This window comes from Acidovorax sp. 69 (assembly GCF_002797445.1).
Taxonomy (GTDB): Bacteria; Pseudomonadota; Gammaproteobacteria; order Burkholderiales; family Burkholderiaceae_C; genus Acidovorax.
Window position 1 is genome coordinate 2434919 of sequence record NZ_PGEP01000001.1, and the last position, 57671, is coordinate 2492589.

45 protein-coding genes and 1 pseudogene (2 of these 46 running past the window's edge) are annotated in these 57671 nt (G+C 64.7%); 19 read left to right on the plus strand and 27 right to left on the minus strand.

Annotated features, from left to right (window positions below; translation table 11 throughout):
• Positions 1-901, minus strand: the 5' portion of a protein-coding gene (locus tag CLU85_RS11185; RefSeq protein ID WP_100410325.1) for a CoA-acylating methylmalonate-semialdehyde dehydrogenase. The gene continues 623 nt to the left of window position 1, outside the view; only the first 901 of its 1524 coding nucleotides appear in the window; the start codon lies at positions 899-901; the stop codon falls past the left edge of the window.
• A gap of 157 nt (positions 902-1058) precedes the next feature.
• Here CLU85_RS11185 and CLU85_RS11190 point away from each other — a divergent pair, with 157 nt between their 5' ends.
• Complete coding sequence (locus tag CLU85_RS11190; RefSeq protein WP_100410326.1) at positions 1059-2009, plus strand: LysR family transcriptional regulator; 951 nt, start codon at positions 1059-1061, stop codon at positions 2007-2009.
• Between the two features lie 227 nt (positions 2010-2236).
• Positions 2237-2815 carry an EF-hand domain-containing protein gene (locus CLU85_RS11195; protein WP_100410327.1) on the plus strand — a complete coding sequence of 193 codons (579 nt, stop codon included), beginning with the start codon at positions 2237-2239 and terminating at the stop codon, positions 2813-2815.
• Positions 2816-2849: 34 nt separating this feature from the next.
• Here the strand turns inward: CLU85_RS11195 and CLU85_RS11200 are convergent, their stop codons facing one another.
• From CLU85_RS11200 to CLU85_RS11225, 6 genes are all read right to left on the minus strand, one after another.
• Positions 2850-4529 carry a PAS domain-containing sensor histidine kinase gene (locus CLU85_RS11200; protein WP_100410328.1) on the minus strand — a complete coding sequence of 560 codons (1680 nt, stop codon included), beginning with the start codon at positions 4527-4529 and terminating at the stop codon, positions 2850-2852.
• Between the two features lie 317 nt (positions 4530-4846).
• Positions 4847-5005, minus strand: a complete 159-nt coding sequence (locus CLU85_RS11205; RefSeq protein WP_100410329.1) for a DUF3309 family protein — start codon at positions 5003-5005, stop codon at positions 4847-4849.
• A gap of 250 nt (positions 5006-5255) precedes the next feature.
• Entirely contained in the window at positions 5256-6887 is a 1632-nt protein-coding gene (locus tag CLU85_RS11210; RefSeq protein ID WP_100410330.1) for a DHA2 family efflux MFS transporter permease subunit, read from the minus strand.
• 16 nt (positions 6888-6903) lie between these two features.
• Positions 6904-8178: an HlyD family efflux transporter periplasmic adaptor subunit gene (locus CLU85_RS11215; protein WP_198509174.1), complete on the minus strand. Its 1275-nt coding sequence runs from the start codon at positions 8176-8178 to the stop codon at positions 6904-6906.
• 165 nt (positions 8179-8343) lie between these two features.
• A complete protein-coding gene (locus tag CLU85_RS11220) occupies positions 8344-9819 on the minus strand; it encodes an efflux transporter outer membrane subunit (protein ID WP_100410332.1) in 1476 nt (491 codons plus the stop codon).
• 102 nt (positions 9820-9921) lie between these two features.
• Positions 9922-10455: a MarR family winged helix-turn-helix transcriptional regulator gene (locus CLU85_RS11225; protein WP_100410333.1), complete on the minus strand. Its 534-nt coding sequence runs from the start codon at positions 10453-10455 to the stop codon at positions 9922-9924.
• Between the two features lie 249 nt (positions 10456-10704).
• On the opposite strand from CLU85_RS11225, the gene CLU85_RS11230 reads away from it, so the two are divergent.
• On the plus strand, positions 10705-11658 hold the full coding sequence (locus CLU85_RS11230; protein WP_100410334.1) for a ketopantoate reductase family protein: 954 nt from the start codon (positions 10705-10707) through the stop codon (positions 11656-11658).
• Between the two features lie 43 nt (positions 11659-11701).
• On the opposite strand, the gene CLU85_RS11235 is transcribed toward CLU85_RS11230, so the two are convergent.
• The 3 genes from CLU85_RS11235 to metE all read right to left on the minus strand — a co-directional run bounded on the left by CLU85_RS11235 (position 11702) and on the right by metE (position 15146).
• The gene (locus tag CLU85_RS11235) at positions 11702-12343 is read right to left on the minus strand and encodes a zeta toxin family protein (protein ID WP_100410335.1); all 642 of its coding nucleotides are present in this window, start codon (positions 12341-12343) and stop codon (positions 11702-11704) included.
• A gap of 5 nt (positions 12344-12348) precedes the next feature.
• Positions 12349-12687, minus strand: coding sequence for a hypothetical protein (locus tag CLU85_RS11240; RefSeq protein ID WP_100412488.1), 339 nt, complete (start codon positions 12685-12687; stop codon positions 12349-12351).
• Positions 12688-12767: 80 nt separating this feature from the next.
• A complete protein-coding gene (metE, locus tag CLU85_RS11245; RefSeq protein ID WP_198509175.1) occupies positions 12768-15146 on the minus strand; it encodes a 5-methyltetrahydropteroyltriglutamate--homocysteine S-methyltransferase in 2379 nt (792 codons plus the stop codon).
• 108 nt (positions 15147-15254) lie between these two features.
• Between metE and CLU85_RS11250 the strand changes: the two genes are divergently transcribed.
• The gene (locus CLU85_RS11250) at positions 15255-16193 is read left to right on the plus strand and encodes a LysR family transcriptional regulator (RefSeq protein ID WP_100410336.1); all 939 of its coding nucleotides are present in this window, start codon (positions 15255-15257) and stop codon (positions 16191-16193) included.
• 120 nt (positions 16194-16313) lie between these two features.
• Positions 16314-17603, plus strand: coding sequence for a M20/M25/M40 family metallo-hydrolase (locus tag CLU85_RS11255; RefSeq protein ID WP_100410337.1), 1290 nt, complete (start codon positions 16314-16316; stop codon positions 17601-17603).
• A gap of 72 nt (positions 17604-17675) precedes the next feature.
• Here CLU85_RS11255 and CLU85_RS11260 read toward each other — a convergent pair whose 3' ends face one another.
• The 4 genes from CLU85_RS11260 to CLU85_RS11275 all read right to left on the minus strand — a co-directional run bounded on the left by CLU85_RS11260 (position 17676) and on the right by CLU85_RS11275 (position 21370).
• Positions 17676-18635, minus strand: coding sequence for a 2-hydroxyacid dehydrogenase (locus tag CLU85_RS11260; RefSeq protein ID WP_100410338.1), 960 nt, complete (start codon positions 18633-18635; stop codon positions 17676-17678).
• Positions 18636-18841: 206 nt separating this feature from the next.
• Positions 18842-19300 (minus strand): nuclear transport factor 2 family protein, encoded by a 459-nt coding sequence (locus CLU85_RS11265; RefSeq protein WP_100412490.1) that lies wholly within the window; start codon positions 19298-19300, stop codon positions 18842-18844.
• A 139-nt stretch (positions 19301-19439) separates the two neighbouring features.
• The gene (gene kdgD, locus CLU85_RS11270; RefSeq protein WP_100410339.1) at positions 19440-20351 is read right to left on the minus strand and encodes a 5-dehydro-4-deoxyglucarate dehydratase; all 912 of its coding nucleotides are present in this window, start codon (positions 20349-20351) and stop codon (positions 19440-19442) included.
• 47 nt (positions 20352-20398) lie between these two features.
• Entirely contained in the window at positions 20399-21370 is a 972-nt protein-coding gene (locus CLU85_RS11275; RefSeq protein ID WP_100410340.1) for a tripartite tricarboxylate transporter substrate binding protein, read from the minus strand.
• Between the two features lie 419 nt (positions 21371-21789).
• On the opposite strand from CLU85_RS11275, the gene CLU85_RS11280 reads away from it, so the two are divergent.
• Both CLU85_RS11280 and CLU85_RS11285 read left to right on the plus strand, forming a co-directional pair.
• Positions 21790-22839, plus strand: coding sequence for a lactonase family protein (locus tag CLU85_RS11280; RefSeq protein ID WP_369858313.1), 1050 nt, complete (start codon positions 21790-21792; stop codon positions 22837-22839).
• A gap of 71 nt (positions 22840-22910) precedes the next feature.
• On the plus strand, positions 22911-23903 hold the full coding sequence (locus CLU85_RS11285) for a tripartite tricarboxylate transporter substrate binding protein (RefSeq protein ID WP_100410342.1): 993 nt from the start codon (positions 22911-22913) through the stop codon (positions 23901-23903).
• Positions 23904-23986: 83 nt separating this feature from the next.
• On the opposite strand, the gene CLU85_RS11290 is transcribed toward CLU85_RS11285, so the two are convergent.
• A complete protein-coding gene (locus tag CLU85_RS11290) occupies positions 23987-24286 on the minus strand; it encodes a helix-turn-helix transcriptional regulator (protein ID WP_100410343.1) in 300 nt (99 codons plus the stop codon).
• Between the two features lie 1274 nt (positions 24287-25560).
• Here CLU85_RS11290 and CLU85_RS23355 point away from each other — a divergent pair.
• Positions 25561-25896: pseudogene (locus CLU85_RS23355) on the plus strand (sel1 repeat family protein); the annotation flags it as partial.
• Between the two features lie 853 nt (positions 25897-26749).
• Here CLU85_RS23355 and CLU85_RS11300 read toward each other — a convergent pair.
• From CLU85_RS11300 to CLU85_RS11340, 9 genes are all read right to left on the minus strand, one after another.
• Positions 26750-28594, minus strand: a complete 1845-nt coding sequence (locus tag CLU85_RS11300) for an ABC transporter ATP-binding protein (protein ID WP_100410344.1) — start codon at positions 28592-28594, stop codon at positions 26750-26752.
• A 172-nt stretch (positions 28595-28766) separates the two neighbouring features.
• Positions 28767-29234 (minus strand): CopD family protein, encoded by a 468-nt coding sequence (locus tag CLU85_RS11305; RefSeq protein WP_100410345.1) that lies wholly within the window; start codon positions 29232-29234, stop codon positions 28767-28769.
• 160 nt (positions 29235-29394) lie between these two features.
• Complete coding sequence (locus tag CLU85_RS11310) at positions 29395-29718, minus strand: hypothetical protein (RefSeq protein WP_157803958.1); 324 nt, start codon at positions 29716-29718, stop codon at positions 29395-29397.
• A 27-nt stretch (positions 29719-29745) separates the two neighbouring features.
• Positions 29746-31125 (minus strand): diguanylate cyclase domain-containing protein, encoded by a 1380-nt coding sequence (locus tag CLU85_RS11315; RefSeq protein WP_100410347.1) that lies wholly within the window; start codon positions 31123-31125, stop codon positions 29746-29748.
• A gap of 109 nt (positions 31126-31234) precedes the next feature.
• Positions 31235-32095 (minus strand): oxaloacetate decarboxylase, encoded by an 861-nt coding sequence (locus CLU85_RS11320; RefSeq protein ID WP_100410348.1) that lies wholly within the window; start codon positions 32093-32095, stop codon positions 31235-31237.
• Between the two features lie 74 nt (positions 32096-32169).
• Positions 32170-33363, minus strand: coding sequence for a 2-methylaconitate cis-trans isomerase PrpF (prpF, locus tag CLU85_RS11325; RefSeq protein ID WP_100412491.1), 1194 nt, complete (start codon positions 33361-33363; stop codon positions 32170-32172).
• Positions 33364-33373: 10 nt separating this feature from the next.
• Positions 33374-36037, minus strand: a complete 2664-nt coding sequence (gene acnD / locus CLU85_RS11330) for a Fe/S-dependent 2-methylisocitrate dehydratase AcnD (RefSeq protein WP_100410349.1) — start codon at positions 36035-36037, stop codon at positions 33374-33376.
• 32 nt (positions 36038-36069) lie between these two features.
• Positions 36070-37236, minus strand: coding sequence for a 2-methylcitrate synthase (prpC, locus tag CLU85_RS11335; protein WP_100410350.1), 1167 nt, complete (start codon positions 37234-37236; stop codon positions 36070-36072).
• The gene (locus CLU85_RS11340) at positions 37233-37628 is read right to left on the minus strand and encodes an acyl-CoA thioesterase (protein ID WP_100410351.1); all 396 of its coding nucleotides are present in this window, start codon (positions 37626-37628) and stop codon (positions 37233-37235) included. Before CLU85_RS11340 ends, prpC begins: the two co-directional genes overlap by 4 nt.
• A gap of 124 nt (positions 37629-37752) precedes the next feature.
• Between CLU85_RS11340 and CLU85_RS11345 the strand changes: the two genes are divergently transcribed.
• From CLU85_RS11345 to CLU85_RS11375, 7 genes are all read left to right on the plus strand, one after another.
• Positions 37753-39219 (plus strand): short-chain fatty acyl-CoA regulator family protein, encoded by a 1467-nt coding sequence (locus CLU85_RS11345; protein WP_100412492.1) that lies wholly within the window; start codon positions 37753-37755, stop codon positions 39217-39219.
• Between the two features lie 223 nt (positions 39220-39442).
• Positions 39443-42610, plus strand: coding sequence for an EAL domain-containing protein (locus CLU85_RS11350; protein WP_100410352.1), 3168 nt, complete (start codon positions 39443-39445; stop codon positions 42608-42610).
• Positions 42611-42673: 63 nt separating this feature from the next.
• The gene (locus CLU85_RS11355) at positions 42674-43726 is read left to right on the plus strand and encodes a diguanylate cyclase (RefSeq protein ID WP_100410353.1); all 1053 of its coding nucleotides are present in this window, start codon (positions 42674-42676) and stop codon (positions 43724-43726) included.
• A 252-nt stretch (positions 43727-43978) separates the two neighbouring features.
• Positions 43979-47503, plus strand: coding sequence for a chromosome segregation protein SMC (gene smc, locus CLU85_RS11360; protein ID WP_100410354.1), 3525 nt, complete (start codon positions 43979-43981; stop codon positions 47501-47503).
• 22 nt (positions 47504-47525) lie between these two features.
• Complete coding sequence (locus CLU85_RS11365; protein ID WP_100410355.1) at positions 47526-48638, plus strand: cell division protein FtsZ; 1113 nt, start codon at positions 47526-47528, stop codon at positions 48636-48638.
• Positions 48639-48652: 14 nt separating this feature from the next.
• On the plus strand, positions 48653-50740 hold the full coding sequence (ligA, locus tag CLU85_RS11370; protein ID WP_100410356.1) for an NAD-dependent DNA ligase LigA: 2088 nt from the start codon (positions 48653-48655) through the stop codon (positions 50738-50740).
• A 120-nt stretch (positions 50741-50860) separates the two neighbouring features.
• Positions 50861-53152, plus strand: coding sequence for a penicillin-binding protein 1A (locus CLU85_RS11375; RefSeq protein WP_100410357.1), 2292 nt, complete (start codon positions 50861-50863; stop codon positions 53150-53152).
• Positions 53153-53193: 41 nt separating this feature from the next.
• On the opposite strand, the gene CLU85_RS11380 is transcribed toward CLU85_RS11375, so the two are convergent.
• On the minus strand, positions 53194-53745 hold the full coding sequence (locus tag CLU85_RS11380) for an NUDIX hydrolase (protein WP_100410358.1): 552 nt from the start codon (positions 53743-53745) through the stop codon (positions 53194-53196).
• Between the two features lie 128 nt (positions 53746-53873).
• A complete protein-coding gene (locus CLU85_RS11385; RefSeq protein WP_100410359.1) occupies positions 53874-54569 on the minus strand; it encodes a fumarylacetoacetate hydrolase family protein in 696 nt (231 codons plus the stop codon).
• Between the two features lie 97 nt (positions 54570-54666).
• Here CLU85_RS11385 and CLU85_RS11390 point away from each other — a divergent pair, with 97 nt between their 5' ends.
• From CLU85_RS11390 to CLU85_RS11400, 3 genes are all read left to right on the plus strand, one after another.
• Complete coding sequence (locus CLU85_RS11390; protein ID WP_100410360.1) at positions 54667-55122, plus strand: MarR family winged helix-turn-helix transcriptional regulator; 456 nt, start codon at positions 54667-54669, stop codon at positions 55120-55122.
• A gap of 134 nt (positions 55123-55256) precedes the next feature.
• A complete protein-coding gene (maiA, locus tag CLU85_RS11395; RefSeq protein WP_100410361.1) occupies positions 55257-55925 on the plus strand; it encodes a maleylacetoacetate isomerase in 669 nt (222 codons plus the stop codon).
• A complete protein-coding gene (locus CLU85_RS11400; RefSeq protein WP_232727793.1) occupies positions 55925-56875 on the plus strand; it encodes a polyphenol oxidase family protein in 951 nt (316 codons plus the stop codon). Before maiA ends, CLU85_RS11400 begins: the two co-directional genes overlap by 1 nt.
• On the opposite strand, the gene CLU85_RS11405 is transcribed toward CLU85_RS11400, so the two are convergent.
• On the minus strand, positions 56795-57118 hold the full coding sequence (locus tag CLU85_RS11405; protein ID WP_100410363.1) for a hypothetical protein: 324 nt from the start codon (positions 57116-57118) through the stop codon (positions 56795-56797). The genes CLU85_RS11400 and CLU85_RS11405 overlap by 81 nt on opposite strands.
• A gap of 178 nt (positions 57119-57296) precedes the next feature.
• On the opposite strand from CLU85_RS11405, the gene CLU85_RS11410 reads away from it, so the two are divergent.
• Positions 57297-57671, plus strand: partial view of an alpha/beta hydrolase gene (locus tag CLU85_RS11410; RefSeq protein WP_100412493.1) — the 5' end (the start) only. It continues 1326 nt past the right edge of the window; only the first 375 of its 1701 coding nucleotides appear in the window; the start codon lies at positions 57297-57299; the stop codon falls past the right edge of the window.

Consider the following 57671-nt stretch of genomic DNA (forward strand, 5'->3'; position numbering starts at 1 on the left):
CCACCAGCACCACCACGGGCAGGGCCATGCAGCGCTGGCCTGCGGCGCCAAATGCGGCACCGGCAATGGCGTTAAGCGATTGCTCCTTGTTCGCGTCGGGCAGGATGATGGCGTGGTTCTTGGCGCCCATCATGCATTGCGCACGTTTGCCGGCCAGGGTGGCGCGGTTGTACACATGGGTGCCGACCTTGGTCGAGCCCACGAACGACACGGCCTTAATGTCCTTGTGGTCGCAGATCGCGTTGACGGCCATTTCACCCCCGTGGATCACGTTGAGCACGCCGGGTGGAATGCCCGCCTCGAGCGCCAGCTCCACCAGGCGCATGGTCACCATGGGGTCTTGCTCGGAGGGCTTGAGCACGAAGGTATTGCCCGTGGCAATGGCCATGGGGAACATCCACAGCGGGATCATGGCCGGGAAGTTGAACGGCGTGATGCCTGCGCAGACACCCAGCGGCTGCAGCAGGGTGTAGGTATCCACGCCACCGGCCACGTTGTTGGCCAGCTCGCCCAGTTGCAGGTTGCCGATGCTGGCAGCGTGTTCGACCACTTCGAGGCCACGGAACACGTCGCCTTCAGCGTCGGGCAGGGTCTTACCCTGTTCTGCCGTGAGGATGGCGGCCAGCTCGGTCATGTTTTCGCGGATGAGCTGCTGGTACTTCAGGAAGATGCGCGCGCGGGCGCCGATGGGCGTCTTCTTCCAGGTCTTGAACGCTTCCTTGGCCGAGGCCACGGCGGCATCGATTTCTTCAGCGGTGGCAAAGGGCACACGGGCCAACACCTCTTGCGTGGCGGGGTTCACCACGTCGCGCCATTCGGTGGTCTTGGACTCGACGAACTGGCCGCCGATCAGCAGCTTGACGGTGGGGGCCAGCGTGGCCACGTTGGTGGGTGCGTTCATGGGTTTGTCTCCTGGGGAAGTGTGGGCAGGGTTGGGGCAAAGCGCCCAAAACTTCGCCATCCTAGCTGTGCAGAATTGTTAGCACAATAGACAATGATGCGCAGTAGATTTGCAAAAATGCACATCGCTGCGACGGATCCACACAGAGGACCACACCATGGACTGGGACAACCTGCGCTACTTTCTGGAACTGGCCCGCGCTGGCACGCTGGTCGGCGCCGCGCGGCGTCTTGCCGTGGACCACACCACTGTGGCGCGCCGACTGCAGGCGCTCGAAAAACAGGTGGGCTCAGCCTTGTTCGCGCGCGAGGCGGGTGGCCACCGGCTGACTGAGGCGGGCCGCGCCCTGCTGCCCCAGGTCGAGGCCATGGAGGCGGCGTTTTTGGCGGTGGAAAACGCCGCCCCCGGCGTGCGCCAGGGCCTGCACGGCCTGGTGCGCATCGGCACCACCGAGGGTTTTGGCAACCTGATCCTGGCGCCACAACTGGCCCGGTTTGCGCTGGACCACCCCGGCCTGGTGGTGGATCTGCTGGCGCTGCCGCGCCTGGTGCATCTGTCGCGGCGCGAGGCCGACATCGTGATCTCGCTGGAGCGACCCGCGCGTGGCGCAGTGCTGGTGGTCAAGCTCACCGACTACGTGCTGCAGTTGTACGGCGCGCGCAGCTACCTGGACCGCCACGCACCCATCCACACGGCCGACGACCTGCGGGGCCATACCTTCATCAGCTATGTGGACGACCTGCTGTTCAGCAAAGAACTGCAGATCCTCGACGAACTGCACCGCACCGCACACTTTGCGCTGCGCAGCACCAGCATCCTGGCGCAGTACGAGGCCGCACGCGCTGGGGCTGGGCTGGCGGTGCTGCCCGCGTTTGTGGCGGCGCAAGACCCTGCGCTAATTCCGGTGCTACCAGTGCAGGCGCGGTTTCAGCGCACGTTCTGGATGTCCATGCCGGCCGACAACAAGCATGTGGCGCGTATACAGGCCACCTGGGCGTTCTTGCGCGAAGCGGTGGCGGCGCAGCAGGGGCTGTTGTTGCCGGAGGTGGTTGCGACCGCCCGTGCGTCGCCCCCCCCGACAAGGCCCAGCGCAAAAGCGGTTGCATGACATCTGCCATGGCAGGCGCCACGCCCATCGTCGTGCGATGCCGCGTCATGCCAAGGCTTGCCTGGGCTGTTCGGTCGTTTTGCCAACGCGTTGAAATCGGCGGCAAAGTCCCGGTTAATTCAGCCACCGCGCGATCTGTAGATGCGTAGTCTTGGGCTTTGGGCGACGCAAAGGGCTTTGGACAGATTGAAGTCACTGGAACTGTCGCCACACAGGAGTTCATGGCAATGTCCCCTCTCATTTCCGGTCTCGCGTCGGTGGCGTCAATGATTTTCAATGCGGCAACCAGTGGTGCCGGCAAGGCGTCGGCGCGGCGTGGTGGCGATGCGGCGGCCCCCGAGCCGTCGGCGGTGGTCAGTCTCAGCCCAGAGGCGCAGGCGCTGGCGGGGTACGCAGGCCAGGGTGTGTTGGTGGCGCAGGCCCCGTCTTCAGGCGCTGTGACAGCGGTGGGGCGCCATGCGGGCCAGACCAGCGCTGGCGTGTCCAGCGGCCGTGCTGCAGGGAATGGGGCGGTTTCCAAAGACGACTTTCAGGCACTTTTGACCCGTTTTGGAGCGACCGACGATCAAAAGCAGCAGCTCACGGCCGGGTTTGATGCTGACAAGGACGGTGTTATCACCCATGACGAATTCCTCAAAGGGCTTTCGCGCACCCAGGGTGCGCAGGGCGGCAGTGATGCGTTTTCGCAGGCCGTGCTGCGGGTGATGGACCAAGCAGGCAACGCGGATGGCACGGTGGGCAAGGCGGAGTTCACGGCTTTTTCCTCCGCGTTTGCACTGGCCGAGCGGCGCACACGCGCGGCTTAATCGGCCCCTGCAGACCCACGGGGTGAGGTCCGCTTCAGGCCACCTTGGGAAGCGGCAGTGTCACCCAGAAACAGCTGCCCTCGCCGGGCGCGCTTTGCAAACCAAGGCGCCCACCCATACCTTCAACGAGGCGCTTGCTGAGGGCCAGACCCAGGCCGGCGCCCTCGAAACTGCGGGTGGATGAACCATCGACCTGCTCAAACAGCGTGAAGATGCGGTGCTGGTCGGCAGCAGCAATACCAATGCCCTGGTCAATGACCTGCAGACGCCACACCGTGGCCTCGACCGTGTCTTGTTCAACCTCGATCGCCAGCCGAATGCTGCCCGTATTGCTGAATTTCACGGCGTTGTCCAGAAGATGGATGAGCACCTGCTGGATCCGGTCTGCGTCGCCAATATGGACGGCATCGCTGCCCATGCCTGGTGGCAGCAATGCCAACTGCAGCCCTTTCTGGCGCGCCTGAGGCTGCAGCAGTTGCAGCGCGTTTGCGGCGACCTCGGGCATCGACAGTGGCGCAAACTTGAACGCTACTTGGCGTGACTCCAGCGCGGCCAGATCCATCAGGTCATTGAGCAAGCGCATCAGGCCTTTGGCGGCATCCATCACGTTGTGCAGTACAGGCTTCATGCGCTCCTCCTGCACGCGCTGGTGCGCTATCTCGGTCATGCCCAGAATCAGCGTCATGGGGGTGCGCAGTTCATGGCCGATGTTGGCCAGAAAGATGCTTTTGGTGCGCAGTGCGGCCTCTGCAGTTTCCTTGGCGATCGACAGTGCTGCCGTGCGCTCCCTGACCCGGGCTTCCAGATGCTGCCGTTCGGCCTGCAGTGCCTGTTCAAGATCCCGGCGCTCGGTCACGTCGCGGCCAATGCAGTGGTACCCGGCCGGGTTGCCGAGCGTGTCGCGATACAGCCTGCTGGACATTTCAAACCAGCGGACTTTGCCGTTCTTGCAGCGCATCGGCAGCGTCAGAAGCGCCTGGTGGTTGCTTACGGCCTGGTCCAGTGTCGCCGGGCCCTGCGGCGCCAATGCCTCGTAGATGGGGCGCCCGATGACCTCATGTGCGGCAATGCCGCGCACCCGCTCATCAGACGGGCTCACGTAGGCCACTGTCATATCGGGATTGATCCTCCAGATCACTTCTTCTGCGCCTTCGGTCAGCAGGGTGAACTGCTGCTCGCGGTCAGACAGGTGCTGATAGAGCTTGAGTGCATGCCCGACAAACAGGTAAAAACCAAAGCTGCAGAGCGACAGGGCCAGCGTAAAGGCGATAAGTGCGTGGTGCGAGTACGGCACCCTTTGCATGTTGCTGCTGCCAATCATCAGTGCCAGCACAACCACGGTGTAACAGATACCCGCCACGCGCCCCAGCAGCAGGTATGTCGCGCCCACTCCAATCACGAACCACACCGCGCGAAGCTCGTGACCCATGGGCTGCCAGAGGGCGTAAGTGAATAGCGCAAGTCCCAGGAGGGTCTGAACGGCGGCAATCAATGCATAGGTGCGCGGCCAACGGCACAGCGCGAGCCACAACGCACCCATCACCAGGGAGCCCATTGCAATGATGGTGCTCCATGACTCGGGGGTAGATATCGTCCCAGTGAAACCGACTACACACAGCAGAAGTCCAAAGCCGGTGTTTGCCAACAGAAAGCTCTTGAGAAGCCGCACCTGAAATTGCCGCATGTTGCCTAGAAACGGGACTGGGGACGGCATGGGCGAGAGGCTGTGAAGTCGTTGTGCGAATTTATCGTTTATATCAAAATAACTTTATAAATGCTAATAAATTTAGTTCAATGGAGCTAATTTTTTGATTTTATCAATTGAAAATTTCTCTCATTCTCCAATTCTTGTTGCCTCGGTGCGGCCCGTTTCGCTCGGCCCACCGGCCCTGGGGCTCGCGCCTTCCAGGGGCCGAATACGTCCTGGCACCATGCCAAAGAAACCCTCAGGGTCCCCTTTGTTGACGATTGAAAGCGTTCTGGGTGAGGTGGGCCTTTGCAGCGCTGCTGCCCGCAGCGCCCAACCATGGGTCATATCCGGCCCATGAGCAGCAGGATTACCAGGATCAGAACGACCAGTCCCACCCCTCCGCTGGGCCCATAGCCCCAAGAGCGGCTGTGGGGCCAGCTCGGCAGGGCCCCCACCAGGACGAGGATCAGAACAATCAGAAAAATCAGTGAGAGCGACATGACAAGTTCCTTGCGGTGTGTTGTGGTGTCTGCATTCTGGAAGGCCGCTCTCCCGTTCTCGGCAGGTGCTGGGCCTGCACGCCAGTCAGGCTTTTCCGACATGCCATGTGGGATGTGGGATGTAGGGCGCGCCCATCGCCGCCAGGGCGTGCGCGAAGACGGGTCATAAAAAACGGCGGTGCTTCCTCAGGAAGCACCGCCGTTTTCTTCTTGGTGGCGTGAGTGGATGCGTGATCGATCTGTCGCGCCGTCAATGGGCCCCTGCGGCATCCACCGCCGCAGCGCCGCCCGCCTTGGCGGGGCGCTTGGTCAGCCAGATCAACCCGATCAGCAGCAGGAACAGCCCCGCTGACCCCAGGAAGATGTCATTGGCCGCCCGCGTGAAGGCCTGCTGGTCGATCAATCGGTTGATCTGCGCCAGTGCCTGCATCTGCGTGAGGCCGGAGGCCACCAGGCCGTCGAGCGTTTGCGCAAACACGCCTTGGCCCTGCACCAGCCCTTCGGTCAGGTGCGCGTGGTGCATGGCGGCCCGGCTCTCCCACAGCGTGGTGGCAATCGACGTGCCCATGGCGCCTGCGGTGATGCGCACGAAGTTGGACAGGCCTGCTGCTGCCGGAATGCGCTCGGGCGCAATGCCCGCCAGCGTGAGCGTGGTCAGCGGGATGAAGAAGAACGCCATGGCCGCGCCCTGCAACAGGGTGGGGATCAGGATGTGGATGAAGTCCGTCTGCACCGTGAACTGCGAGCGCATCCACAACACCGTACTGAACACGATGAACGCGCCAGTTGCCATGCGGCGCGGGTCCCACTGGCCCACCTTTTTGCCCACCAGCGGCGTGAGCAAAATGGCGAACACGCCCACGGGCGCCAGCGCCATGCCGGCCGAGGTGGCGGTGTAGCCCATCCATTGCTGCAGCCACAGCGGCAGCAGCACCACGTTGCCAAAGAACAGCGCGTAGGCCACTGACAGCGCCAGCGCGCCAAAGGTGAAGTTGCGGCCCTTGAAGAGCTTCAAATCCACCACGGGGTGCTTGTCGGTCAGCTCCCACACCAAAAACACGGCGAACGCCACCACGGCAATCACGGCCATGGTGATGATCTCGCCCGAGGCGAACCAGTCCAGCTCTTTGCCCTTGTCAAGCATGAGCTGCAGCGCGCCGACCCACAGCACCAGCAGGGTCAGGCCCACGGTGTCGATGGGCAGCTTGCGGATGGGGGTCTCGCGCTTGTGATAGATGCCCCAGGTCAGTAGTCCGGCCAGCAGGCCCACGGGCACGTTGATGTAGAAAATCCAAGGCCACGAGACGTTGTCGGTGATCCACCCGCCCAGGAGCGGCCCGACCACCGGCGCCACCAGCGTGGTCACCCCCCAGAGCGCCAGGGCGGTGCCCGCCAGTGCGCGTGGGTAACTGGCCAGCAGCAAGGTCTGGCTGAGTGGAATCATCGGCCCGGCCACCAGGCCTTGCAGCACGCGGAAGAACACCAGCATCTCCAGCGACGAGGCAAAGCCGCACAGCCAGGACGTGAGTACGAACAGCAGCACGCTCATGGTGAACAGCCGCACCGCGCCAAAGCGCTGCGTGAGCCAGCCGGTGAGCGGCACCGAGATCGCATTGGCCACGCCAAAGCTGGTGATGACCCAGGTGCCCTGGCCGGGGCTCACGCCCAGGTCACCGGCAATGGCGGGGATGGAGACGTTGGCGATGGACGAGTCGAGCACGTTCATGAACGTGGCCAGCGACAGCGACAGCGTGCCCAGCAGCAGGGCTGTGCCCTTGAGCGGTGGGTAGGCGGCGGGCGGCCCGGGCGGGGCAGGGGGTTGCGTTGCAGCAGGCGCCGAATGGGCGGGCGCCTGGTCTGCGGTGGGGTTGGCGGCAGTCATGCTGGGTCAACCCTGTTTACTGCACCACTGGAGATGGCACCGCGGGTTGAACGGGGGCCGATGCGTGTTTTTGGGCCTGCACGGCAGCCTTGCCACGGCCCAGGTTGGCCGCAATGATGTGCGCCACTTCCTCATCGGCGGCTTTGAACTGCGCGTCAAACACGGCGGTGGCGGCCACAGGCGTGGTCCGCTGTGTGTCGGCCAGCGTCTTGCCGCTTTGGTCGGCGGTGTCCACCTTGACCTCCATCGACAGGCCCACGCGCAGCGGGTGCTCGGCCACTTCCTTGGGGTCGAGCGCAATGCGCACGGGCACGCGCTGCACCACCTTGATCCAGTTGCCCGTGGCGTTTTGCGCAGGCAGCAGCGCAAAGGCTGCGCCCGTGCCTGCACCCAGTCCGGTCACCGTGCCGTGGTAGACCACTTTGGTGCCGTACACGTCGGCTTCCAGCTCGGCGGTCTGGCCGATGCGCAGGGTTTTGAGCTGGCTTTCCTTGAAGTTGGCGTCCACCCACAGGTCATTCAGCGGCACCAGCGTCATCAGCGGCGCACCGGCCTGCACACGCTGGCCCACCTGCACGCCACGCTTGGCCACATGGCCATCCAGTGGGGCCACCAGTTGCACGCGCTGCACGGCCAGATAGGCCTCGCGGACGCGGGCCGAAGCACGCAGCACGTTGGGGTGCTGTTCGACGGAGGTGCCTTCGGTCTGCGTCTGGCTGGCGACCAGTTGTTCTTGCGCAGCCAGCACGGCCGACTGGGCTGCGGCCACGGTGCTCTTGGCTGCGGTCAGTTGGGCATTGGCGTGCTGAAACTCTTCCTTGCCTACAGCGCCGCTGGCCATGAGCGGGGCGCGGCGGGTCACGTCGTCTTGCATGCGGGCGGCGTCGGCCTGGGCGCGGGCCAGGTCGGCGCTGCGCAGGCTGACCTGGGCCTTGAGCGTGGAGTTGTTGGCGTACAGCGTGCGCACTTCGCGCACGGTTTGTGCCAGTTGGGCCTCGGCCTGCTCCAGCGCCACGCGGGCGTCGGCGGGGTCGAGCTTGACCAGCAACTGGCCTGCCTTCACATAGTCGGTGTCGTCCGCGCCGATGGACACCACGGTGCCGCCGATTTGCGGCGTGATCTGCACCACGTTGCCCGCCACGTAGGCGTTGTCGGTGGTCTCGACATGGCGGCCATTGGCCCAGTGCCAGCCACCCCAGCCCAAGGCGGCAATGGCCACGGCGGCGGCAATGATCGTGAGGCCCCGGCGGCGGGCTGTGTTGGCTTCGTTGGCGGTGAGAGGTTCGCTCATGACAGTGATTTTTCAGGAATGTGTTGTTGTATGGTTTTGTCGGTCCCCCGACCGTTCGGGCTGAGCCTGTTGACGCCCTGCGCAGCGCTTCGACAGACTCATCGTGAACGGTTGGGGGTGTGCATGAAAGGGCGTTTTGCGGGTTTCTGCGTTGGACTTTTGCGCTTATTTGGCAGCGGTGTGCAGCACAGCGGTGTCATCCGTCCAGCCGCCGCCCAGCGCTTTCATCAGCATCAGGCGTGTATCGAGCTGGCGGGCGCGCAGGTCCACGGCCAGGCGGCGCTGGGCCAACACTTGGCTTTCGGTGCTTAGCACCACCAGGTAGTTGCCCAAGCCCGCGCGGTAGCGCTCTTGGGCAAAGCGGTAGGCCTTTTCGGCACTGGCCACGGTGTCGTCCTGCAGCGCTTGTTGGCGGGTGAGCGACTGGATGGAGGCCATGGCATCGCCCGCTTCCTTCACGGCGTCGAGCACGGCGCCGTTGTATTGGGCAATGGCGGCGTCCAGCTCGGCAGCGCGGCCGCCCAGCTGGGCGCGCAGGCGGCCGCCGTCAAAGATCGGCAGGCGCAGGGCGGGCGTCACGCCCATCTGGCGCGAGCTGCCGTTGAACAACCTGTCCAACCCCAGCGAGTTCAGGCCGATGAAGGCGCCGATGTTGATGTTGGGATAGAACTCGCTGCGGGCGCTGTTCACGCCTTGCGTGGCCGCCTCGACGCGCCAGCGCGCGGCCACCACATCGGGGCGGCGGCCCAGCAGGTCGGCGCCCAGCACATCGGGCACAGCCGTGGGTTGCAGTGCGGTGAGCTGGGGCATGACGGTGGGCAGCGCGTCGGGGGCCTGGCCGGTCAGCACGGCCAGTTGGCGGCGCGCCAGGGTGATCTGCTCGTCGAGCGCTTCGATCTGGGTGCGGGCATCGGGCACTGCGCCCTGGGCCTGGGTCAGCTCCACCTGGCTATCGAGGCCGGCGGCAGTGCGCTCTTGCGTGAGCTTTCGTTGTTCCTCCCGCTGGGCCAGGGCCCGCTGGGCCACATCGCGCTGCGCCACCAGCCGGGCCAGCGCCACATAGCTGCGGCCCACCTGGGCGGCCAGGGTGTTGGCGGCGGCGGCGGCATCGGCCTGCGCGGCACGGGCCTGGCCCAGGGCGGCTTGTAGTTCGGCGGCATGCTGGCCAAAAAAGTCGGGCGACCAGCTCAAAGAGGCTTGTACGGTGCCGCTGTTGTAAGTGTTGCCTGCCACAGGCGCGGGCACCAGTCCGTTGGCGGTGTAGCGCTGGCGGGTGGCGTCTATGCCCAGCGTGGCCTGCGGGCCGTTGGCCGCCTCGCGCACTTGACTCAGGGCCACGGCCTGCTCCAGCCGGGCACGGCTGACGGCCAGACTCGGGCTGCCTTGCAGGGCGGTGTCGATCAGGGTGTTGAGCTGCTCGTCACCCAGCGTCTTCCACCACTGGGGCGGCGCTGCGGTTTCGGTGGCCGCGGCGTTCAGGCCCAGGGCCGAGGGGGTGGTTTGTGCCAGCGGTGTGTGGCTGGGGCCAGGGTTGGCGCAGCCGACGAGGAAGAGGGCGGCTGCCAGGGCAATGGCCGACACCGCCAGGTGGGCAACCACAGCAGAGCGGGTGGACAGCAGAGTGGGGGCTGTGGATATCACGGAGTTCTCCAGAATGGTTTTTGGGGTGTTGTGTGGAGGAAAACGAGGGCGTTGAAAACTGGCAAGGCCGAAGGAAGGCAGGGCCACCGGTGCTGGCTCCCTTTAGGGGGAAGACACCGCGGACACCGAAGGTGGCACGGGCGGTTTCCCGTTCACCAGCATGCGGCGCAGCATGGAGAGCAGCAGTTGCCATTCGTCGTGCGTGAAATCGCTCAGATGCACGTTGAGCACGTCGGCCAGCACCGGGGGCACCAAGGCGGCAATGCGCTGGCCTTCAGCGGTGAGCTTCAGGTGCACCACGCGCCGGTCCACCGTTGACCGCTCACGCACCACCAGGCCTTTGGCTTCCATGCGGTCCAGCGAGCGGGTGGTGGAGGCGGGGTCGGTTTCCAGGTCACGCGCCAGACTGGCCACGGTGGCGGGGGCGGTGGTGCACAACGAGAGCTTGAACAGGGGCAACCACTGGGCGTACGTCAGTTCGTGCGAAGCGAGCTGGGCATCGGCCTGCGTGCGGATGGATGACATCACCTTGCGCAACAGATAGCCCACGCTGTTTTCAGGCACCAGCTTGTTGGGGTCGTAGTGCTCGGCGTTGTAAAAGCCGGGCGCAGCGGGGGAGTCGTGCTTGGAAGTCATGGGGTGCGAATTTAATTGACTAGACAATTATTGTCTTCGCAATCATTTAATTCCTGAGTTCACGTAAGGGGTTTGGAAGGGCTGGGCCAATGCCGACGGCCCACAAGGTTCCTAGTCCTTTTGCTACTCTATTGATAGCTTTTGGCGCTTTATGGATAAGCGCTATAGGTCAAAATGACCAATATTTCCTTCAATGGCGCTGCCTGATATGGTTCGTGCCACTGTCAGCTCAACCCACCAAGGACCCCCATGACCCATGCCGCCGCCCCCTCCAAACCCTTGTTGAACATTGCCGTGATGGGCGCGGGCGCCGTGGGCTGCTACTTCGGTGCCTTGCTCGCCCGGGCGGGCCATGCCGTCACGCTCATCGGGCGGCCTGCCCATGTGCAGGCGGTGTTACAGCAGGGGCTGCGCTTGCAGACGGCGGTGCTGGATGTGCAGGTGCCCATGTCGGCCAGCACCGAGGCCAGCGCTGTGCAGGGGGCCGACGTGGTGCTGTTCTGCGTCAAATCCTCGGATTCAGAAGACGCCGCGCGCCAGATACGTCCGCATCTGGCCCCCGGCGCGCTGGTGCTGACCCTGCAGAACGGGGTAGACAACGACGAGCGCGTGCGCGCCGTGCTCGACGCCAGCACGCCGGTGGCCGCTGCGGTGGTGTATGTGGCCACCGCCATGGGTGGGCCGGGGCACGTGGTGCACCACGGCCGGGGCGAGCTGGTGATTGCGCCATCGCCGCGCAGCGATGAGGTGGCCCGGCAGCTGACGGCGGCGGGTATTCCCACCCAGATTTCAGACAACGTGCGCGGCGCGCTCTGGGCCAAGCTGGTGCTCAACAGCGCCTACAACGCGCTCTCGGCCCTGTCGCAACAGCCCTATGGCCCGCTGGTGCAGGTGCCCGGCGTGACGCAGGTGATTGCCGACATCGTGGCCGAATGCCTGGCGGTGGCGGCGGCCGATGGGGTGACGATTCCGGGCGATGTGCAGGCCGCCGTGCGCGGCATCGCCACCACCATGCCTGGGCAGTTTTCATCGACCGCACAAGACCTGGCACGGGGCAAGCCCAGCGAGATTGACCACCTGAACGGCTACGTGGTGAAACGCGGTGCGGCGGTTGGGGTGCCCACGCCGTTGAACCACGCGCTGCAGGTGCTGGTGAAGCTGGCCGAGATGAAAGGTCAGCGGCCCGAGCCTTCGATGGGGTGATTGCTGGCGGGTCAGCGCTGACGCGGCTGGGGTGCGGCCTGGTTCAGCGTCCCACCATCTGCTGCACCCACTGTGGCAAGTGGGGCACCAGTGGCGTGGTTTCATGCGACGTGCACACCGCCACCAACTGAGGCCCGGTGGCGGTGACCTCGGCGCCGTCATACAGATACGACACGTTGGCCAGCCGAATCGCTTGGGTCAGGTTTTCCAGGGTGCGGGGGTAGCGGGCCAAAATGCGCTCAGGCGGCACGGCGTGCCCGCCTTCGCGCACGCGCTGCGCGACGCGGCCCAGCAGCCGGCTCGGGTCGTCCAGCGCCACCACGTACAAGGCCACGGTGTAGCCACAGCGCTGGGCTTCTTCAATGAGGGCCAGTTTGGAGGGGTGCGAAAACACGGTTTCGCTGGCAAAGTCGGCGCCCTCGCGCAGCAGGGTGGCACGGCGCTCATCGGCCCAACGCCGGGCGGCTTCGGATCGCGCTTCAGGATCGGCAATGTGCTGCAGGTGCGCCTGTTCGTACAAATCGGCGTTCACAAACTCCAGCGGCGGCCCCAGGATGCCTTCGCGCACCAGGGCGCGGTACAGCGTGGATTTGCCCGCGCCGTTGGGGCCCGCCAGCAGATGGAACCAGCGGGGCGGCTTGCGAATGCTGGATAGCGAGGAGGGCGCTTGCGGGCTTGCCACCATGCGGTTCAAACGGCGGCGGTGGCTTTCGCCTGGTTCTCCAGCACCACCTCACGCACCCGCTGCGCCAAGGTGCCGCGCGTTTGTGCGGCCAGCAGGCGGGCGGTGAGGGCATCCACCGACGTGGGGGCTGCCGCTGCAGCGGTGCGCGAGGCGGCGGCTTCATATTGCTCAATGGCACTGCGGGCCTCTTGCACGCTCAGCCCGGTGTGCTCCACGATCTGGCCCAGTGTGGCCCAGTACTCGATCTGGCTGGCCACCGAGCGGCGCATGGGCTGCGCGGCCTGGCGGGCTTGCTCCACCAGGTGGGCAGGGAGTTTGACGGACGAGAAAGGGGTGGCGGACATGGCGATCTCCTGATTGGCGCATTTTGCGCCAATCAGGATGGACTGGCAAATGGGGGCCACCATGCCCTGGGGTGTGCGCTTCAGCTGAACGCTTCTTCGTGCAGCCGTTCGCGCACCACCTGCGCCGCCTGCACCATGTGGCGCAACGCGGCTTCCGTCTCGGGCCAGCCCCGGGTTTTGAGGCCGCAGTCGGGGTTCACCCACAGGTTTTCTACTGGCACCACCTCGGCGGCTTTCTCCAGCAGCGCGGCCATCTCTTGCACGCTGGGCACGCGGGGCGAGTGGATGTCGTACACGCCGGGGCCGATCTCGTTCGGGTACTTGAAGTCACCAAAACCTTGCAGCAGCTCCATGTCCGAGCGGCTGGTCTCGATGGTGATCACATCGGCATCCATGGCCGCGATCGCGGGCAGGATGTCGTTGAACTCGCTGTAGCACATGTGGGTGTGGATCTGCGTGTCGCAGCGCACGCCGCTGGCACTGATGCGGAAGGCGCGCGTGGCCCGGTCGAGGTAGCTCTTCCACCCGGCGCGGCGCAGCGGCAGCCCTTCGCGGATGGCGGGCTCGTCGATCTGGATGATGGCGATGTCTGCGGCTTCCAGGTCGCACACCTCGTCGCGGATCGCCCAGGCGATCTGGTCGGCCGTTGTGGCGCGCGGCTGGTCGTCGCGCACAAAGCTCCACTGCAGGATGGTGATGGGGCCGGTGAGCATGCCCTTCATGGGCTTGGGCGTCAGGCTCTGCGCGTACTGCGTCCAGGCCACCGTCATGGGCGTGGGGCGGGCCACATCGCCGTAAATGATGGGCGGCTTCACGCAGCGCGAGCCATAGCTTTGCACCCAACCGTTGGCTGTGAAGGCAAAGCCATCGAGTTGCTCGCCAAAGTATTCGACCATGTCATTGCGCTCGGCCTCGCCGTGCACCAGCACGTCAATGCCCAGTGCTTCCTGCTTGCGCACGGCCAGGGTGATTTCGGCTTCCATCTTCTGCTGGTAGTGCGCGGCATCGAGTGCCCCGCGTTTGAAGGCAGCACGCGCCGCACGGATCTCGGCCGTTTGTGGAAACGAGCCAATCGTGGTGGTGGGCAACAGCGGCAGCTTCAGCCGTGCACGCTGGGCCTTTTGTCGGGCAGGGAAGGCGCTGGTGCGCTGGTCGGCCCCGGGTGCCGCTACGGCCAGGCGGGCCGCCACGGTGGCGCGGTGCACACGCGGGCTGGCGCGGCGGGCGGCCAGGGCGGTGCGGGCGGCGTGCAGTTCGTCATCTACGGCGGCCTCTCCATCGACCAGTGCGCGAGACAGCACACGCAGCTCATCGAGTTTTTCCACAGCAAATGCCAGCCAGGACTTCACCTCGGCGTCCAGCTGCGTCTCGGCCTGCAGGCTGAACGGCACATGCAGCAGCGAGCACGACGGCGCCAGCCACAGCTCGCCCTGGTGCTTGTCGGCCACGGGCCGCAGCTTTTGCAGCGCTGCATCTAGGTCGGTGCGCCAGATGTTGCGGCCATCCACAACGCCCACCGACAACACCTTGTGCGAGGGCAGCCAGTCGGCTACGCCCACCAGCTCGTCGGGTGCGCGCACGGCATCCACATGCAGGCCCGCTACCGGCAGCTGGCAGGCCAGGCGCAGGTTTTCGGCCAACGGCGAAAAATAGGTGGCCAGCAGCAGCTTGGGCGCACTGCGGGCGAGCTGCCAGTAGCTGGGCTCAAACGCATGGCGCCACGCATCGGGCAGGTCCAGGCCCAGGATGGGCTCGTCGATCTGCACCCATTCCACGCCCTGGGCCTTCAGGCGCGCCAGCACGGTTTCGTACACCGGCAGCAGTGACTCCAGCAGGCTGAAGCGGTCAAAGCCCGCCGTTTTGGATTTACCCAGCCACAGAAAGCTCAGCGGCCCCAGCAGCACGGCCTTGACGCGGTGGCCCAGGGCCTGGGCCTCGGCCACTTCGGCAAACAAGCGCTCGCTGGCAAGGTGGAACTGGGTATGGGCGCCGAACTCGGGCACGAGGTAGTGGTAGTTGGTGTCGAACCACTTGGTCATCTCTAGCGCGGGCTGCCCTTCGGTGGTGTGCTTGGTGCTGCACCCGGCGCTGCAGCCCGCGTGGTCTTCGGTGGCGCGGGCCGACACCCCCCGCGCCATCGCAAAGTAGCGGGCCAGCTCGGGCGCGCCGCTGTCAAAGCCAAACCGCGCAGGCTCGCAGCCCAGCAGCTGGATGTGGTTGGCCACATGGTCGTACAGCGCAAAGTCGCCCACCGTCACAAAACCCAGGCCCGCCTCGGCCTGGGCCTGCCAGTGCAACTGGCGCAGCTGGGCGGCGGTGGCCTGCAGCTCGGCCTCAGTGCTGTCACCGCGCCAGAAGGATTCGAGCGCGAATTTCAACGCGCGCTGCGCCCCCATGCGCGGAAAGCCCAGGGTGTGCGTGAGCACGGGGCGGCGGGTGATTGGAGCGGCGAGCGACATGGTGATTTCCTTCTTCTGAATGGAGCAATGCAATGAAGGCACCGATGGTCGCGCGGGCTCGTTTATTATTCAAATGAAAGTTTTAGATGATCAACTTGAAAATTAATAATGAACCAGTCCATTCTGGAAGTGCGCCACCTGCGCACGCTGGTGGCCTTGCGCGACAGCGGCAGCTTGGTGCGGGCCGCGCAGTTGCTCAACCTCACGCAGTCGGCGCTGTCGCACCAGATCAAGCTGCTGGAAGACCGCTACGGCCAGCCGCTGTTCGAGCGCAAATCGGTGCCGCCGCAGTTCACCGCCGTGGGCGAGCGGCTGCTGGCGCTGGCCGATGGAGTGCTGCCCCAGGTGGAAGGGGCCGAGCGCGATATCGCCCGCTTTGTGCTGGGGCAGGGAGGGCAGATGCGCATTGCGGTGGAATGCCACACCTGCTTTGACTGGCTCATGCCCGCGATGGACGCCTTTCGCACCCGCTGGCCCGAGGTGGAGCTGGACATCGTGAGCGGCTTTCATGCCGACCCGGTGGGCCTGCTGCACCAGGGCCGGGCCGACGTGGCCATCGTGTCGGAGGTGGATGCGGACGAGGCGGGCGTGGACTACCACGCGCTGTTTGGCTTTGAGATCCGCGCGTTGCTGGCCAACACGCACCCGCTGGTAGCCAAGCCGCACTTGGCGGCAGATGACTTTGCCGACCAGACCATCATCACCTACCCCGTGCCCGACGAGATGCTCGATTTGATCCGCCAGGTGCTGGAGCCCGCTGGTGTGCGCCCCCCGCGCCGCACCACCGAGCTCACGGTTGCCATGCTGCAGCTGGTGGCCAGCGGGCGCGGCGTGGCGGCGCTGCCGCTGTGGGCGGTGCAGAGTTATCTGGACCGGGGGTATGTCACAGCCCGGCCGATTGCTGTGGGGCCTGGCTCGAAGGGCTTGCGGGGTGAGCTGCACGCCGCAAGCCTGCCGGGCCTGTCGGCCAAGCCGTATCTGCAAGACTTTGTGCAGGTGACGCGGGACACGAGTTTTGTGACGCTGAAGGGCGTGGAGCTGTTGTAACGGTGGTCGGGTTTGGGGTGAATGTTGTAGAACGGTTGGCTCATGAAATTGGCATTTCATGCACCCCATAATGTCCATGCACGCCACCCCTCGCTTTGTTCTTTTTTGCACTATTGCCTCATGCCATACCAGCCCACCACCCCGTCTGTGATTCGTCCCCTCATGGTCGCCATGGCCATGGCCTTCACGCTGGCCACGGCCCAGGCCGCACCTGTGGCCGATGTGCATGCATTGGCCCAGAAAGAGCAGCAGCCGCTGCTCGATACCCTGCGCGACCTGGTGCACATCGAGTCGGGCAGCAAGGACATCGAGGGGCTCAATCAGATTGCTGAGCGCATTGCCAGCCAACTCAAGCAACTGGGCGGTGCGGTGGAGGTGCTGCAGACCAGCGATGTCTACCGCCTGGACGACACGCCCGAGAAGGTGGGCCCGGCCGTGCAGGCGGTGTTCAAGGGCACGGGCAGCCAAAAGATCATGCTGATTGCGCACATGGACACGGTGTACCTCAAGGGCATGCTCAAGGCCCAGCCGTTCCGCATTGAGGGCAACAGGGCCTATGGCCTGGGCATTTCGGACGACAAGCAGGGCATTGCGCTCATCCTCCACACTGTGGCGGTGCTGCAAAAGCTCAACTTCAAGGACTACGGCACCCTCACTGTGCTGATCAATGGCGACGAAGAGATCAGCTCGCCCGGCTGGCGCAGCACCATCACCCGCGTCGCTGCCGAGCAGGATGTGGTGTTTTCCTTTGAAGGCGGCGGTACCGATGGCACCTTGCGCCTTGCCACCAGCGGCATCGGCGCGGCCTACCTCACGGTGCAGGGCAAGGCATCGCACGCCGGTGCCAAACCAGAAGACGGCGTCAATGCGCTGTACGAGCTGTCGCACCAGTTGCTGCAGATGAAGGACTTGTCTAAAACCGACGAGGGACTCAAGCTCAACTGGACCGTGTCCAAAGCTGGCACCAACCGCAACGTGATCCCGGCCGAAGCCACGGCCCAGGCCGATGCGCGTGCCCTCAAGGTGGCTGACTTTGACGGGCTTGAAAAAGCGCTGCAGGAGAAGATCAAGACCAAGTTGCTGCCTGGCTCCAAGGTGGATGCGAAGTTCGAGGTGCGCCGTCCGCCGCTGGAGGCCAGCGAGGCATCACGCCGCGTGGCGGGCTACGGCAAGGTCATCTACCAGGAGCTGGGCCTGCCGCTCTCTGTGGTGGAAAAAGCCACAGGCGGCGGTACCGATGCCGCTTTCGCGGCCCTTAAGACCAAGGGAGCAGTGGTCGAGGGGATGGGGTTGTCGGGCTATGGAGCCCACTCCAACGATGCCGAGTACGTGCAGATCAACACCATCGTGCCGCGCCTTTACTTGGCTACGCGCATGGTGATGGACATCTCCAAAGGTGTATTGAAGTAATCGGGACGACGCGTTCCCGGTGGCGCGCCCTTTTCTGTCCCCGCTGGCGTATGCCAGTCGGTATTTTTCGCTTCAGTGGGTTGGAACGGGTGCGCGCAAGGTGCCCGTGGCGAAGAAGGATTCCAGGTTTTCCAACACCAGGTCGGCCATCGCGCGGCGGGTTTCGTGGGTGGCGCTAGCGGTGTGTGGGGTGAGAACCGCGTTGTCGAGTTCCATCAGTGCGGCGGGCACTTGCGGCTCGTTCTCGAACACGTCGAGACCGGCGCCGGCGATACGGCCTTGTTGAAGGGCCTCGACCAGCGCGGCCTCATCGACCACGGTACCGCGTGCCACATTGATCAGGTAGCCCTTGGGCCCCAGGGCATCAAGCACTTCGCGGTTGACCATGTGGTGGGTGGATGCACCACCGGCCACCGTCAGAACCAGGTAGTCGGCCCACTCGGCCAGTGCCAGAAGCGAGTCGAAACGGGGGAGTGTGGTGCCCTTGGCGATGCTGCGGTTGTAGTAGCCCACGTCCATGTGAAAGCCCGTGGCGCGCTCGGCCACCGCCAGGCCGATGCGGCCCATGCCGACGATCCCGAGGCGCTTGCCCGACACGCGCGTGAGCGGAGCGTAGCGGGCCTTGGGCCATTCACCACGGCGCACAAAACGGTCGCTGGCGGCCACGCCGCGCGAGACGTCGAGCATCAGTGCGAACGCCATGTCGGCCACGCAATCGTTGAGCACGTCGGGGGTGTAGCCCACGGGGATGCCGCGCGCATGCGCGGCGGCAACGTCCAGCGAGTCGAAGCCCACGCCGAAGCTGCTGATGACCTGCAGGTTCGCAAGCGCTGCGATCACTTCGCCCTTGAGCCCGATCGAAGCCGACGTGACCACGCCCGTGAAGCTGGCGCCATGCTCGGCCAGGAAAGCCGAAGGGTTGGCCTGGTCGGACAGGCAGACCACGTCGTAGCGGGCGGCCAAGTCGGTCTCCAGGGCGGGAAGTGGCAGGCGGGCGATCTGCAGGATGCGGGGCTGGGGGGCAGTGGTCATTGCAAAGGAGTGGAAGGTGACGCTGCGTGAAGGCGTTGAGGTGGTCGGGGGGGGCGATAAATGTACGTGAGCCGCCATGGGGCCGTGGACCAGGGGCTGTATTTCCGAGGCTGGCGCGCGCTTGCGCCCGTGCCACCGGTGGAGCTGGCTTTGCCAGGCCACCGGCGGCGTCCCTTCAGAGGGGCGGCGCAAAGCGGCTCAGGGGGTCAGGTGCTTACACGCACTGCCTGGCGGGCCAGCAGCTTCCAGTCGCTGCCCTGTTGCTGCCAGACGCCCAGGATCTTGATCTGCACCTTGCCCGGCTTGCCCGAATCGTTGGTGTCGGCCGTCAGGGTGTGGCGCACGATGGCGGTGTTGCCCACGACCTTGATGGTCTGGTCGCTGATGGCGATGGTCACGAAGTCGGACTTGCCTGCGAGCAGGTCACTGATGAAGCTGGACTTGGTGTCCACCTTGCCGCCCGAATGGCCGTAGCTCAGGTCGTCGGCCACAAGCTGGGCCAGCGCGGCCTGCGTCGGGTCGACCATGGCCACGCGCAGGCGCTCGGCGGCGATGGCCACCGATTGCTCGGCTGCGACACCTCCGGCAGGGCTGCTGGACGCGCAGCCTGCAAGCGTGGCAATGGCCAAGGCGGCTGCCGTGGCGAGGACGAATTGCTTGAACATCTTGTCTGTCTCCATTGTTGTGTTTGATGAACCAGGATGGGCGTGCCACGGTGACACGGCCCGTTCGTGCACGGCCGATCGCGTCGCGGGATGTGCCATGGAAAAAGGGGCCTGGTGGATACCAGGCCCCTTGGAGGACTTACTGCGGGCCGAGCTTGTCGATGAGCGCCTTGAGAGCCTCCATCTCTTGGGGCTTCAAGTCCGTCAGCGGCGCACGCACCGGGCCCGCACCATGGCCCACGATGGTGGCGCCCGCCTTGATGATGCTCACGCCATAGCCTTCCACCTTGTTGCGGATGTCCAGGTAGGGCATGAAGAACTCCTTGAGCAGCTTGTGCTGCGTCGCAGTGTCATCAGCGGCCACCGCCTTGTAGAAGTCCATCGCCGTCTTGGGGATGAAGTTGAACACCGCCGACGAATACACCGGCGTGCCCAGCGCCTTGTAGGCCGCTGCATACACCTCGGCCGTCGGCAGGCCACCCAGGTACGAAAAACGGTCACCCATCTTCATGAAGATGGACGACATGGTCTCGATGTTGCCCACGCCGTCCTTGAAACCGATCAGGTTCGGACAACGATCGGCCAGGATGGCCAGCGAATTGGCGGTCAGCTTGGTGCGGTCGCGGTTGTAGACGATGACGCCGAACTTCACGCTATTGCAAACGGCCGCCACATGCTCGATCAGGCCCTCCTGGCCGGCTTCGGTCAGGTAGTGGGGCAACAGCAGGACGCCGTGGGCACCGGCCTTCTCGGCCTCCTGGGCGCACTGGATGGCAAAACGCGTGGGGCCACCGGCACCGGCAATGATGGGCACCTTGCCGCGGCAGGTGTCCACAGCCGTCTTGATGATGGAGGGGTACTCGTCACCGGTGAGCGAGAAGAACTCGCCCGTGCCGCCGGCGGCGAACAGGGCGGTGGCGCCATAAGGGGCCAGCCACTCCAGGCGCTCGGCATAGCCCTTGGCGTTGAAGTCGCCCTGGGCATTGAAGTCGGTGACGGGGAACGAGAGCAGGCCGGAGCCCATGATGGATTTGAGTTCTTGCGGGTTCATGGTGTGAGCGGAGCTAGAGGAATGAAGAAATGGAGGGAAACAGGCGTTCAGTCGAGTTTGATGTTGGCGGCTTTGACCACGCTGGCCCAGCGGGCGCGTTCCTTGGTAAAGAACTGGTCCTGTTCCGTGGAAGTCATGGTCACCACCTCGGCGCCCTGGCCGGCCAGGCGCGAGCGGATGTCGGGAGCGCGGATTGCCGTGATGAGGGCCTTGTTGAGCTTTTGCACCACAGCCTCGGGCGTGCCGCGTGGCAGCAACACACCTTGCCAGGTACCGGATTCATACCCGGCCACGCCCTGCTCGGCGATGGTGGGCACGTTGCCGAGCAGTGGCATACGGGTGGCCTTGGAGACCCCCAGCACCTTGAGCTTGCCGCTCTGCACCTGGGGCAGGGTGGCCAGCATGCCGTTCATGAGCACCTGGGTTTGGCCGGCCACGGTGTCCTGGATGGCAGTGACGCCACCCTTGTAGGGGATGTATTGCCAGCGAGCGCCGCTGGCGCGCTCCAGCGCCACACCGGCCAGGTGGGGCGCGCTGCCCGTGGCCGTCACGGCAAAATTCAGATCGTTCTTTTTGGAGTACGCCACCAGTTCCTGCAGGTTGTTCACCGGCACCGACGGGTGCACCACCAACAGGTGGGGTGAGTAGGCCAGCATGGTCACGCCACGCAGGTCCTTGGACGGATCGAACGACAGCTTGGTATAGACCGAGGGGCTGATCGCCAGCGCGCCCACATCGCACAGCAGCATGGTGTAGCCGTCTGGCTCGGCCTTGGCCACGAAGTCGGCACCCAGGTTGCCATTGGCTCCGGGTTTGTTTTCGACGATGACCGTTTGCTTGAGCGCTTCGGACAGCGACTGGCTGATGGAGCGGGCAATGATGTCCGAGCTGCCTCCTGGAGGGTAGGGCACCACGATGCGCAAGGTCTTGGCTGGCCATTCTGTGGTTTGGGCGGTGGCAGAAGCAGCGGCCAAGGCGGCGGTGCATGCCAGAAGGATGGCGCGGCGGTTCAAGGTCATGGGATATGTCTCCGTGGTCTGATGTTGTTAGTCATCGTACAACAAAGTTGAACCCGATGCAATCGGCAACCCAAAAAATCCGTTAACGAAGGCTCAATCCCAGGGTTTTTACTGAGAATCTGGCGGTGAAATTCGACATTTCACCTATGAAATCACATCGGAGAGAAGCGCATTGACCTCGGGTAATCCCTTTGTGTCACAGCACCAGCTCTGTCGCACAATGGCACGCTTGTTGTATGACAACATATGACGAATGACCCAATACATGAAACGAGCAGGCCTTTGCCTTGATGGCTACAGGCAGCGACAGCAACAAGCTTGGCCGCGCTTCTTCCGTTTGCAACGCAGCCACTACCTGGGGACACCACATGACCATTGAACTTCGCGCCTGCTGCCGAGCCGCTCCCTGGGTACTCTCCATGGGGGTCCTCATGCTGTCGGCGCAAGGGGTGTCGGCGGCTACCTGGGTGTACGTCTCCAATGCCGACAGCCAGGATGTGACGGTGTTGGAGCTGGATCGCAGCGCCGCCATGCTCAGGCCTGTAGAAACCGTGCCCGTTGCGGGAGCCGCCATGCCCATGGCCGTGAGCCCGGACAAAAAGGTGTTGTATGTCGCGCTGCGCTCGCAGCCCTTTCGGGTGGTGAGCCTGGCCATTGACCCGGCCAGCGGCAGGCTGCGCAAGCTGGGCGAGGCCTCGTTGGCCGACAGCATGGCCAATATTGATACCGATGCCACCGGCCGCTGGCTGTTTGCGGCGTCTTACCCCGGCCACAAGATCACAGTCAACAGCATTGGCAAAGACGGCGCAGTGGGCGCTGTGCAGCAGCTCATCCCCACGGCGCCCAATGCGCACGCCATCCATGTTGACGCCAGCAACCGCTACGTGTTTGCCACCAGCCTGGGCGGCGACAACCTTTCCGCCTGGCGGTTTGATGCCGAGACCGGAAAACTTACAGCACACGAGCCCGCGCTCACCCCGGTAGGCCCTGAAAAATCCGGTCCGCGCCATTTTGTCTGGGACCAGGGGCAGCGCTTCATGTATGTGCTCAATGAGCTGGACGCAGCCGTGCATGTGATGGCCTATGACAAGGAGCGTGGTTTGCTGCGCTCTGTGCAGCGCACCACGGCATTGCCTGCAGGGTTCGCTGGCAAGCCCTGGGCCGCTGATCTGCACCTGTCGCCTGATGGGCGCACGCTGTATGCGTCCGAGCGCACCTCCAGCACGCTGAGCAGCTTTCGCGTCGATGCGGCTACCGGTCAGTTGCAGCCCCTGGGCCAGGTGCCCACCGAAAAATCACCGCGCGGTTTTGCGGTGGATGCCTCTGGCCGCTTTCTGATCGCAGCAGGGCAGGAATCGCACCACATCGCGCTGCACCCCATTGACCCGGCCACCGGTCTGCCGGGTGTGCCCACCCGCGTGCCCGTGGGCAAGAACCCCAACTGGGTCGAGATCGTCGATCTGCAGTGACCTGGCAGACCTTCGCGGCACCGGCCCTCACCTTTCACACCACTTTTCATAACACTCAGGAGACAAGCACCATGCAACGCAGAACCCTTCTTCAATCCGCTGCCCTGGTCGCCGCAGGCACGCTGATTGCGCTGCCCGCCATGGCCCAGAGCGCCTGGCCCACGGGCAAGACCATCAGCTACGTGGTGCCCTTTGCGGCCGGCGGAACCACTGACACGCTGGGGCGCCTGATTGGCCAGCAACTGGGCACGGCCCTGGGCACCACCGTGGTGGTCGAAAACAAAGGCGGGGCGGCAGGCAGTATTGGCTCGGAGGCGGCGGCACGCTCCGCTCCCGATGGCTATACGCTGCTGGGCGGCACCGTCAGTTCGCACGCCATCAACATCAGTCTGTATCCCAAGCTCGGCTACGACCCTATCAAGTCCTTCAGCCCCGTCACCCTGATTGGCACCAACCCAGTGGTTCTGGTGGTGTCTGCCAACAGCCCCTACAAGACGCTCAAGGACATATTGGCTGCGGCCAAGGGCAAGCAGGGGGGGCTGTCGTCCGCTTCGGCGGGCACGGGCAGCTCACAACATCTGGCAGTGGAGCTGCTGGCCTACAAGTCGGGTGTGAAGTTCACGCACATCCCCTACAAGGGCAGTGGCCCCGCCATTCAGGATGTGATCAGTGGGCAGGTGGACATGATGTTCGACACCACGGTGGTGGCGGCACCGCACATCCAGAGCGGCAAGCTGCGCGCCATTGCCGTTACGTCGTCCAAGCGCCTGGCATCTATGCCCGATGTCCCCACGGTGGCCGAGTCCGGTGTGGCCGAACTCAAGGACTTTGAAGTGCAGTCGTGGCAAGCCATCTTTGTACCCACCGGTACGCCAACACCGGTGGTCTCCCGTTTGCACGACGAGATCCGCAAGATCCTGGCCCAGCCCGACATGCAGACCCGCCTCAAGGGTTTTGGCATGGAACCCGCCGACATGAACGTGTCCCAGATTGCCACGTTCCAGAAAGCCGAAGTGGACAAATGGGCGCAGGTCATCAAGGCGGCCAACATCAAGGTGGACTGAACGCTCGGGCGACCCCTCTCTCCCTGTAAAGATTGGGCGGAACCGCTTTCGGGCGGTTCTGCCTTTTTTGCCTGTGCCGTATGTCAGGAGCTTGTGGCAGTGCCCGCCGATGTCGTGTGCGGGGCCAACACCCAATCTGGGTGCTGCCCCGTGAGCAGCAGAAACATCGCATACACCGGGCCTTGCATATTGCGCTCATCGGTCATGCTCTCCAGCGCCTGCCAGGTGCGCGACTGCACGCCGCCCCGGCTGCCGGTTTGCAGCGGGTAGCCCATGAGTTCGGCCGCCTGGGCCTGGCTCAGCCCTGCAGCAACACGGGTCGCCTTGAGCTGTTCTCCGGTGGGGATGGGCATATCGAGTGCAAGCGGTGCGGTGGATGTCATGGGGCGCGTGTGAAAACGAAAATGCTATAAATATAGTAGCTGCTTGTGCAATCGCTGCAAGCGCTAGGGCGGGTTTTGATCTAAATTGGCCATCCAGGCCTGGGGTTGCAGCAAGGCTCCGCCCCGCACCGGGCTTTGGCGGACGGAGCGCATGGCGGGGACGCAGCAGGCGCTCATTGTCGCGCGCAAGGCAAAAATTGCCGGCCCCAGTCGCTGTGATGTGCCGGTTCCAGCGTGATCGGTGTGCCCCGTGTTGCGGAGAAAAGCGCCCCGATGAGCGGTTCCCTAGAATCCAGCGACTACACACAACTGGCCACACGCACTGGCTTGGGATGGATGGCATGAGTTACACGGTGCAGCTTTGGCAAAAGCCTGCCGACTGGCCCTGGGCCACCACCAAGGCCGAGGCAGATGCGCAGTTCGAGCGCGTTTTTGAAGGCCCCCTGACCGTACAAAACCCCCAATATCGGGCGTGGGGCAAGGACATGCTTGAGCGCTTCCCCGACACCCTGGACGTTTGGCTCGACGATAAAGATGGCACCACTCAAGACCCTACGCTCGCCTTCGGCCTGAACATCCACTCGCCCGATTGGGATGCTGGCTTTGACCATGCCTGGGCGCGGGCGACCGAGCTCGGCCTGAACCTGTACGACCCCCAAAACGGCGTGCATTACCTGGGCAACGGCGATGTGCCCGGGGAGCCCGACCTGCAGGTCAAGCGAGCCGTTCGCGCACGCAATGCGGGCGACGATGCCACGGCGTGGGCCGAGTACCGGCGCTGGGCAGCGCGCGGCAACCCGCACGCCATGTACACCCTGGGCCGGGCCATGCGCTTTGGGATTTTGAACCAACGCCGGCATTTCGACCTGGCTGCGGCCCTGCAGCAGATGGGTGCCCAGGACGCTCAGGCCAAGGCAGACGCCACAGCTTTTTACGAGCGTTTTCCTGACGCGGCCAAAGAGCGCATCCAGGCGCTGATCAAGCGCCTGGAGCAAGCCCCTGGCGACAAGCTGCTGCAAATCATCGACGACGAGCGGCAGGCAGTGGAAAACACGTTCAACCGCTGCCAGCAACTGGCGCTTTACAGCCGCAAACGCATCGAGGCCAGCGATGGTCTCCAGGCCATTGCCGATTTGGGCCACGAGGTGGCGGCTTACCAGCATGCGCTGGAGTGCGTGATCGGCTGGGAGCAGCCCAACCATGAAACCGCCCGCAGATGGTGCGGCCTGGCTGCCAACTGGGACCATGAGCCCGCCAAGCGCCTGCTGGCCCTGATGCATGAGCGGGGCTGGGGCGGCGCGGTGGACCTGCATCAGGCCCAAAAATGGAACGCCGCTGCGCAAGAGCAACGGCTGCAGACACAGAAACATCAGCAGCGGACAGAAGAAGCCAATTCCCCCGGCGGCTTGAGTCTGGCGCCCCTGGCGCCCCTGGCGCCCCTGGCGCCCCGGGCACATGCGGGCGGCGCACCCGCGTCTGCGGCTGTACCAGTGGTTTGGACAGGATCGGTCACGCGCGACCTGGTGGGTTGGTTCGCGCGCGAGGGCAACCCGCATGCCGCCTATCACCTGGGTCTGTGCGACCAACATGGCCGCGATGGCGGCTCGGTGAACCTGGTGCAGGCCCGTGCCTGGTACGCGCAGGCCGCCGAGGCGGGCCATGCCGACGCCACCTACAACCTCGGGGTGCTCATCGAAGACGGCCAAGGCGGCCCGAAGGACGTGCCGTTGGCCCAGGCTTTGTTCATGCTGTCCAACACCCTCGGCGCCACGCAGCGGGTGGACAAGCTGCGCATTGCGCCCCACGAACAAGCGGCCGTGCGTGCGCTGGTGGCCGCCCTGCGCGAGCCTGGCCGCCTGCAGGCCGTGCTGGTCGAAAGGGGGCTGGTGCCCCACATGGTGGCGGGTGGTAAACCTTCGGCCGTGGCCGGCGCCGTGATGGCGCCTTCAGCTGTTGCAGGGCTCTCCGCGTCGGACTGGGGGCGCACAGGCGGTGCAGCTGCACAGCCCGCGCAGCCTTCTCGGTCTTCCCCCAACGCGGCAAACGCTTCCACGCGCAATCGCAGTCGCAGTCGCACCCCCACCCTCAACGATGCCGAAGAGGACGATGGCGACCTGGTGGATGCAAGGAACCCGGGGCGATCCGGTGGTGGCTTCTCTGTGCACCTGGGGCATGTGGCGCTGGCCGTTGGCGTGGCGAACATGGTGCTGCTCATCGCCTTTTTCAAACCGGGTGCGAGTTTTCGCATGGGCATGTCGGCCCTGGGCCTGGTGGCGGCTTTTGGCGCCTGGCGCACGGCGCGCGACTTGGGCTGTGGTCGCCCCTCGCGCGTACCGCCGTGGCTCTGCTGGCCGCTGTGCCTATGCTGGGCATGGCGGTGTGCCTGGGCCTGCTGTTCAAAGCGGTGCGCGAGCGCGGTTCGGCAGATTGATCGGCTGCGGCGGCCACTGCGTGCCCCGCGCCTCAGTCCTCTTCCGATTCGCCCAAAAAACCGCCGCTCTGGTGCCCCCACAGCCGCGCGTACACACCGCCTTGGCCCAACAGCTGGGCATGCGTGCCTTCTTCGACAATGCGGCCTGCGTCCATCACGATCAGGCGGTCCATGGCAGCGATGGTGGACAGGCGGTGGGCAATGGCGATCACCGTTTTGCCCTGCATCAGCCCGTCCAGGCTTTGCTGGATGGCGGCTTCCACCTCGGAATCGAGCGCGCTGGTGGCTTCGTCGAGCAGCAAGATGGGCGCGTCTTTCAGCATCACGCGGGCAATGGCCACGCGCTGGCGCTGGCCGCCCGACAGCTTCACGCCGCGCTCGCCCACATGCGCTTCGTAGCCGGTGCGGCCCTGCAGGTCGGTCAGGGTGGCGATGAAATCCGAGGCCTCGGCACGTTCGGCCGCAAGGCGGAGGTCTTCCTCGTTCGCATCGGGGCGGCCATACAGGATGTTGTCGCGCATGGAGCGGTGCAGCAGCGACGTGTCTTGCGTGACCATGCCGATGTGGCGGCGCAGGCTGTCTTGCGTCACGTGGGCAATGTCCTGCCCGTCGATCAGGATGCGGCCCGACTGCACGTCGTGAAACCGCAGCAGCAGGTTGACCAGCGTGGACTTGCCCGCGCCCGAGCGGCCGATGAGGCCAATCTTTTCGCCGGGGCGAATGGTCAGGTTGAGCTGGTCGATGACCGTTCGCGCGTGGGGCCCCTGGCCGTAGGCAAACGTCATGTTGTCAAAGCGCACCTCGCCCTGCGTGACCTGCAGCGGCTTGGCATCGGGCGCATCGACCACGGTGCGCGGCCGGGTCAGCGTGTTGATGCCGTCCTGGATGGTGCCCACGCTCTCGAACAGGGTGGTCATCTCCCACATCACCCAGTGGGCGTGGCCCGACACGCGCAGCGTCATGGCCGTGACGGCCGCCACGGCACCGGCACCCACCTCGCTCAGCGACCACAGCCACAGCGCGGTGCCGCAGGCCGACAGGATCATCGCCACCACCAGAATGTGGTTCACGATCTCGAACCGGCTCACCAGCCGCATCTGTGCATAGCCAGTGAGCTTGAAGGCGTCCATGGCCGCGCGCGCAAATTCAGACTCGCGCCGGGTGTGCGAGAACAGCTTGACGGTGGCGATGTTGGTGTAGGCGTCGGTGATGCGCCCCGTCATCACCGAGCGTGCATCGGCCTGTGCCTTGCCCACCTTGCCCAGGCGCGGCACAAAGTACCAGCACGCCAGGCCGTAAGCCACCATCCACCCGGCAAACGGCAGCAGCAGCCGCAGGTCAAACCCGGCCAGCAGCACCAGGATGGTGACCAGGTAGACGCCCATGCCGATCACCACGTCGGTGGTCGTAAAGATCATGTCGCGCACGGCCAGGGCGGTTTGCATGATTTTGGTGGTGATGCGGCCCGCAAACTCGTCGGCGTAGAACGCCATGCTCTGGCCCAGCATCAGCCGGTGAAAGTTCCAGCGCAGGCGCAGCGGGAAGTTGATGGCCAGCACCTGGTGTTTGATGCTGGTCTGCACCGCCACCAGCACGATGGACGCCAGAAGCAGCACGGTGATGCCGATCAGCGCCTCTTGGCGCTCGGCCCACAGGTTGGCCGGGGCAATGGTCGACAGCCAATCGACCACGTGGCCCAGCACCGCAAACAGCAGCGCCTCGTACATGGCAATGGCGGCAGACAGGCCCGCCATGGCGGCCACGTAGCCGCGCAGGCCACGGGTGCCGTCCCACACAAAGGCCATGAAGTCCTTGGGTGGCAGGTGGGGTTCGGCAGGGGGATACGGGGGAAGGCGGCTTTCGAAGAAACGGAACAAAGTCAAAACTCCTTGGGCCGCGATGTTACGTGGCGCTGCGGTAACCCGGTGTGCCCGGCTCCAAAGCACGCGGCAGCGCGAGGGTCGCGCCCAAGGGTTTCAAAAATAGGGTAGACCCTGCACTTGCCATGTGCCTGGGCGACCGAACGGCGCAGGGCCCAACGCCCAAGGCCTAGATCAGCAGCGTGACGACAACGATCACTACGCCCAGCGCCAGATTGACGCCCACCAGCGTGCGAATGCTGCCCAGCGCCTTGCCGCCAGCGGCCCAGTCCGACGCGGCCACCGCGCGCTGCAGGCGCTTGAACAGCGCAAACCGGATATGGCCAAACAGGGCCATCATCACCAGGCCCAGCGTGGCCATGATGGTCCAGTCCAGCGGCATGGCAAAGCTGCCACCCGCCTGCACGGTTTGCTTGGCCACGCGACCAATCATCCACAGCCCGCTGCCCAGCACCACCACCACCGCCACGCTCACTGCGGCAAAAAACCGCTGCAGCACCTCGTGCATCAGGCGCACGCGCTGCGGGGGCTCCAGCGACAGCGCAGCAGGGCGCAAGAAGAAATGGGCAAACACCATGCCGCCGATCCAGACAATGATGGACAGGACATGGACGAGTTGAAGTGCGTTGTAAAGCATGGGGATGCGGCGCTGGCGCCAGGGGCGCCCGCAGAACCGTGTTGTGGGGTGAAGGGTTGTGGGCGCATTGTGCCGCGACGCCCCCTGGCAACGTCTTTTGCGCCGATGTTGTACCCCTGCGGGGAGTGGGTGTGTTGAGGGGCTTGCGCTCAAAAGCCTGTCAGGCATCGCTGGTCGGATGGCTGCCAGCGCCCCGGGCAGCGCGCCACAGCGCTGGCACCACCCTGGCCAAGGCCAGCAGCCCCCATACCGTGAGGTAGCACCAGGCGGCGGGGCCCTCGCGGCCCATGCTCTCGATGCCGGTGCTGCGCTCCAGCCACGACCACAGGGGGTGCACAACGATGGTCAGAACGATGGCCACCGGCAAGGTGAGCGCAGCGGCCACCAGCCGCAGCAGCCCGCGCCTGGCGGATTTTCGCCATGCTGGCGTTGGCTGGGCGACGGCTGCCTCTGTGGCGGCCATGGGCGTTGTCGGGTCTTGCATGGGGCTGCAGCTTGCCGCGATGCGAAGCTATTGGGCCACGAAGCCTGGCTCGGACGGCTGCGTGGAGGCGGCCACACGCACCTGGTTGCCGCCATTTTTTTTGGACACATACATGGCTTCATCCGCATGGCCTAGCAGATGGTGTTCTTCACCCCCATGCTCTGGGTAGATGGCCACGCCGATGCTGGGCTGGATGTGCAGCCGAAGGCCTTCCAGATCAAACGGTTGACTGAAGGCGGCCAGGATCTTTTCGGCGGCCGCTGTCGCGTGCTCGCGCGCATGGCCCCCCTCCAGCAGCACCACAAACTCGTCCCCGCCCAACCGTGCCACGGTGTCTGAGCCGCGCACCGATTCAATCAGCCGCTGGGCCACCCGCTGCAGCAGCAGGTCGCCCATGGCATGGCCTAAGGTGTCGTTGACCTGCTTGAAGTCGTCCAGGTCGAGGAACAGCAGCGACAGCAGGCTCTGGTCGCGCCGGGCACGGGCCAGTGCGGTCTTGAGGCGGTCCAGAAACAGCTGGCGGTTGGGCAGGTGCGTGAGCTGGTCGTATTGCGCCATGTGCTCCAGGCGCTCGTGCATCTGTTTGCGCTCGATGGCAGAGGCCACCTGCGTGGACACGAACTGCAGCAGTTCCTTGTCCTTCTCGGTGTACCGGGCCTGCTCAGTGTCACTTTGCAGCACCAGTACGCCAATGGCCCCTTTTTGCGTCTGCAACGGCACGCCCAGCCAGTACAGCGGCATGCGCTGCTGGGGCGTGTGTGGGGGCAGGAGCGCTGCACGGGTCTCTGGGGTCAGCAGCAGGGTGCTGCCGCTGCGGATGACTTCGGCACACAGCCTGTCTTGCACCAGGGGTATGGGTGCCGGGGCGGGCGCATGGTCTCCGACGCGGTAGGGGAAGCTCAGCGAATCACTGTCTGCGTCGTACAGGGCCACCGCAAAGTTGGTGGCAGGCAGCAGCCGCCCGATGATCTGGTGGATGTGCTGAAACAGCGCCTGCAGGTTGTGGGTGGTGTGGGCGGCCTCCGAGATCGCATAGATCATCGCCTGCATCGATTCCGTGAACTTGCGTTCGGTGATGTCGTGGGCCACGGCCAGGCGCACCTGCTTGTCGGGAAGCCAGCGCGCGGTCCAGCGGATGTGGGCGATGGAGCCGTCTTTGCGCACATAGCGGTTTTCAAACTGCAACTGCAATGCGCCGGCCGTCACGCTTTGGGCTTGGCGCTGGGTGACGGCGAGGTCTTCGGGATGCACCATGTCGAGCATGCGCTTGCCGATGACCTCCTCGGGGGTGTAGCCGAAGATGCGTTCGAACGCCGGACTGACAAACACTATCGAGCTGTCTGTATTGACCACACAGACAGCGTCGAGCAACAGGTCCACCACGTTCAGGGAAAGAAGGCTTTGCATGGAGCAGCGCACAGGGTGCTTGGGAGGCCCATTGTGCCGTGCCCCGGTGGTTTGCGCGGGCTTGAATGCAAAAACGCGACGGGGATATACCCCCTTGGGTGATAAGTCCTCAGCCGTATTTTTGTTCGAGCAAGTCCCAGTCGGCTTTGCGCACCAGCCGCTGGCGCTCGGCAAACGGCGCCACCAGGGCCGGGTCTTCGTCTATGCGTTGCGTGTCGCGCAGCACGGTCAGAGCCTTTTGCATGCCCGCCACGGCGCCCTGCAGTGCCGCGTTGGCATACAGCACGATGCCATAGCCCAGCCCGGCCAGTTCTTCGGCGCTGGTGATGGGGGTTTTGCCGCCGATCACCATGTTCATCAATTGTGGTGCCGCCAGCCGCTGGGGCAGGGCGCGGATCTCTTCGGCAGTGGTGACCGCTTCGACAAACAAGAGGTCGGCGCCGGCCTCCTGAAAACGCTGGGCGCGTTCTACAGCCGCCTCAAAGCCCTGGGTGGCGCAGGCATCGGTGCGGGCCAGGATGAGGGTGTTGGGGTCGCGGCGCGCGTCCACGGCGGCCTTGATCTTGCCCAGCATTTCGTCGGTGGAGATGACCTCTTTGCCATTGAAATGCCCGCAGCGCTTGGGGCTGACCTGGTCTTCGAGCTGGATGCAGTCGGCGCCTGCACGCTCCAGAGTGCGCACCGCATGGTAGGTGTTGAGCGCATTGCCAAAGCCCGTGTCGGCATCGACGATGAGTGGCAGCTCCACTGCGTCGCGGATGCGGGCCGTGTGGTCGGCAATGTCGGTCAGGCCCATGAAGGCCTGGTCGGGCAGGCCAAACCACATATTGGTGACGCCTGCGCCGGTGACGTAAATCGCTTCAAACCCCAGGTCTGCCACCACGCGGGCGGAGAGGGCGTTGAAGGCACCGGGCACGATGACGCCACGGCGGGCCTGGGCCAGGGCCTTGAGTTGTTGTTTGGTATTCATGGGTGTCGAATCAATTCGCTATATTTTTGATAGCTTGCGACGCTTTGTGTATATGCGCTACAGACCAATTTTGTCTAAAAACTGTGCGCGGGAACACGCACCTGGCCTTCCATGAGGATGCGGGCGCTGCGGCTCATCAGGGCTTTGGTCACCGTCCACCGGCCATTGATCTGTGTGGCCTCGGCGCCCACGCGCAAAGTGCCCGACGGGTGGCCAAACCGGACTGCATGGCGCACGCCGCCGCCAGCCGCCAGGTTGACCAGCGTGCCCGGAATGGCCGCAGCGGTGCCGATGGCCACGGCCGCAGTGCCCATCATGGCGTGGTGCAACTGGCCCATGGACAGGGCGCGCACCAGCAGGTCCACGTCGCCCGCCTCAATGTGCCTGCCGCTGGAGGCCGTGTAGCCCGCCGGGGGGGCCACGAACGCGATCTTGGGGGTGTGCTGGCGGGTGGTGGCCTCGGCCAGGTTGCGGATCAGCCCCATCTTCAGGGCGCCGTGCGCCCGTATCGCCTCCAAGCGCGCGAGTGCCGCCGCATCGCCGTTGATGGCGCCCTGCAGTTCGGTGCCGGAGTAGCCCAGGTCGGCCGCGTTCAGAAAGAGGGTGGGGATGCCCGCGTTGATCAGCGTGGCGGCAAACGTCCCGACACCGGGCACCTCCAGCGTGTCCACCACGTTCCCGGTCGGGAACATCGATCCACCACCATCTCCTTCATCGGCGGGGTCGATGAACTCCAGCGCCACCTCGGCCGCCGCGAACGTCACGCCATCCAGCTCAAAGTCGCCCGTCTCCTGCACCTGCCCGTTGGCCATCGGCACATGCGCCACGATGGTTTTGCCAATATTGGCCTGCCAGATGCGCACGGTGGCATGGCCATTGAGCGGAATGCGCGCTGTGTCGACCAACCCCATGTGAATGGCGCAAGGCCCCACGGCGGCCGAGAGGTTGCCGCAGTTACCGCTCCAGTCCACGAACGGGCGGTCGATGGAGACCTGGCCGAACAGGTAGTCCACGTCATGCCCCGGCTGCGTGCTGCGGCTCAGGATCACGGCCTTGCTGGTGCTGGACGACGCACTGCCCATGCCGTCGATCTGCTTGCCATACGGGTCGGGGCTGCCCAGCACGCGCAGCAGCAGGGCGTCGCGTGCGGGGCCGGGCTGTTGAGCGGGGGCGGGCAGGTCTTGCAGCTGAAAGAAAACACCCTTGCTGGTGCCGCCGCGCAGGTAGGTAGCGGCAATTTTGATCTGTGGTGCCAACGCGTGGTTCATGGTGGTCATGTCAATTTTGATAGCTGCTTGTGCTTTCTAGATAAGCGCTGGAGCCTCTTTTTGTTTGTAAATGACGAGCCAGAAAGTCTTGCGCGAAGCGTTGCAGAACGCCGCCCGCTTCATACACCGAGACTTCCTCTGCCGTGTCGAGGCGACAGGTCATGGGGACCATGATCACGTCGCCATTCGTGCGGCGCACGCTGAGTGTGAGCGTGGTGCGCGGCTGCAGGTGGCCCGTTACGTCCAAGGTCTCGGTGCCGTTCAGACCCAACGTGTGGCGATTGGTGCCGGGTTCAAACTCCAGCGGCAGCACCCCCATGCCAATCAGGTTGGTGCGATGAATGCGCTCAAACCCCTCGGCTGCCACCACCTCCACGCCCGCCAGGCGCACACCCTTGGCAGCCCAGTCGCGGCTCGACCCTTGGCCGTAGTCCGCGCCCGCAATGATGATGAGCGGCTGGCGGCGGTTCAGATAGGTTTCCATCGCCTCCCACATGCGCATCACCTGGCCTTCGGGCTCCACCCGGGCGAGCGATCCCTTTTTCACCTGGCCATCCACCACGGCCATTTCGTTGACGAGCTGCGGGTTGGCAAACGTGGCGCGCATGGCGGTAAGGTGGTCTCCCCGGTGCGTGGCGTAGGAGTTGAAGTCTTCCTCGGGCACGCCCATCCGGGCCAGGTATTCGCCCGCTGCGCTGTCCAGCAGGATGGCGTTCGACGGCGAAAGGTGGTCGGTGGTGATGTTGTCGGGCAGGATCGCCAGGGGGCGCATGCCTTTCAAGGTGCGCGGGTGGGCGGCCAGCGCGCCGGTGCCTTCGGTGTCCCAATAGGGCGGGCGGCGGATGTAGGTGGACTGGGGGCGCCAGTCGTACTGCGGCGGCACGCGCTGGCCATCATCCGGCCGGATGGCGAACATCGGCTCGTACACGGCGCGGTACTGTGCGGGTTTCACGGCGGCCTTCACCACCGCGTCGATTTCTTCATCGCCAGGCCACAGGTCTTTGAGTCGAATCTTCTTGCCGCCAACGACCGCCAGCACATCCTTTTCGATGTCAAAACGCACCGTGCCTGCCATTGCATAGGCCACCACCAGCGGGGGCGATGCCAAAAACGCCTGCTTGGCATAGGGGTGGATGCGCCCGTCGAAATTGCGGTTGCCCGACAGCACGGCGGTCGCGACCAGGTCGCGGTCGATGATCTCCTGCTGGATGGCGGGGTCGAGCGCGCCACTCATCCCGTTGCAGGTGGTGCAGGCAAAGCCGACGATGCCAAAGCCCAGTGCTTCCAGATCGGCCAGCAGCCCCGCTTCCTTCAAATACAGCTCCACCGCCTTGGAGCCGGGCGCCAGCGACGTCTTCACCCAGGGCTTGCGCGTGAGGCCCAGCCGGTTGGCGTTGCGCGCCAACAGGGCGGCGGCGATCACGTTGCGCGGGTTGGAGGTGTTGGTGCAGCTGGTGATGGCGGCGATGACCACGGCACCGTCGGGCAGGGTGCCTTGTTCTGGCGTGGGCATGCTCCATGCACTGGCGATGCCTTTGGCGGCCAACTCGCTGGTGGCAACACGGGCATGGGGATTGGACGGCCCAGCCAGATTGCGAACCACGGTGGAAAGATCGAACACCAGGTTGCGCGCATAGACCGCGCTGTGGAGTGTGTCGGACCACAATCCCGCCGCTTTGGCATAGGTCTCGACCAGCTTCACGTGCGCCGCTTCCCGGCCTGTCAGCGTCAGATACTCCAGCGTTTGTTGATCGATGCTGAACAGCGCCGCCGTGGCGCCGTATTCGGGCGCCATGTTCGAGATGGTGGCGCGGTCGCCAATCGTGAGCTTGGCAGCGCCTTCGCCAAAAAACTCCAGGTAGGCACCCACCACCTTGGCCTTGCGCAAAAACTCGGTGAGCGCCAGCACCACATCGGTGGCGGTGATGCCGTCCTGGCGCTGGCCGGTCAGCTCCACGCCCACGATTTCGGGCAGCCGCATCATCGATGCGCGGCCCAGCATCACGTTCTCGGCCTCCAGGCCGCCCACGCCAATGGCGATCACGCCCAGCGCATCCACATGCGGGGTGTGGCTGTCGGTGCCCACGCAGGTGTCGGGGTAGGCCACACCCTCTTGCACTTGCACCACGGGCGACATTTTTTCCAGATTGATCTGGTGCATGATCCCGTTCCCCGCCGGGATCACATCCACGTTGGCAAAGGCCTTTTTCGTCCACTCGATGAAGTGGAAGCGGTCTTCATTGCGGCGGTCTTCGATGGCGCGGTTCTGGGCGAAGGCATCGGGGTCGAATCCGCCACATTCCACGGCCAGGGAATGGTCCACGATCAGCTGCACCGGCACGACAGGGTTCACCTGGGCCGGGTCGCCGCCCTCTTTGGCGATTGCATCGCGCAGGCCCGCCAGGTCCACCAGCGCCGTCTGGCCCAGGATGTCGTGGCACACCACACGCGCCGGGTACCAGGGGAAGTCGCGGTCACTGCGGCGCTCGACGAGCTGGCGCAGGCCATCGTGGACGGTGTCCGGGTCGGCGCGGCGCACGATGTTCTCGGCAAACACGCGGGCGGTGTAGGGCAGGGTGGCCCAGGCGGCGGGTTGCAGGGCTTCGACGGCGGCGCAGGCGTCGAAGTAGTCGAGCTGCGTGCCGGGCAGCTTCTTGCGGTACAGAGTGTTCATGAACGTGGGGCTGGGGCGTCTGGTGCCTTGTTTTACTTGCGGTCCTGGATCGGCACGAACGCCAGGTCTTCCGGCCCCGTGTAGTTCGCACTCGGCCGGATGATCTTGTTGTCGATGCGCTGCTCAATGATGTGCGCCGCCCAGCCGCTGGTGCGCGCAATCACAAACAAAGGCGTGAACATGGCGGTGGGCACACCCATCATGTGGTAGCTCACGGCGCTGAACCAGTCGAGGTTGGGGAACATTTTTTTCACCTCCCACATCACCGATTCCAGCCGCTCGGCAATGTCGAACATCTTGGTGCTGCCCGCCTCTTGCGACAGGCTGCGCGCCACGCCCTTGATGACCACGTTGCGCGGGTCGCTCACGGTGTAGACCGGGTGACCGAAGCCAATCACTACCTCTTTGGCCTCCACGCGGCCGCGGATGTCGGCCTCGGCGTCATCGGGGCTGTCATAGCGTTTCTGGATCTCGAAGGCCACCTCGTTCGCGCCGCCATGCTTGGGGCCGCGCAGCGCGCCGATGGCGCCGGTGATGGCCGAATACATGTCGCTGCCCGTGCCTGCCACCACGCGGGCGGTGAAGGTGCTGGCGTTGAACTCGTGCTCGGCATACAGGTTGAGCGAGGTGTGCATGGCACGCTCCCAGGCCGCGCTGGGTGGGGTGCCGTGCAGCAGGTGCAAAAAGTGTGCGCCAATGGAGTCGTCATCGGTCTCCACCTCGATGCGGCGGCCCGAACTGGCCCAGTGGTACCAGTACAGCAGCATGGAGCCCAGCGATGCCATGAGCCGGTCGGCAATGTCGCGCGCCCCGGGCAGGTTGTGGTCGTCCTTTTCGGGCAGCGCGCAGCCCAGGGCCGAGACCCCCGTGCGCATCACGTCCATGGGGTGGCTGGCGGCGGGCAGTTGTTCCAGCGCCTGCTTCACGCTCATGGGCAGGCCACGCAGGGCCTTGAGCTTGGCCTTGTAGGCGCGCAGTTCGGCGCGCGTGGGCAGCTTGCCGTGCACCAGCAGGTGGGCGATTTCTTCAAACTCGCAGACCTCGGCAATGTCGAGGATGTCGTAGCCCCGGTAATGCAGGTCGTTGCCCGTGCGGCCCACGGTACACAGGGCGGTGTTGCCTGCCGTGACGCCCGACAGGGCCACGGATTTCTTGGGCTTGAAGCCCGGGGTGTCTGCGCTGGAGGTGGTGGTGGTCATGCGGTCTCCTGGTTTACATAAGCATTGGTGATGGGTGCGGGGCGGCCCTTGCCATCCACCGCCACCATTTCAAAGACTCCCTTCAGTACCGCGTCCTGCGGCGAGCCCAGCGTGGCTGCAAGGCCCGTCACACACACAGTGAGCGAACTGTGGCCGATGCGGCTGACCCAGGCGCGCAGCGTGAGCACATGGCCTACGGGCACGGGGGCCAGAAAGCACACATCCGTCACGCCCGCCATCACCACGTCGCGCTGTGCGGCGCCGCGTGCGGCCAGAAACGCCGCCTTGGCCATGAGCTGCAGGGCGTTGCCGCCAAACAGCGTGCCGTAGTGGTTGGCCAGGGTTGGAAAGACGATGTCCGTCAGCTCTACGGTGCCATGAGGGGTTGTCATGCTTCGCAATTTACGCACAATGGCACCCCTCGGTAAGAGCTGAATTGGCGAATGATTGCGAATGGAAAACTCGCAATTTGCAAATTTTGCGAATGACGGTGGCAATCACCACTCCAAAGAAACAATGAAAAAAACCTTCATGGGCGTGCGCCTGCGCCGCCTGCGCGAAGAGCGCGGCATGACCCAGATTGCGCTGGCGCGGGCGCTCGACTTGTCGGCCAGCTACCTCAACCAGCTGGAGCAGAACCAGCGCCCGCTCACGGTGCCCGTGCTGCTCAAGATCAACGCCGTGTTCGGTGTGGATGTGCAGCGCTTTTCGGACGACGACGAGGCGCGACTCATTACCGGCTTGCGCGAGGCGCTGGCCGATCTGCCTGTTGGCGTGGGGGGAGGTGTGGGCGGGGAGGGTGATGCCGTGTCGCTGGCCGAGGTCCGCGAACTGGCTGCCGGCATGCCTGCTGTGGCGCGTGTTCTGCTCGCGTTGCACCAGCGCCATCGGCAGGCGCTGGAGCGGCTGGAGGCCCTGGGCAACGACCGAAATGGGGCAGGCGCGGTGTCGCACCACCCACCCATGGCCTACGAGGAAGTGCGCGATTTCTTTTTCGCGCGCCAGAACCACATTGCCGAGCTGGATGACGCTGCCGAGTTGTGCGCCGCCGACTGGGGGCTGTTGCCTGGCCGTGCCGACGAAGGGCTGGCACGGCGGCTACATCAGGCCCATGGCGTGCGCGTGGTGGACGTGGCCGATTTGCCGGGGCAGGCGCAGCGCGTGTTCCAGGCCGAGGCCGGGGTGCTGCAATTGTCGGCGGGGCTGGAGCGTGGGCAGCGCGCGTTCCAGATGGCAACACAGTTGGCGTTTCTGGAGCAGGGCGCTGAGTTGCGGCGCATTGCAGATGCTGCGGGCCTGTCGGGTGACCAGGCCAGAGCCTTGGCGCGCATTGGCCTGGCCAACTACTTTGCAGGTGCCCTGGTGTTGCCGTACACCGCCTTCCTGCGGGCGGCCGAAGCTGCTCACTATGACATCGACCGGCTGGGCCACCAGTTCGGCGTGGGCTTTGAGACGGTGTGCCACCGCCTGTCGACCTTGCAGCGCCCCACTGCACGCGGCGTGCCGTTCTTCTTCATCCGGGTGGACCGTGCGGGCAACATCAGCAAGCGCCAGTCGGCCACACACTTTCACTTCAGCAAGATCGGCGGCACCTGCCCGCTGTGGAACGTGTACGAGGCCTTTGCCCAGCCGGGCCGCACCGTGCCGCAGTTGGCGCGCATGCCCGATGGCCGCGCCTACCTGTGGGTGGCGCGCACCGTGTCGCGCAGCGGTGGCGGGTGGGGCGCGCCGGGCAAGGAATTCTCGGTGGCGCTGGGCTGCGACATTCGCCATGCACCGCAACTGGTGTACTCGCGCGGGCTGGACCTGGCCAGCCCGGAGGCCGCTGTGCCCATTGGTATGGGATGCAAGGTGTGCGAGCGCGATGCCTGCCCGCAGCGGGCATTCCCCCCCATCGGGCGGGCGCTGGATGTGAATGAAAACCACAGCCGCTTTGCGCCTTATCCTGTGGCGACCCTCCCTGCGGGTGGATCGAAACCGTGACCCATCAGTCATTAAATATGCTCATCATTTCATAGCTTGTCAGGCAGGATGCTGTTGCGCTGGAGGCACTTTTTTATTAAAAAGGCGGCAGTAACAAAATGTTGGTACCACGCGTGCGCGATTGCAGCTATCCTGCGCTCTTCCTCCACGGCCCGGCCGGACAACTGGCTGGCGATGCAAAGGCGCACTTCTGACTGCCCTGAGTTCCCCTTCCCCGGCTGATATGACACGGCAAGGCCGCTACCGGCACTGGTTGTCAGGCTTGGGTGTGGCTGCGCTGGGCCTTGCGCTGAGCCTCTGGTTGGGGTGGCGCCAGGCAGATTCGATGGCCCAGATCGAAGAAGCCCGTTTCACCCAGGAAGCGCGTGCATTTTCTGAAGCCCTCAGTCAGCGCATCGCTGGCCATACCGAAGTGGTCAATGGCCTGCGTGGCCTGTTTACCGCCAACCCGCGACTCTCCCGCCTGGACTTTGAGCGCGCCGCCAGTGAAATGGAGGTGGGCCAGCGCTACCCAGGCGTGCGCAACCTGTCGTTCACGCGCTGGGTGCCGGGTCCCGAGCGCGCGGCCTACGAGGCCCGCGTGCGGGCCGACAAATCGCTGTCTCCCGATGGATTCCCCGATTTCAAGATCCACCCGCCGGGCGAGCGGGCCGAATACTTTGTGGCCGAGTACCTGTGGCCCATGGTGGGCAACGAGAGTGTTCTGGGTCTAGACATCAGCGCGCAGCCCACCAACCTGGCGGCCATGCGCTACAGCCGCGACAGTGGCCAAACGGTGGTGTCCGCTCCGTTTGACCTGTTGCAGGAAGACAGGCACCGCGCAGGCATCGTTATTCGAGTGCCCGTGTTCGACCCGACGGCCGGCACGGCCGAGCTGCGTTTTCTGGGCGCTGTGGCGTCCACCATCCGGGTGTATGACCTGGTGCAGGGGTTGGGCAGCCAAGGCTTTCTCAATGGCATTGCGGTGGCCATGACTGACCAGGGGCCGGTGCGTGTTGATTCGGGCGACAACCGGGTGCGCCCTCTGCTGGAGCAGACTGCGCCCGGCGTGCCTGGCGCGTTGCCCCTGGTGCGCGACCTGGTGGTGCACGACCGTCGCTGGCAGCTGACCTTTCATCCCACGCGCTCGTTCCTTGCGCCGTCCGAGTCGCGCCTGCCTTTGCTGGCGGGACTGGCCGGGGCGCTGGTATCTCTGCTGCTGGCATCGACGGTGGGCCTGCTGGTGCGCCAGCGCACCACGGCGCTGGTGCGTGCCCAGGTGTCTGACGATGCGCGAAGCGAAAGCGAGGAGCGGTTTCGTGCCCTGTTCAACCAGGCCACGGTGGGCGTAGCCCAGGTGGACTCTGACACCGGTCAGTTTTTGCGCGTCAACCAGCGCTATGCCGCCATACTGGGTTACAGCGTGGAGGAGATGGTGGGCAAAACCTTCCAGAGCTTCACCCACCCGGACGATGTGGCGGTCGATTTTGCGCAGGCGCAGCGCCTCAGAACCGGCGAGCTTCCCGAGTACCGTCTCGAAAAACGCTACATCCACAAGGACGGGCACGAGGTCTGGGGCGATCTCACCGTGTCGTCCATGTGGACGTCGGGTTCGGCGCCCGGCCACCACATTGCGGTGGTGCAGGACATCACCTCGCGCAAACGCATGGAGGAAACCCTGCGCGCCAATGAGCAGCGCTTGCGCCTCATTCTGGAGCGCCTTCCCATGGGTCTGTGCCTGGTGCAGGACGACGGCCTCATCAGTTTTCGCAATGAACGCTATGTCCAGATCTGCGGCTATACGCAAGACGAAGTCCCGGATATCAAAACCTGGTGGCTGCGTGCCTACCCGGATACCCTTGAACGCGAAGCCATCCTGCAAAAACTGGCGGAGATCAAAAAGCAGGGCGTGATCCCCGCTGCCGAGTACACCATCACCTGCGCAGACGGCAAGCACAAGCCGGTGGAGATTTCCGGCATTTTTGTCGAGGGCGGGCGCCTCATCACCATGCAGGATCTCAGCCAGCACAAGGCTGCCGAGGAAGAAATCAACAACCTGGCCTACTACGACCCGCTCACCCGCCTGCCGAATCGGCGGCTGCTGATGGACCGGCTCCAGCAGGCGCTGGCCACCAGTGCACGCCACCAACGCAGCGGCGCCTTGCTGATGCTGGATCTGGACAATTTCAAGACCCTCAACGAGACCCGGGGCCATGACCGGGGCGATGCCCTTTTGCTGCAGGTGGCGCACCGTCTGCGCGGCTGCGTGCACGAGGATGACACCGTCGCCCGACAGGGGGGTGACGAGTTTGTGGTGGTGCTTGAAGACTTGGGGGGCAGCCCTGAGGAGGCGGCAGCGCGCGGCGAAGAGGTGGGCCAGCGCATCTTGTCGGTGCTGCGCGAGCCCTATCAACTCGATGGCGACGCCCATCACAGCTCGCTGAGCATGGGGGTGACCATCTTCAGCGGCATGCGCGAGACGGTGGATGAGCTGCTCAAACGCGCGGACCTGGCGCTGTACCAGGCCAAGGATGCGGGCCGTGACACCCTGCGCTTTTACGACCCCCAGATGCAGGCAGCCGTGAGCGCGCGGGCCACGCTGGAGCTGGACATGCGCGCTGGCCTGGCCCAGGGGCAGTTTGAGCTGTACTACCAGCCACAGATCGATCACGGCAGGATCACCGGTGCCGAAGCCTTGCTGCGCTGGCGCCACCCGCGCGATGGATTCATTTCACCCGCGCATTTCATCCCGCTGGCCGAGGAAACCGGGCTCATCCTGCCGCTGGGCGAATGGGTACTCCAGACCGCCTGCAAGCGCCTGGCCTCATGGGCGCTGCGGCCCGAGCTGGCCACGCTGAGCCTGGCCGTCAATGTGAGCCCCCGCCAGTTTCACCAGAGTGGTTTTGTGGCCCAGGTGCTGGCGTCCCTGGCGGGCTCCGGGGCCAATGGACACCAACTCAAGCTGGAAATGACCGAAAGCCTGCTGCTGGAGGACGTGGAAGACACCATCGACAAGATGGGCCAGCTCAAGGGCTATGGCGTGGGCTTTTCGCTCGACGACTTCGGTACCGGCTATTCATCGTTGTCCTACCTTAAACGCCTGCCGCTCGATCAGCTCAAGATCGACCAGAGTTTTGTGCGCGATGTGCTGACAGACCCCAACGATGCGGCCATTGCCCGCACGGTGGTGGCTTTGGGCACCAGCCTGGGCCTGCGTGTGATTGCCGAGGGGGTAGAGACTGCCGCGCAACTCGAATTCCTGGAGCGCCACCATTGCCACGCCTGGCAGGGCTATCTGCTGAGCCCGCCCGTGCCGGTGGCCGAGTTTGAGGAACTGGTGCGACGAACGAATGGCAGCGCTCCAGCCGCCACAGCGGGCGTTGTTCCGAGCGCCTCGCCGCCCGACCCATGAAGCCCTTTCTCCTCAAGGACTTGTGGTGCGGCCTATCATGCCTGCGCCCTTCATTGCTCCTCCATGTTCTTCAAGAAACCTCCAACGCTCGCCCCCGAGGGTTTTGACCCACAACGGGAAAGGTCGGTCATTGCCGAGATGCTGCTCAGGCGCTCTGCCAAACTGATCCTTGGGCGCAGTGAGCTGGAGATCATTCGCGGCGTGTGCCAGGCCATCGTCGATGTGACGCCCCATGTCCGCCTCGCCTGGACCTGGTTTGGCCCCTCCGATACGCAGACCATCCGCCCGCAGGTGTACGCCGGTCCGGCGGCGGCTTATGCAGAAACGCTGCAGATCGAGCGCAATCTTCTGACGCAACTGGGCCCTGCCTTTGCCACCCTGGAAGGCAAGTCCGTTGGGTCTTTCACAGTGTCCCCGTTGTCGCCGTTTGGCCCTTGGCGCGACGCGGCCCGACACCACGGCATCCGCCATGTGCTGGCCCTGCCGATTGCGTCCACCTTCAATGGCTACAGCGGCATCTTTGTGCTGTACGCCGACCGGGACGGATATTTCGATGAAGTGGGTGTCAGCCTGTTTGCTGGCCTGGCGGAGCTGTTTGGTTCGCTCATGACAGTGGCTGCCGAGCGCCAGGAGTTGCAGCGCGCCGCCTACCACGACGCGCTCACAGGCCTGCTCAACCGACATGCCGTGGATTTGATCGACCGTCGTGTGTACCGCGCGTCTTTGTTCGAGCCGGTTTCGTCCATCCTGTTGCTGGACCTTGACCATTTCAAGAACATCAATGACCGCCATGGCCATGATGCGGGTGACAAGGTCCTGCAGGCCGTGGCACGGGTACTGAACGACACGCTGCGGCGGGGCGATGAGATCATCCGCTGGGGTGGTGAGGAATTTCTGGTTTGCCTGCCACAGACCGCGCTGCCCGACGCCCTGAAGGTGGCCGAAAAATTGCGCCGGGCGGTCGAGGGCGTCACTGATCCTGCGCCGCTCACGGTGTCTATTGGCGCCAGCGAGATTCCCACCTTGCAGCACTTGGCCCAAGCTGTCGCCCGGGCCGACCAGGCCTTGCTCCGGGCGAAGGCGGGTGGTCGTAACCAGGTGTGTGTGCTGCACTGAGGCGGGGGCGATTGGCAAGCAAAATTCATAGCAACCAGGGAACGGCCAACAAGCGCCTGGGCCGGTTTTTGGGGTGTATTGAGCCCGCTGCTGGCGCATTTGCCCACAGGCCCCGTGGCCGCCCGGGGTGCCGGCAGGCGGCGCGGTATCATTCCTGCCTTGCCGCAGCCCGCGTGTTTCTTGCCCGCAATGCCCTTGCGGCGTCACTTTGTGCCCTGCGCATCCTGTCCATTTTTGACCGCCCTCTGACCCGTGCGTCTTACCTCGATCAAGCTTTCCGGTTTCAAGTCATTCGCTGAACCCACCAACTTCATGCTGCCCGGGCAACTGGTTGGCGTGGTGGGCCCGAACGGCTGCGGCAAGTCGAACATCATGGATGCGGTGCGTTGGGTGCTGGGCGAGAGCAAGGCCAGCGAGCTGCGTGGCGAGAGCATGCAGGACGTGATCTTCAGCGGCACCACCACGCGCAAGCAGGCCAGCCGCGCCAGCGTGGAGCTGGTGTTCGACAACTCCGACCACCGCGCAGGCGGCCAGTGGGGCCAGTACGGCGAGGTGGCGGTGCGTCGCGTGCTCACGCGCGACGGCACCAGCAGCTATTACCTGAACAACCAGCCCGTGCGCCGCCGCGACGTGCAGGACGTGTTCCTGGGCACGGGCCTGGGCCCTCGGGCCTACGCCATCATCGGCCAGGGCACCATCAGCCGCATCATCGAAAGCCGCCCCGAGGAACTGCGCCTGTTCCTCGAAGAGGCTGCAGGTGTTTCCAAATACAAAGAGCGCCGCCGCGAGACCGAAAACCGCCTGTCGGACACGCGCGAGAACCTCACGCGGGTCGAAGACATCCTGCGCGAGCTGAATGCCAACCTCGAAAAGCTCGAAAAGCAGGCCGAGGTCGCCGCCAAATACAACACGCTGCAGGCCGACGCCACGCTCAAGCAGCACCAGCAGTGGTTTTTGAAGCGCGCCGAAGCCGAAGAGCAGCAGACGAAAGTGCGCCTGGATGGCCTGCAGGCCGTGAACGACCTCGAATCCCGCATGGCCGACCTGCGCGCCGTGGAGTCCGACCTCGAAACCATCCGCCAGGCCCATTACGCTGCGGGCGACCACGTCAACCAGGCCCAGGGCAAGCTGTATGAAGCCACGGCCGAGGTCGGCAAGCTTGAAGCCGAGATCCGCTACGTGATCGAGGGCCGCCAGCGCGTGGAACAGCGCCTGGTCACCCTGGCCGAACAAATTGCACAGTGGCAGTCCCGCGAGGAAGAGGCCGACATCGAACTGGAAAACCTCGCCGGTGCCGGGGTGGACGCCGAAGAGCGTGCAGAAATGCTGGCCGCCCAGGTGGAAGAGCAGGCCATGCTGCTGCCCGACCTGGAAGACGCCCTGCGCCAGGCGCAAAGCCGCACGTCCGAGCAGCGCAGCACCGTGGTGCAGGTGCAGCAGCAGATTGGCGTGCTGGCCGCCGAGCAGCGCAGTTTTGATGAACAAAGCCGCCAGCTGGACAGCCGCTTTGAGCGCCTGCGCACCGACCGCAACGCGCTGGCTGCGCCCGACGAAGCGCGCCTCGACAACCTGCGCGAACAGTTGGCCGAAGCCCAGGAGATCGCCGAAACCACCCAGGCCCGACTGCACGAGCTGCAAGAGTCGGTGCCCCAGCTCGACGACGACCGCCGCACCCGCCAGCAGGCCGTGAACACCGAAAGCGCCCGCCAGGCCGACCTGTCGGCGCGCATGGAGGCGCTCAAGGCGCTGCAGGAAAAGGTCAAGACCGACGGCAAACTGCGGCCATGGTTGGCTAAGCATGGACTCGACGGCCTGCAAGGCCTGTGGAGCCGCATTCACATCGAGCCCGGCTGGGAAAACGCGCTGGAAGCCGCGCTGCGCGAGCGCCTGGCCGCGCTCGAAGTCGGGCGCCTGGACATGGTGCGCGGCTTTCTGGGCTCCGGCGGCAACGATGCGCCCCCGGCGCGGCTGGCCTTCTATAGCGCCCCGTCCGCAGGTCTGCCAGAGACTCCATCACCACATGCCCGCCTGTCCGACCTCCTGCGCCTGAATGACGCGGGTTTGCGCGCCGTGCTGGTCGACTGGCTGCAGGGCTGCACTACCGCGCCCACGCTGGACGAAGCCCTAGCCCGCCGCAGCACGCTGCAGCCGGGCGAGATGGTGTTTGTGCCCTCGGGCCATGCCGTCAGCGCGCACAGCGTGAGTTTTTACGCGCAGGATTCCGAGCAGTCCGGCATGCTGGCACGCGCACAAGAGATTGAGCACCTTGAAAAAGAACTGCGCGCGCAGGCATTGATCGCAGAGGAATCGCGCAGCGCCCTGGTCCGTGCCGAGGCCGCATACGCAGATGCCTCGCAGCGCCTGGTGTCTGCCCGCCGCGAGGCCACCGAGTCGCAAAGCCGCGCCCACGAGTTGCAGGTCGAAACCCTGCGCCTCACCCAACTGGCCGAGCAGACGCGCGCGCGCAGCCAACAAATTGACGGCGACCTGGCCGAGGTGGAGGCCCAACTGGCCGACCTGCAGGAGCGCCGCGTGTCCGCCGAAGCGCGGTTTGAAGAACTGGACATGCAACTGGCCGACAGCCAGGAGCGCGAAGCACAACTGGGCGACAAGGTGATCGAAGCCGAGCGCAAGCTCACGGCCTGCCGCGAGCAGCAACGCACGCTGGAGCGCCAGGCGCAAGAGGCCACCTTTTCGCAGCGCAGCGTGGAGGCGCGTCGCGGCGAATTGAACCGCTCCATCGAAACCGCCACGCAGCAGGCCACGGCCCTTGCCGACGAACAACAGCGCGCCCGCGACGAACTCGCCCGCCTGTCTGACGCCGCCGCGCAAGGCGGCCTACAGCAGGCGCTGGACGTGAAAATGGAGCGCGAAAAGGCCCTGGGCGCCCAGCGCAGCGAATACGACGACCTGACCACCAAGCTGCGCGCCAGCGACGAGCGCCGCATGCAGCTCGAACGCGCGCTCGATCCGCTTCGCGCACGCATCACCGAATTCCAGCTCAAGGAACAGGCCGCGCGCCTGGGCCTGGAGCAATACACCACCTTGCTGGCCGACAACCAGGCCGACCTGGAAGCCGTGGCCCAGTCGATTGCCGACGGCAATGTGCGCGTGGGCGGCCTGCAAAGCGAGATCGATCGCCTGCACCGCGAAATCGCCGCGCTGGGCGCTGTGAACCTGGCCGCGCTGGATGAGCTCAAGCTCGCCAGCGAACGCAAGGTCTTCCTTGATGCGCAGACCGCCGACCTGACCGAGGCCATGAACACGCTGGAAGACGCGATCCGCAAGATCGACGGCGAAACGCGCCAGCTGCTGTCGGGCACGTTTGACACCGTCAACGGCCATTTCGGGCGCATGTTCCCCGAGCTGTTCGGCGGCGGTCAGGCCAAGCTCATCATCACGGGCGACGAAATTCTGGATTCTGGCGTGCAGGTGATGGCGCAGCCACCCGGCAAGAAGAACCAGACCATCCACCTGCTGTCGGGTGGCGAGAAGGCGCTCACGGCGATCGCGCTGGTGTTCGCCATCTTCCAGCTCAACCCTGCACCCTTTTGCCTGCTGGACGAAGTGGACGCGCCGCTGGACGACGCCAACACCGAGCGCTATGCCAAGCTGGTGTCCAGCATGAGCAAGAGCACGCAGTTTTTGTTCATCAGCCACAACAAGATCGCCATGGAGATGGCCGAGCAACTGATCGGCGTGACCATGCAGGAGCAGGGCGTCTCGCGCATCGTGGCGGTGGACATGGAGTCCGCCTTGTCCATGGCCGACGCCTGAAACCCCCCAACTTTCTGAACCCATGAGCACATTGCAACTGAGTCTGGCCGTCATTGGCGGTCTGGTGTTGGCCCTCATCGTGGCCTACAACACCTGGACCTCGCGCCGCAATGCACCCAAGCGTGCGTTGCCGACTGAGCATGACCACGCGGCTGAGCCCGCACAGCGCCTGGAGCCCGGTTTTGATGGGAGCACGGGGAACCTGACGTCCAACGAGTTCCATGGCCTGGACCGGGGGCCAGAGCCCTCGGAGCATGCGGTGGATGTGGACGACGCCCTGCAGTTGCCTGTGCCGCCATTTTCGATGGAGCGCCGCCCAGGCCTGGACCCATTGATCGACGTGATCGCCCCTCTGCAGCCCGAGCATGTGGTGTCGGGGGATGCCGCGCTGGCTGCGCTGCCCCCCACGCGCCGCGCAGGCAGCAAGCCCTTTGCCATTGAAGGCCTGAACGAGGCCACCCAGCAGTGGGAGACCCCCGCACCCGGCCAGCGCTACCAGAGCTTTCAGGCCGGCGTGCAACTGGCCAACCGCATGGGCGCGCTCAACGAGATCGAGTTCTCCGAGTTCGTCGTCAAAGCCCAGGCTTTTGCCGACGCCATCAACGCCGCCCCCGATTTTCCCGACATGCTGCAAGAAGTGGCCCGCGCCCGGGAGCTGGACCAGTTTGCCAGCGACCACGACGCCCAGCTCATGTTCATGCTGCGCGCCCGCCAAGCCGCATGGAGCCCCGGCTACGTGCAGCAAAACGCCGCCCGCCTGGGGCTGGTGCCCGGCGCCATGCCCGGCCGCCTGGTGCTGCCCGCCAGCACCCAGGGCCTGCCGCCTTTGCTCATGCTGGGCTATGACACCCAGGCCGCGCTGGCCGAAGACCCGGACCAGTCCGCCATCCGCGACGTCACCCTGAGCCTCGACGTGTCCCAGGTGCACCGCGTCGAGCAGCCCTTTGCCCGCCTGCGCGACGTGGGTGCTGCGCTGTGCGAAGCCATGGACGGCGTGTTGTGCGACCAGAACGGCCAGCCGCTGCCCGCCATGGCCATGGACCCGATTGCCGCCGACCTGGAGCTGCTGTATGACCAGCTCGATGGGCGGGATCTTTCGGCAGGCTCCGTATTGGCGCGGCGCCTGTTCAGCTGAGCGTTGGTGCGGTCATGACCGAGAGTTTGGACCTTTTTTCGGCCCCTGCGCCCGTGGATAAAGCGCAACCAGCTATCAAAATCAAAGCGCTGCGCGACCAGCTGAACCACTGGGCGCACCAGTATTACGTGCTGGACGAACCCACGGTGCCCGACGCCGAATACGACCGCGTGTTCCGTGAATTGCAGGCGCTGGAGGCCGCGCACCCCGGCCTGGTCACCCCTGATTCGCCCACACAACGTGTGATTGGCGCGGTGATGGAGGGCTTGGCATCGGTGCGCCACGTGGTGCCCATGCTCAGCATCCACACCGAGACCGACACCGAGGCCACGGGCGCCCAGGCGTTCGATGCCCGTGTGCGGCGTGAACTGGGTCTGTCGGATGCCGACCCCGCGATCGAATATGTGGCCGAGCCCAAGTTCGACGGGCTGGCCATGAGCCTGCGCTACGAAAACGGCCGCCTGGTGCAGGCCGCCACGCGCGGCGATGGCGAGGTGGGCGAGGACGTGACGCACAACATCCGCACCATCCGGCAGATTCCACTGACTTTGCCTCAGGGCGTGCCCCCGTTGCTCGAAGTGCGTGGCGAGGTCTACATGCGCCGAGCCGACTTTGATGCGCTCAACGAGCGCCAGCGGGAGCAGGGCGGCAAGACTTTTGTGAACCCGCGCAATGCCGCCGCAGGTGCCGTGCGCCAACTCGACTCCAGCATCACCGCCCAGCGCCCCCTGAGCTTTTTTGCCTATGGCCTGGGCGCCATCACCTTGCCTTCTGACGGTGGCCCGGTGTTCCGCACGCACTACGAAATGCTGCAAACCCTCAAATCATGGGGTTTTCCGGTCGCAGCGCAGGTGCAGATTGCGGTGGGTGCTGCGGAATTGGTAGCGTTTCACCAGCAGGTGGGCGCCAGCCGTGACGCGCTGCCTTACGACATTGATGGCGTGGTCTACAAGGTCAACGCGCTGCAGCTGCAGCGCGACCTGGGCTTCAAGACGCGCGAGCCGCGCTGGGCCGTGGCCCACAAATACCCCGCGCAAGAGATGGCCACCAAGATCGAGGGCATCGACGTGCAGGTGGGCCGCACCGGCAAACTCACGCCCGTGGCGCGTCTGGCACCGGTCTTCGTGGGCGGGGTGACGGTGACCAACGCCACGCTGCACAACCTGTTCGAGATTCGCAAGAAGGGGGTGCGCTTTGGCGATACTGTCATCGTGCGCCGCGCAGGCGATGTCATTCCCGAAGTGGTCGGCGTGATGCCAGGCAACCGCACGGGGTATGTGCCCAACTTCCAGATGCCCAAAGCCTGCCCCGTGTGTGGCAGCGACGTAGTGCGCGAAAAAGGCGAAGCCAACCACCGCTGCACCGGCGGCCTGTTCTGCGCCGCGCAGCGCAAGGAGGCCATCCTGCACTTTGCCGCACGCCGCGCCATGGACATCGAGGGCCTGGGTGACAAGCTGGTGGATCAGTTGGTGGACGCGAACGTGATCCGCACGCTGCCCGATCTGTACCGGCTGGGTCTGACCTCGCTCATTGCGCTGGAGCGCATGGCCGAGAAATCCGCCCAGAACGTGCTGGCCGCGCTGGAAAAATCCAAGCAGACCACCTTGCCGCGATTCCTGTTCGGCCTGGGCCTGCGCCATGTGGGCGAGGCCACGGCCAAAGACCTTGCCAAACACTTTGGCACGCTGGACGCCATCATGGACGCCAGCGTGGAGCAGCTGCTGGAGGTGAACGATGTGGGCCCCGTGGTCGCCCAAAGCCTGCACACATTCTTTGCGCAGCCGCACAACCGCGAAGTGGTGGAGCAGCTGCGTGCCTGCGGCGTGACCTGGCCCGAAGGCGCCCCGGCCGAACGGGCTCCGCAGATCCTTGCAGGCAAGACCGTGGTGCTGACGGGGACCCTGCCCACGCTGAGCCGCGATGCAGCCAAAGACCTGCTCGAAGCCGCAGGCGCCAAAGTGGCCGGGTCAGTCAGCAAAAAAACCAGCTATGTGGTGGCCGGCGAGGAGGCCGGCAGCAAGCTGGCCAAGGCCGAGGAGCTGGGCGTGCCGGTACTCGACGAGGCGGGCATGCTGGAACTGTTGTCGGGTTCGGGTATCTGATGGGCCGTGGCACTCCATGCCTTCGCTCATTGCCCCGTCTCCATTCCCTTTCCTTCATGATCTGTCCCCGGTTAGACGGATTGGAAGCGACTCCCTAGCAATTCCCCTGGCGACCTATTGATGCACAAGTGGCTGTTTTTCATCCAGGCCCGCATGGCGGGCCTGCTGGCCTGGATTCCCCGGCCCATTCGGCGTTTGCTGCTGTGGGCCAGTGTGGCGGTACCCGCCGGCTTGCTGGTGTTCACCGTGGCACTCCTGCCTTTTACGCCTGGCATCAGTGACATCCGCAAGGCCAAAAGCGAGCTGCCCGCACAGCTCATGTCGGCCGATGGCAAGCTCCTGGCCGAATACCGCTGGGCCAACCGGGAGTGGGTGGAGCTGAGCGAGATATCCCCCAACGTGGTGAACGCGCTCATCGCGACCGAGGACCACCGTTTCTACGATCACTTCGGGCTGGACTGGCGGCGCACGGCCTCGTCGGTGCTGCTGACGCTGCGGGGTGACCCGCAAGGGGGCTCCACCATCACGCAGCAGCTCGCGCGCAACCTGTTCCCCGAAGAGATCGGCCGCTCGCGCACCCTCACGCGCAAGCTCAAGGAGGCGATCACGGCGCTCAAGATCGAGGCTTCGTACTCCAAGGATGAAATCCTGGAGACCTACCTCAACACCGTGCCGTTTCTGTACAACGCCTATGGCATCGAAATGGCAGCGCGCACCTATTTCGACAAGTCGGCCGACAAGCTCAACGTGTTGGAGAGCGCCACGCTGATTGGCATGCTCAAGGGCACGGCCTATTACAACCCGGTGCTGAACCCTGAGCGCGCGCGCGCCAGGCGCAACACCGTGCTTTCGCAGATGGTCAAGCGTGGCAAGCTCGACGCCAAGGAGTTTGAGACGCTGCAAAAGCGCCCCTTGCGTGTCAACTTTGAGCGCCAGACCGAGGTCATGGGCCCGGCGCCGCACTTTGCCATCCAGTTGCGCAAACAGCTGATTGACTGGGCTGATAGCAAAGGCTACAGCCTGTATTCCGATGGCCTGGTGATCCGCACCACCATCGACTCGCGCCTGCAGGCCTATGCGAACCAGGCGGTGGCGCGCCAGGGCCGGCAGCTGCAGGGCGTGGCTGATATCGCCTGGTCCCAGCGCAACGGCTGGGGGCCCAACAATGAGCTGGTGCAGACGCTGGTGCGCGAGAGCGCTGACTACCGTGCGGCCGTGGACAAGGGTCAGGAGCCCGACGAGACCCTCAAGGCCATGCTGGCGGACAGCGCCTTTATGGCCAGGTTGCGTTCCGAAAAGACACGTGTGCAGGCTGGTTTTCTGGCACAAGACCCGGTCACCGGCCATGTCCTGGCCTGGGTGGGCAGCCGCGATTTTGCCCAAGACCCGTTTGACCATGTGCAAGCGGCGCGGCGCCAACCGGGCTCCACCTTCAAGCCCTTTGTGTATGGCGCTGCATTTGCCAATGGCGCTTCGCCCGACGACACGCTGATGGACGAGGCCGTGGAAATCCCACTGGGTGGCGGTCGCGTGTGGCGCCCCACCGACGGTGGCGCACCCAGCGACCAGCCCATGAGCCTTGCTGATGGCCTGGCATTCTCCAAGAACACCATCACCGCGCAGGTCATGCAGCAGGTCGGCCCTGCCCGTGTGGCCGAAGTGGCGCGCGCCCTGGGTGTGCGCCAGTCGCCGCTGGAAGAAGTGCCCTCGCTCGCACTGGGCACCAGCCCGGTCACACTCAAGGAGATGATTTCGGCCTACAGCAGCATCGTGAATCTGGGCCGTTATGTGGAGCCCGTGATGATTACCAGCATTGAAGACCGCCACGGCAAGGTGCTGGAGACGTTTGCCAAGCCCACGCCCGAGGTGGTGTTCGACGGCCGTGCCGCGCAGACGCTGCGCAACACCATGCGTGGCGGTGTGGACCGGGGCACCGGGGCGGCCATCCGTTCGCGCTACGGTATCCAGGCCGATGTGGCAGGTAAGACCGGCACAACGCAGGACAACACCGACGGCTGGTTCATTCTCATGCATGCCCGCGTGGTGGCGGGTGCCTGGGCGGGCTTCAACGATGGCCGCATCACCTTGCGCAGCGACCACTGGGGGCAGGGCGCGCGCAGTGCTTTGCCCATGGTGGGCGATTTCATGCAGCAGGCGATTCGTACCAAAGCGATCAATGGCGGCGACCGTTTTGTGGATGAGTTCGTGGATGCACCTGCGCCACCGACCGATGGATCGCTGGGCAGCATGCGGGACTGGATACGGGGGCTGTTCCGCAGCGATCCACAAACAGCGCCATCACCGGGCAATCTGCAGCGCCCTGCGGGTGCGGGGGGGCTGCCCCCTGTGACAACAGACCCCGCCAATTCAATCAGCGCCCCCGTGCCCGCCGAGGAACGTGTGGGAGGCTGACGAGCGGTGCCGACTGCGCCCGGACCGCCATCGCCGCCGGGCTATTCAATGTCAATGAAGTGCATGCCCATGGTGCCGAGTTTGCGATCGGCAAAGTAACGCTCCAGCGTCTCCTTCACGGTACGGAATGCCAGCTCGTCCCAGGGGACTTCATCTTCGCTGAACAGCCGTGCCTCGATGGTTTCATACCCGGGGTTGAACTGGTCGCTCAGCAGCGTGGCCTGATAGAACAGGTGTACCTGGCCTACGCGCCGCACATTGAGCAGGCTGAACAGCGGGCCCATTTCAATCTGGGCACCCGCCTCTTCATCGGTCTCGCGCGCGGCGCCCTGGGCCGTGGTTTCGTCCAGCTCCATGAATCCTGCCGGCAGCGTCCATTTGCCCCAACGCGGCTCGATGTTGCGCTTGCACAGCAGGATGCGGCCATCGGCCATCGCGGGCACTGTGCCCACCACATTGAGCGGGTTTTCGTAATGCACCGTGTGGCAGGTGGGGCACACGGCGCGCTGCTTGGTGTCGCCGTCGTCGGGCAGGCGGTACACCACAGCGGTGCCACAGGCGCGGCAATGTTTGATGGGGCTGCGATAGGTCATGCAGTAGTTTTTAATCAAATAGGCTGAAGGCGCAGGTGGAATATGCGCCATAAGCTATAAATTACATAGCAATATATCCGCCGTGCAACGGGGGTTACCCCGCGGCTCTGCGAGATTGCAACGCGTTCCTACACCACCGTCAGGCGCAACGGCGTGAGGCCAGCCACGCCGCCTTCCAGCGTGTCGCCACGCACCACTGCGCCCACGCCTTCGGGCGTGCCGGTGTAGATCAGGTCGCCGGGCTGTAGCTCCCAGGCGGCCGACAGATGCTCGATGGTCTCGGCAATGTTCCAGATGAGCTGGGCCACGGTGCTGCGTTGTTTGTCGGCACCGTTGACCTGCAGCCAGATGGCTGCTTGTGCCACGTCGCCCGCCTGGGCGGCTGGGGTGATGGGGCCGATGGGGGCGCTGGCGTCAAAGCCCTTGCCGATGCACCAGGGACGGCCCTGTTTCTTCATGTCGTTTTGCAGGTCTCGGCGCGTCATGTCCAGGCCTACGGCGTAACCGTAGATGTGTGCCAGCGCATCCGCCGCCTTGATGTTCTTGCCACCTTTGCCGATGGCCACCACCAGTTCGATCTCATGGTGCAGGTTGGCCGTGAGGCTGGGGTAGGGCAGCTGTCCGGTTTCGCCCGCGTTGACGACCACGATGGCGTCAGCCGGTTTCATGAAGAAGAATGGTGGCTCGCGGCCGGTGAAGCCCATTTCCTTGGCGTGCTCTTCATAGTTGCGGCCCACGCAGTAAATGCGGTGCACGGGAAAGCGGTCGCTGCTGCCCACCACGGGCACGCTGGTCACCGGCGCGGGAGAAAACACGTAGCTCATGTCTGCCTTTCATTGGTCTTTGTTCGGTGGGGTTCGCACCCCGTGGCAGTGTGCCATGGGCGCGGCCTGCCTGCTGTAGGGAGCTACACTCGCGCCCATGGCAAAGAGCTTCGATTTCCACAACACGCCAGGCCACCTGGTGCGCCGTGCCCACCAGCGAACCGTGGCGCTTTTCATGGAAGAAACTGCGGGGTTTGACGTGACACCAGTGCAGTTCGCCATCCTGCACGAGCTACTGGCCCAGCCGGGTGAAGACCAGGTCACCCTCGCGTCACGCGTGGCATTTGACGCCGCAACGTCCGGGTCGGTGATCGGTCGCCTGGAGAAACGTGGCTGGATTCGCCGCGAGCCCGACACCCGCGACCGCCGCCGCAAGTTGTTGTGGATCACCCCTGAAGGCGAGGTGGCAGCCCTGCAGATGCGGGATGCCGCCCAGCGCGTGCAGGAGCGCCTGATGGCGCCACTCAATGCCCAGGAGCGCGACGATCTCATGGCCATGTTGTCCAAGGTCGTCTACAAACACCAGGATCCAGCGGGCACTTCGGGCGCCTGACTTCGGTCGGCGGCCCGGCAGCTATCCCGCTGCCTGATGCCTTGACGCGTCGATGCAGGGATGCGGGGCTCTTTGGTCGCTCGGCAGCCGCGTCCACACCGTTTCATACACCACCCCACCAAGGAATGGTTTCTATGCAGCTCTACAACTACTTTCGCTCTTCTGCTTCGTTCCGAGTGCGCATTGCATTGCAGATCAAAGGCCTGGCCTACGACTACCTGCCCGTGCACCTTGTCAAAGGCGAACACAAAAAACCCGAGTATTTGGGCCGTGTCGGCGATGCGCTGGTGCCCACGCTTGTGACCGATGGAGGCGCGGCGCTGTCTCAGTCCATGGCCATCATCGAGTATCTGGACGAAACCCATCCCACGCCGGCATTGCTGCCAGCCACCCCGCTGGCCCGTGCCCGCGTGCGTGCGCTGGCGCAGATGGTGGCCTGCGAGATCCATCCCATCAACAACCTGCGCGTGCTCAAGTACCTGGCACATGACCTGAAGGTGGATGAAGAGGCCAAGAATGCGTGGTACCGCCACTGGGTGCGCAGCGGCCTGGAGGCCTTTGAGCGCCAGCTGGAGCTGCTGGCGCAGGAGCGGTCCTCCCAGGGCATCGCGCCGTCGGTGCTGTGCTGGGGTGACACCCCGACCCTGGCCGACTGTTGCCTGGTGCCACAAATCTTCAACGCCCAACGCTTCAAGGTCAGCCTGGACGGCCTGCCACTCACGATGGGGGCGTTTGATGCCTGTATGGCATTGCCAGCGTTCCAGCAGGCTCAGCCATCGGCCTGCCCGGACAACGAAGTCTGATGACAGAACCACAGGGCCGCTCCGCACCCTTGAGGGATGTGGTCATGCCGGCTGGCGCTGACTGGCTGGTGCCAGACTGGCCCGCGCCGCCGGGCGTGTTTGCACTGTGCACTACCCGCACCGGTGGGGTCAGCCTGCCACCGTATGACAGCCTGAACCTGGGCACCCATGTGGGGGACGACCTCACCGCTGTAATGGCCAACCGGAAGGTCCTGGAGTCGGCCCTGCAGGCCCATACACCAGGCGCAAGGGCGGTTTTTTTGAACCAGGTCCACGGCGATGGTGTGGCTCTGCTGGATGGGCACCCTCCCAATGGCACCGAGGCAGATGCCTGCATGGCCATGGCCCCTGGCGCCGTTTGCACCATCATGGTGGCCGACTGCCTGCCAGTCCTCTTTGCCCATGCCTCTGGCCAGGCGGTGGCTGCGGCGCACGCGGGCTGGCGCGGGTTGGCGGGTTCCGGGGGGCAGGGTGTTCTGGAGTCTGTGTTGAAGAATTTTTGTGCTCAAGCGCCTGTTCCATCTGCGCCGTCAGCTATCAAATTGGAAGCAAGTGCAAGTCCAAATGAAGTCTCAGGCGCGCAGCCATATGTGCAGGCTGATGGAGACCCCTGTGGCATTGCTGAAGGCATGCTGGCCTGGCTCGGCCCCTGCATTGGTCCGCAGAACTTTGAGGTGGGCGCAGAGGTGTACGCTGCTTTTTGTAATGCAGACGCGGCAGCACAGGCTTGCTTTGTCGCCCGCGTGGGTGTTCCGGGCAAATTCCTGTGCGATCTGGCCGGCTTGGCACGGCTGCGGCTGCAGGCGCTGGGCATTACGCGCATCTACGGCAACAACAGCACGCCGGCGTGGTGCACCGTGACCAACACCTCACGGTTCTTTTCGCACCGGCGCGACAGCGCCTCCCTCGGCAGCAGCGGGCGATTCGCTGCCTGTATCTGGCGCGGCTGATCCATCGGGTGCGCGGGCCGTGGCCGGCTCCACGTCATAAGCGGCTTGCTCAGCAGCTTCGCGTGCCTTGATCTTGCGCTTGCGTGTCGGCGTGCCCAGGATGTACACCAAGATCCCCATGGGCAAGAGGCCATACAGCGCGAACGTGATGATGGCGCCCAGCACGGTGCCTTGAGGGCTGGTGGCTTCGGCCACCGCCATCATGAGGGTGACGTAGGTCCAGGCGATGACGATGAGGTACATTGGTTTGTGTCTACTGCAAGTGTGAGCGCTGGTTCAACGTTTTTTTGGAGTTCCAGAAAAACAGGGAACATGCTTCTGGTCCGTTGCCATGCACCGATGGGTCGGCAACAATGAACCCGAGAGATAAGTAAGCCAAGGTCTCCTGCCCCTGCGAGCGATCAACCATTGAGGAATGAGCATGAATTCTGAATCACCCTGGGCTGAGAGTGCTCAGCAGTTTCAACAGATTTTCGGGCAAAGCTGGTCGCAAGCGCTGCAATCGTTTCAGAAGATGGACCTGGGCGCGCAGCTGCCCGCAGCACCGGCCTTGAAACTCTCCCCGCCCAAGCTGCAAGCCTTGCAGCAGCAGTATCTGAAAGAGGCCCAGGAGCTATGGGCTCAGGGCCTGCAGGGCGCACCCGAGGTCAAAGACAAACGCTTTGTTGGCGAAGGCTGGGCCAGTAACCCGGTGGCTGCCTTTTCTGCTGCGGCTTACCTGCTCAATGCCCGCACCCTGATGGGGCTGGCCGACGCGGTGGAAGCCGACGAAAAGACCAAGGCCCGTATCCGTTTT

What these genes read in the sequence shown, in the direction of transcription:
- prpC (WP_100410350.1), bottom strand. Translation starts at nt 37,236, where the DNA reads ATGACCACCACCACCTCCAGCGCAGACACCCCGGGCTTCAAGCCCAAG.
- CLU85_RS11315 (WP_100410347.1), bottom strand. Translation starts at nt 31,125, where the DNA reads ATGCAAAGCCTTCTTTCCCTGAACGTGGTGGACCTGTTGCTCGACGCT.
- ligA (WP_100410356.1), top strand. Translation starts at nt 48,653, where the DNA reads ATGACCGAGAGTTTGGACCTTTTTTCGGCCCCTGCGCCCGTGGATAAA.
- CLU85_RS11260 (WP_100410338.1), bottom strand. Translation starts at nt 18,635, where the DNA reads ATGACCACTGCCCCCCAGCCCCGCATCCTGCAGATCGCCCGCCTGCCA.
- CLU85_RS11205 (WP_100410329.1), bottom strand. Translation starts at nt 5,005, where the DNA reads ATGTCGCTCTCACTGATTTTTCTGATTGTTCTGATCCTCGTCCTGGTG.
- CLU85_RS11340 (WP_100410351.1), bottom strand. Translation starts at nt 37,628, where the DNA reads ATGACAACCCCTCATGGCACCGTAGAGCTGACGGACATCGTCTTTCCA.
- CLU85_RS11195 (WP_100410327.1), top strand. Translation starts at nt 2,237, where the DNA reads ATGTCCCCTCTCATTTCCGGTCTCGCGTCGGTGGCGTCAATGATTTTC.
- CLU85_RS11350 (WP_100410352.1), top strand. Translation starts at nt 39,443, where the DNA reads ATGACACGGCAAGGCCGCTACCGGCACTGGTTGTCAGGCTTGGGTGTG.
- CLU85_RS11375 (WP_100410357.1), top strand. Translation starts at nt 50,861, where the DNA reads ATGCACAAGTGGCTGTTTTTCATCCAGGCCCGCATGGCGGGCCTGCTG.
- CLU85_RS11380 (WP_100410358.1), bottom strand. Translation starts at nt 53,745, where the DNA reads ATGACCTATCGCAGCCCCATCAAACATTGCCGCGCCTGTGGCACCGCT.
- CLU85_RS11310 (WP_157803958.1), bottom strand. Translation starts at nt 29,718, where the DNA reads ATGCAAGACCCGACAACGCCCATGGCCGCCACAGAGGCAGCCGTCGCC.
- CLU85_RS11240 (WP_100412488.1), bottom strand. Translation starts at nt 12,687, where the DNA reads ATGTCCGCCACCCCTTTCTCGTCCGTCAAACTCCCTGCCCACCTGGTG.
- CLU85_RS11290 (WP_100410343.1), bottom strand. Translation starts at nt 24,286, where the DNA reads ATGACATCCACCGCACCGCTTGCACTCGATATGCCCATCCCCACCGGA.
- CLU85_RS11355 (WP_100410353.1), top strand. Translation starts at nt 42,674, where the DNA reads ATGTTCTTCAAGAAACCTCCAACGCTCGCCCCCGAGGGTTTTGACCCA.
- prpF (WP_100412491.1), bottom strand. Translation starts at nt 33,363, where the DNA reads ATGAACCACGCGTTGGCACCACAGATCAAAATTGCCGCTACCTACCTG.
- CLU85_RS11385 (WP_100410359.1), bottom strand. Translation starts at nt 54,569, where the DNA reads ATGAGCTACGTGTTTTCTCCCGCGCCGGTGACCAGCGTGCCCGTGGTG.
- CLU85_RS11305 (WP_100410345.1), bottom strand. Translation starts at nt 29,234, where the DNA reads ATGCTTTACAACGCACTTCAACTCGTCCATGTCCTGTCCATCATTGTC.
- CLU85_RS11200 (WP_100410328.1), bottom strand. Translation starts at nt 4,529, where the DNA reads ATGCCGTCCCCAGTCCCGTTTCTAGGCAACATGCGGCAATTTCAGGTG.
- CLU85_RS11210 (WP_100410330.1), bottom strand. Translation starts at nt 6,887, where the DNA reads ATGACTGCCGCCAACCCCACCGCAGACCAGGCGCCCGCCCATTCGGCG.
- CLU85_RS11320 (WP_100410348.1), bottom strand. Translation starts at nt 32,095, where the DNA reads ATGAATACCAAACAACAACTCAAGGCCCTGGCCCAGGCCCGCCGTGGC.
- CLU85_RS11265 (WP_100412490.1), bottom strand. Translation starts at nt 19,300, where the DNA reads ATGTTCAAGCAATTCGTCCTCGCCACGGCAGCCGCCTTGGCCATTGCC.
- CLU85_RS11255 (WP_100410337.1), top strand. Translation starts at nt 16,314, where the DNA reads ATGCCATACCAGCCCACCACCCCGTCTGTGATTCGTCCCCTCATGGTC.
- CLU85_RS11225 (WP_100410333.1), bottom strand. Translation starts at nt 10,455, where the DNA reads ATGACTTCCAAGCACGACTCCCCCGCTGCGCCCGGCTTTTACAACGCC.
- CLU85_RS11230 (WP_100410334.1), top strand. Translation starts at nt 10,705, where the DNA reads ATGACCCATGCCGCCGCCCCCTCCAAACCCTTGTTGAACATTGCCGTG.
- CLU85_RS11280 (WP_369858313.1), top strand. Translation starts at nt 21,790, where the DNA reads ATGGGGGTCCTCATGCTGTCGGCGCAAGGGGTGTCGGCGGCTACCTGG.
- CLU85_RS11215 (WP_198509174.1), bottom strand. Translation starts at nt 8,178, where the DNA reads ATGAGCGAACCTCTCACCGCCAACGAAGCCAACACAGCCCGCCGCCGG.
- acnD (WP_100410349.1), bottom strand. Translation starts at nt 36,037, where the DNA reads ATGAACACTCTGTACCGCAAGAAGCTGCCCGGCACGCAGCTCGACTAC.
- kdgD (WP_100410339.1), bottom strand. Translation starts at nt 20,351, where the DNA reads ATGAACCCGCAAGAACTCAAATCCATCATGGGCTCCGGCCTGCTCTCG.
- CLU85_RS11235 (WP_100410335.1), bottom strand. Translation starts at nt 12,343, where the DNA reads ATGGTGGCAAGCCCGCAAGCGCCCTCCTCGCTATCCAGCATTCGCAAG.
- CLU85_RS11390 (WP_100410360.1), top strand. Translation starts at nt 54,667, where the DNA reads ATGGCAAAGAGCTTCGATTTCCACAACACGCCAGGCCACCTGGTGCGC.
- CLU85_RS11275 (WP_100410340.1), bottom strand. Translation starts at nt 21,370, where the DNA reads ATGACCTTGAACCGCCGCGCCATCCTTCTGGCATGCACCGCCGCCTTG.
- CLU85_RS11285 (WP_100410342.1), top strand. Translation starts at nt 22,911, where the DNA reads ATGCAACGCAGAACCCTTCTTCAATCCGCTGCCCTGGTCGCCGCAGGC.
- CLU85_RS11190 (WP_100410326.1), top strand. Translation starts at nt 1,059, where the DNA reads ATGGACTGGGACAACCTGCGCTACTTTCTGGAACTGGCCCGCGCTGGC.
- maiA (WP_100410361.1), top strand. Translation starts at nt 55,257, where the DNA reads ATGCAGCTCTACAACTACTTTCGCTCTTCTGCTTCGTTCCGAGTGCGC.
- CLU85_RS11405 (WP_100410363.1), bottom strand. Translation starts at nt 57,118, where the DNA reads ATGTACCTCATCGTCATCGCCTGGACCTACGTCACCCTCATGATGGCG.
- CLU85_RS11365 (WP_100410355.1), top strand. Translation starts at nt 47,526, where the DNA reads ATGAGCACATTGCAACTGAGTCTGGCCGTCATTGGCGGTCTGGTGTTG.
- CLU85_RS11345 (WP_100412492.1), top strand. Translation starts at nt 37,753, where the DNA reads ATGAAAAAAACCTTCATGGGCGTGCGCCTGCGCCGCCTGCGCGAAGAG.
- metE (WP_198509175.1), bottom strand. Translation starts at nt 15,146, where the DNA reads ATGTCGCTCGCCGCTCCAATCACCCGCCGCCCCGTGCTCACGCACACC.
- CLU85_RS11250 (WP_100410336.1), top strand. Translation starts at nt 15,255, where the DNA reads ATGAACCAGTCCATTCTGGAAGTGCGCCACCTGCGCACGCTGGTGGCC.
- CLU85_RS11400 (WP_232727793.1), top strand. Translation starts at nt 55,925, where the DNA reads ATGACAGAACCACAGGGCCGCTCCGCACCCTTGAGGGATGTGGTCATG.